This is a genomic window from Vibrio sp. Vb2131 (genome assembly GCF_033338535.1).
GTDB lineage: Bacteria > Pseudomonadota > Gammaproteobacteria > Enterobacterales > Vibrionaceae > Vibrio > Vibrio alginolyticus.
Genome location: NZ_JAWOSW010000026.1, coordinates 1 through 52,975 on the forward strand (window position 1 = coordinate 1; position 52,975 = coordinate 52,975).

Consider the following 52,975-nt stretch of genomic DNA (forward strand, 5'->3'; position numbering starts at 1 on the left):
GATCAGATTTTAGAAGCAGCAAAAGAGTCATCTGTCGGAGAAGATGGCGTTCGTTCGCAAGTCAAAATCCGAAAACCAAAAGGTAAAAAACATATCAGAAGCTCTAGTCAAAATTCCAGTCAATGAATTAATAAAACTAACGGTATCTCGCCCTTTTTGGGGGCATTAAGCGTTGGATGGGAGCCTACGAGCGATTTTTACCCAGCAGTCGGTGAAGGTGGAGTTAATCAATTTCTAGGAGAAACTAAAAGTTGGGACGATAGCTAGGTTATCCCATTACAAAGTTGAGGATAAAATGAATTTTGAAGATGATCTTGTGACTATACTCATAAATTTCAGAGATAACATTATTAATGATATGGCTCTTAAAAAGTGGGTTACTAATAATGAGTGCGATTTAAAAGCCTTGCTAGGAAAGTCGGGCTTACTTTGAAAATAAATAATGGTGATAGAAAGGCAGTTACGTCTGTAATTGCTCAATATAGTGGCTCGGAAAAAACTTATTTTATATAAGGAGGGCCCCTTCAAAGGCTTGACCGACGTTGAGTGCTGTGAAACAGCAATTGCTATGGCAGTTTCTAATGGAATTCTAAAAAAGTGCCTCAACCTCATTGGTTTCAGCCGTCCACTAAAGAGATCGGGGCCGCCGAGTTTTACGAATCTATAGGCAGTAAATCTGTTTGGAATCTGGTAATCCCAGAGCGAGCATCTAGAGGGTACTGGAAAAAATAGGTTAGATCTCTATTTTTGGCGTTCATGTTTCGTGACACATGGCATTTTATGGCTAAGACTCAACGGTATGTCACTTAACTAGGAGTTGTCCCCTAAAAAATAATGGCGTGTTTTCTTACAACCAGGAGACTACGGTATGGCCTACCTTGTAGAAGAACCCAAAACCCAGGGAAATTATTCTCGTAGACGTTAAGAGGTATTAGCCCACTAGACAGCCGTAAGGTTGGAAATATGGCATATCAGCAAGGGACAACTGAATATGCAACTGCAATTACTGATCTAATGGCTCAAAAGGACAAAGATACAACCGAATAGAAAGCGGCCAGAAGTATAAAAAGTATTGAGAAAAAAAACTCCTGTTAGATATATTCACACCGCAGCGGCTATTTCTGATGCTGGAGAGGTTTCTTCAGTTAATGTAAAAGAATTTAACGCAGAATTAGGACTGGATTAAATGTCTGATAATAAAAAGAAAGTTAGCATGAGGAGAAAGGCGGAACCTCAATTGACACCAAATGATCTCGCTGACTACCAAATGTATATCAATGAAGATTTAGATGAGCGCAAAGAGCTAATAGCAATCCGCAGGGAGAACTTAGTCGCTCTTAGCGACGACGTTTCAGAACAAGTGAGGTGGTATAGTTGCTTTCCATCTTCAATAGAAACTGAACAAATCGGAACACTTTGCCTTTATGAGGCATCATTGATGCGTGCTTTTTACCATCAACTTGCCATTAAACCAAATGAACCTCAAAGCGTTAAATTACCTGATTATCCAGAAGTGACATGGAAAGGCGAAGGTATTTTGAAAACTGGATGTTTACACCCTAATCGATGGTTAGATGCTTATTTTACTTCGGTGATTGTGCGTGACAAAGCTAGCATGGACGTATTGGCAAACTTTCCTATTTCTTTGATGAGACAGAGTTCTACCAAAGCGGGCGAGTTATCTTATATGCTAGTAGACGTCATTCAGTCGTTCCACAACCGCACATCGGACTACCCAGATAAGCTGGTTGCAGCAATGGACGCGGCGGTAGCTCAAGGGGATAACTGGGCGTTGGAAATTGCGATGGGGATCCTAGAAACCTTCGCAGCGCTCACTACTAATATTGGTTATGATTTTGAGGAAGTGCTCGTTAAAAACCTACAGTTCCAAGAGAAATATCATCTTCGAGAATTGGGACCAGATAGGATAGGCATCAGAACTTTTATCAACTTCCCTCTGCTTGGCATGGCATGTATGTGGTACGACAAAGGCAACCGTCTATCTATTGAAACCGGTTGGCTTCCACCCTATCTTGTTGAAGGACGTTGGCTAGAAGATGTAAAAGCAGGGAAGATCACTAGATAAATTCTCTTTACTTATAAGCCATCTTTTACGAGGTGGCTTATAAGTTTATGGTGAGGGGTTCGTTGTTACGCGATTACAAAAGAGGCAGCGAAGCGTTTTACTTCAAAGCAGTTGTTCAAAATGATTAAATCAGGAAGACTTCTCGACGGATTTAATCATTCACCATAAGACCTCTTTTATTTCGGAAAGGGGATAACTCGTTCAATAACTTCAGGGTAATGAATTCCAAGCCTCATCAGAAGTACAATAAGCGATTGCACTGGTACGATGAAGGCAAAATATATATCAAAAATAGAGTTTTAAATATGAGAAGCTTAGACGTAATGCTCGATCAATTCACCGAAAAAGAAGGGTTTGAGTGCTTTGGAGAGTTGAATGACGTATCAATTCATGAAATGGAAAATCAGCTAGGATTATCCTTTCCGGAGCCATATAAAGTTTTTCTAAGAAAATATGGTTACGTTGAGTGGTTTGGTCATACGATTTATGGATACTCTGAAGATGAGGACTATCTTACAGTTGAGCGCACTCTTGAACTTCGCGAGGATGAGATACCGAGTGATTTTGAGAAAATACCACAAAACGGTTGCGTATTAGAGCGCTATGCCGGAGGTGGCTACTACTTTTTATTTTCAAATGAATCAGAAAGATCGGGGCAAGTAGCCCTTTTCATAGATGAATTGTTTGGTAAAGAAGCCCAATCATGGACAACATTTGAGGCATTTTTGGAATATATGCTCAGCCTTTGAACTGTTGTTACATAGAGCCTCAATTTCGAAGCCAGGCGACTTTGATATGATTTACGAGGCACCAACTGAAATTACATACACAAGCAGAAATACCCTCTAGCGGTAAGGTTTCCAAGTTCAAAGCAAAAGAGTTTGATATAGATATAGGAGAGTTCAGAAGTGGTTGATAGCTCAGAGGTAAAAAAGGTTGAACGAGTAGCTCATGTTGAACTAAGTGATTTTGAAAGAGAAGCTTATCGAGAAGAAATAAAAGAGAGTTTAGACAAAAGGAAAAGGCGCATATCTATAAAAAGAGAAAACTTGGTTTACTTGAGCGATGGTATTTCTTATCAGCTCCGTCTGTATACATGGTTACCTCCATTAGACGATGATGAGAGAATCGGCACGCTATGTCTATATGAATCATCATTGATGCGTGCTTTTTACCATCAACTTGCCATCAAGCCAAGCGAGCCTCAAAGCATTAAATTACCTGATTATCCAGAAGTAACATGGAAAGGCGAAGGTATTTTAAAAACAGGCTTCATTTGCCCCTCAATGTGGCTAGATGCGTATTTTACCTCTGTCATCGTTCGTGACAAAGCTAGCATGGATGTGTTAGCGAACTTTTCGATTTCTTTGATGAGACAGAGCTCTACCAAAGCGGGTGAGCTGTCTTATATGCTAGTAGACGTCATTCAGTCGTTCCACAACCGCACATCGGATTATCCTAATAAGCTGGTTGCAGCAATGGACGCAGCGGTAGCTCAAGGGGATAATTGGGCGTTGGAAATTGCGATGGGGATCCTAGAAACCTTCGCAGCGCTCACTACTAATATTGGTTATGATTTTGAGGAAGTGCTCGTTAAAAACCTACAGTTCCAAGAGAAATATCATCTTAGAGAATTAGGGCCAGATAGAATAGGGCTCCGCACGTTCATTAATTTCCCTCTGCTTGGCATGGCTTGCATGTGGTACGACAGAGGCAACCGTCTATCTGTTGAAACCGGTTGGCTTCCACCCTATCTTGTTGAAGGACGTTGGCTAGAAGATGTAAAAGCAGGGAAGATCACTCAATAACACCCTTTAGTTAGCAATTCAGTCTATAAGCCATCTTTCTCTTGAAATGGCTTTATATTTATGGTGGGGAGTTTGTTGTTTGCCGAACGACCAATCATTCGTGGCATTATCAGAAAACCCAAAGTTAAAAATCATATTCGATATGAATACGATTTAGACCATATTGATTGCGAGAAGAACGAAGTTACTTTTCATCGTTATATCAATCATTCAGATGGTAGTAAACGCAAAGTTCAATATGTTGTAGGTATAGAGGAAATTGTCCAAATCATCCCCTTAAATAAAACTCAAAGGAGGGGAGTGTTGCGAATTATTATGGCGGTTCTTTAAGAAGAGGTTGTGGGCTCAAGTTAAATAACGAAATAGTTGGCGGGTTACCTGAAAACCATGCTGGAAATCACCAAATTAGTATCAATATTGCTCAGGAATATCCGGTCATGCATAGAGCTACCGAACTTGATTACAACATTAACAGAGGTGCAAATGGGATTGCACTTCCAACTAATATTAAAACATCTGTCGAAATAGGCCTTCCCTGACACGTGGGTAGACATCTAAGTGCAAGGCACCAAGGTTCTCAGGTGCTTTAGTTCGACGAGAAATGAGAGCGTTGTAAACTAAGTATGGTCGTGGTTTGATCGATGATATGATTTTTGTAGATGAAATTGGAAAACAGAAAGTAACATTAGGAATGCTCTGGAAAAGAATGAAGCTCGATCGCAATTGGATGATCCGCAATGGAAAAGTAGGAAGTAGTAATGACACTTAAAATTTGGACCAACAAGGTAGATAGAGACTCCGATTTTACTCAAGGCAAAGTAACGCAGTCTAGTGTATTAATAGGATTGAATCTGACGGGAGGCGTTGCCCTAGGAGACAAATGGCCAAAAGTTACTATTGATGTCATATCAGATGACAAGCCTGCGGATAGTTTTCTTAGTGGTCCTTTATTAATCGTGAGTCGACGGTTATCTGATTTAATTTCTAAGCACACACAAACGAGTGAAGTTGAATTCCTACCGATTGAGGTTAATTACCAAGGTAAAAGTTTTGGTGAATACTATTTTTTAAATGTTCTTGCGATTTGCGATTTACTGGATAGAAATCATTCAATATTTAGTGAGTTTGATGGAGAGGTTGATTCAATTGATCGAGTTGTCCTTAAGAAAGATATTGAAATGCAGAAAACTATATTTCAACTGGATGCTATCGAGTGGTTATTATGTGTCGATGAAAAACTGGCTGAATTAATCGAGAACAAAGATTTTTCAGGAGTGGTATTTAAGTCAGAAAGTGAATGGCGTCCTTTTTAGAGCTCCTCGGGTATTTTTTTAGCCATCTCTTACGAGGTGGCTTTTATATTTATGATTGGGAGCTTGTTAGTTGAACTGTCAATAGTGGCATTACCAATATGCAGTCAATCCTATCCAGTGGATTGACCCAACAGGCTTCTTGTGTGAAGAAGGGCTAAAACGCTTGGGTCAAATGTAGGCAGAGTATCAGGCCCAAAGCGATGTCCCCCAAGAGGTTTGCGATCAGATTTTAAACGCTGCAAAAGAGTCATCCGTCGGAGAAGATGGCAGCAGACACGAAGTGCAGTATGTTGTTGGGATTGAGGAATTTGTCAATGCGCATGTTTTTGACTCTGAGAAAGTTGGCGGGGAAGAAGGTTGCACGATCTTCACTGAAGATCTTGTGCTGAATAAAGCAGAGTATAAAAAAACTCAGAAATCTATATGAGTGATTATGAGCTAATAAAACGAAACAAAGCAAAAATTGAAGAGTGTTTGAAAGAACGTTAAGAGGCTAGGAAGGCTCGAACTGGCGAAGATGGATATAACGCTCAAATCGCCAAGATTAATCAGAAATCTGCAAAAATTGGTGAGTTAGCCGCGGATGACTTTGTCCGGAGTAAACGTCCTAATGCTAAGCTGCTTCATCCCTAAGGTAAATTTAGAAGCCGGGCGATTTTGATATGGTTTACTAGGTGGCAGAGCCGCCACTAGGTGAAATTATAATTGTTGAGGCCAAAGGAGGGAGCAGCCCGCTGCGCAGCCGTAAGATAGGTAACATGGCATATCAGCAAGGGACAACTGAATATGCAACTGCAATTACTGTTCTAATGGCTCAAAAGGACAAAGATACAACCGAAGGAAAGCGGCCAGAAGTATAAAAAGCATTGAGAAAAAAAACTCCTGTTAGATATATTCACACCGCAGCGGCTATTTCTGATGCTGGAGAGGTTTCTTCAGTTAATGTAAAAGAATTTAACGCAGAATTAGGACTGGATTAAATGTCTGATAATAAAAAGAAAGTTAGCATGAGGAGAAAGGCGGAACCTCAATTGACACCAAATGATCTCGCTGACTACCAAATGTATATCAATGAAGATTTAGATGAGCGCAAAGAGCTAATAGCAATCCGCAGGGAGAACTTAGTGTGGGCTCCAAATCGGATTCAAGGTCAGTATGATATTTATGCGTTGCGGCAGGTTGTTGATACTCTTAAAGTGACAGATAAATGTTGGGTAAACGCGGTGATATAGTTAATGCTTTAAAATTACTGGTTAAAACCGCAGCTGAGGAGATAAATATGGCAGGTGAGCATAGCGCAAAAGATGTAATGGCCGCGATTAGATCCGGTGACGTGAGTGAGGTTGAAAAAATTCTCTCAGGAGATGACAAATTACTTCATCTAATTACGCCTCTGGGTTCTTGGTTGCATATCGCAACGGAGCAAGGGCAAGATAAAATTGTAGAGCTTCTGGTGAATCTAGGTATTGATGTAAATGTTAAGGGGGGGCCTTCAGGTGTAACTCCTTTAAATACAGCTGCATATGAAGGTCATTTAGACTTACTTACCTATTTTCTAGAAAGAAATGCAGTGATGGATATATCTGAACCAGACCGCAACCCATTGTTTGCTGCGATCCATGCAGGTCATAAAAATATTGTGGAGCTATTACTAAAAGCTGGTATAGATACAAAGGTAAAATATACTGGTAACTCTATGAAAGACATGGACGCTATAGCGTTTACTTATGAGTGGGGACGCAAGGAAATCGCAGAAATGATTAAAGAGCACAATAGGCACGCTTAGTAGAAGTTAATATGGTACGACAAAGGCAACCGTCTATCTGTTGAAACCGGTTGGCTTCCACCTTATCTTGTTGAAGGGCGTTGGCTAGAAGATGTAAAAGCAGGGAAGATCACTCGATAAACTCCTTTAGTTAGCAATTCAGTATATAAGCCACCTCTCATGAGGTGGCTTTTACGTTTTGTTGAGCTATATGGTGCGCATTATGTTGGTGCACTAAAACCACATTGGTGCATTTATTAGCATGTTAAACACCATTTCAAGAATACCTAATTTTATTAAAGTTCATACAAAACAATAAATTAAAGCGTAAGTGTTAGAAATATAAATTATGGAATGAGAATTGCTCTGTTAGACGCTCTATAAATCAAGTTCACCAAATTGGTGATGAGCCTAACTTTGATGCACAGGATAAGTGCGCTACAGATCAATGGAGACAATTATAATGAGTGTAACTGCCAATCAGGTACACGGCGCTGTACAAACTCTCACGCAAAGTTCCGACACACTTTTCTTACTACTTGGCGCAATCATGGTTTTTTTGATGCATGCTGGTTTCGCTTTTCTTGAAGTAGGAACCGTGCGCCAAAAGAACCAAGTTAATGCTTTAGTTAAGATATTGGTTGATTTCGGTATATCCGCCATCGCGTATTTTTTTATTGGATACTGGGTCGCTTATGGCGGCACCTTCTTTGCTGATGCTGAGACATTATCTCAAGGCAATGGTTACGAGTTAGTGAAGTTCTTTTTCTTGCTGACCTTAGCTGCAGCGATTCCCGCTATTGTTTCAGGTGGTATCGCAGAACGAGCTCGTTTTTATCCGATTCTAATCGCAACATTTTTCACTGTCGGCATCGTATACCCGTTATTTGAGGGAATGATCTGGAACGGAAACTTTGGTGTTCAAGCTTGGTTTGAAAATACCTTTGGTTATGGCTTCCACGATTTTGCAGGTTCAGTCGTTGTACATGGTGTTGGCGGCTGGATAGCGCTTGTTGCCGTCGTGTTTTTGGGCATGAGAAAAGGCAGAGTTCGAGCAGGAAAGCACACCAACTTTGCACCTTCGAATATTCCTTTTTTGGCCTTGGGAGCTTGGATCTTATGAGTGGGGTGGTTTGGCTTCAACGTCATGTCAGCTCAAACTGTGTCAGGCATAAGTGGCTTGGTGGCTATGAACTCATTGATGGCAATGGTCGGAGGCATTGTCGCGTCATTGTTGGCTAGTAAGAATGACCCTGGCTTTATTCATAACGGCCCACTGGCTGGCTTAGTTGCTGTATGTGCGGGCTCAGACTTAATGCATCCTATCGGTGCTTTAGTGACAGGTGCGATTGCTGGCGTGCTATTTGTTTATCTTTTTACCCACCTACAAAACAAAACCAAGATTGATGATGTGCTGGGTGTCTGGCCTTTACACGGTGTATGTGGCGCTTGGGGTGGTATTGCTGCGGGGATCTTTGGCCAAAGCTCGTTGGGTGGGCTAGGGGGCGTGAGCATTATCGTTCAGTTTCTAGGAACGCTTTTGGGCATTTCCATCGCTGTGCTTGGGGCACTTGCAGTCTACGGCGCGATTAATACCAGTATGGGACTAAGGCTTTCAGAAGAAGACGAATTCAATGGCGCTGACCTAGCCATTCATAAAATATCTTCGACCAACGAGGATTGAGGCCAATATGGGAGCGGCATAAAGCCGCTCTTTTAGCAATTGCCTTTCTTGGCTTGGCCTGGAGGACAGAAATTACCATTACCTCGATGGTCATCATCATTGGAGCTGACTCTTACCTTTACATCATCGACTTCGCCTTCAACATTGGTAAGTTGACAGCCTGCCAAAGTCATAAGCAATATAAACGCTAGAGATACTTGTCTCATTGCTGTTCCTCTTAAATTGTAATTCTAATAGTGACCATTACGACTATGGTCTAATCCATATTACTACTGTTGCTATTCTTTCAGTGTTAAGCTAATGAAAAAACAGCAAGGATGAGTTATGAATTTCCCTTATAGAAATATTGTAGTACTTACTGGTGCAGGTATCTCGGCCGAATCTGGTATTCAAACATTTCGTGCGCAAGATGGCCTTTGGGAGAATCACCGTATTGAAGATGTAGCAACACCTGAAGGGTTTGCTCGCGATCCGGACCTTGTTCAAGATTTTTACAACCAACGCCGCAAGAAACTTCAAGATAATGCGATAAAGCCTAATGCAGCGCATGAAGCATTAGGTCGGCTAGAGGCTGAGTTAGAAGGTAAAGTGACGGTCATCACTCAAAATATAGACAACCTTCACGAAAGAGGTGGCAGTCAGAATGTGATTCACATGCATGGTGAGTTGCTCAAGGCGCGCTGTAGTGAATCTAACCAAGTAGTAGAGCACAATGAGGACATTAAGACAGGCGAACTTTGTCACTGTTGTCAGATCCCTTCACAAATGCGACCACATATTGTTTGGTTTGGTGAAATGCCACTGCGAATGGGTGATATCTACGCGTCATTAGAAGAAGCAGATTTGTTTATTTCTATTGGGACTTCTGGCGTTGTGTATCCCGCAGCAGGTTTTGTTCATGATGCAAAAATGCACGGCGCACATACCATTGAAATTAACCTAGAACCTAGTGCGGTAGAAAGTGAATTTGAGGAAAAACGCTACGGAAAAGCAAGCGTTGAGGTTCCAAAATTAGTTGACGAGATACTGGCTCTAGAAGGAAAAGAAAGAGCGTAATAACTTCAACAGGAAGAGTTTTTGTCTTGTCATTAAGAACAAAAAAGCGGCTCATGAGCCGCTTTTTCATATCTTTAAAACTAACGAATTAGTTGTTCACTTTTAGCTTTTGGAAGTACTCATCGTACATTACGCTCGCTTCGCCAACTTCATCTTGCCAAGTACCGCTGTCCATCACTTCTTGTGGTGGGAAGATGCTTGGATCATTAGCAAATTCTTTCGGTAGCAGATCGTGTGCCGTTTTAACTGGCGTAGGATAACCAATCTCTAGTGCAATCTTAGCTGCGTTCTCAGGACGTAGTAGGAAATCGATCATCTTATGAGCTGCGTCAACGTTCTTCGCACCAGCTGGAATTGCTAGGCTGTCCATCCAGAAGATAGTGCCTTTTTCTGGCCAGATGATGTCGATGTTCGCACCTTCTTGACGAGCCATGTATGCAGAACCGTTCCAAAGCATGCCTAGTGAAACTTCACCCGCAAGGTAAGGGTTTGCAGGAAAATCTGAGTTAAATACTAATACGTTTGGCATTAGCTTTTTCAGTTCTTCGTAAGCGGCTTTGATTTCTTCTGGGTTAGTCGTGTTTGGTGAGTAACCAAGCTTAGTCAATGCAATGTGGAATACTTCGCGAGAATCATCCATCAGCATTAGTTGACCTTCCCACTTGCTATCCCAGAAATCATCCCATTTAGAAACCGATGACTTGTCTAGCATGTCAGCATTGATACCAATACCGGTCGCACCCCAAATGTATGGGATAGAGTAGTTGTTGTTCGGATCGAACGGTTTGTTTAGGAAGTTAGTATCAAGATCGGCAAAATGAGATAATTTCTCTTTGTCGATCTGTTGTAGCATGCCTTCTTTACGCATTTTAGAGACGAAATAGGTAGACGGTACTACCAAGTCGTAACCAGAACCTTGAGTTTTTAGTTTTGCATACATACTCTCGTTAGATTCGTATGTAGAGTAAATAACTTTGATTCCAGTTTCTTTTGTAAAGTCTTCAAGAACTTCGTTTGGAATGTATTCCGACCAGTTGTAGAAATACAGTTCTTGATCAGCAGCCATTGCAGGGGTAGCGATGAGCGTCGCTGCACATAGAGCGCTTGCGTAGAATTTACTTTTCATTTGTTTTCCGTTTTGTTTCGCGATTGGACAAGTCAATACTAGTTGGAGTTATCAATTTGAGCCAAATCGCAGTAAGCACAAATATGTTCATTTAGCTTGAATATCGTTGTCTCCTTGTTATGAGACGATAAATCTATGATACCAAGACAAATAAACCTAGCAACGCGCGATTATATCAGCCTAAGACAAAAATAGGCAGCGTATTGCTGCCTATTTTCCTATGGTTGATGACTTGTTACACAAGCTAGATTATTGTCCCGCTTTCAGCTTGAGGAAATAATCTTCGTACTTAACGGTTAGATCACCAACCGCATCTTGCCATTCAACGCGGTCAAGGTCTTCTTGAGAAGGGAACAGTGGGGCAACGTCTTTAAACTTAGCATTCGATTCTTCCACCGCCGTTAGGTAGCCAGTATCACGAGAGATTTGCTCTGCGATTTCTGGGCGCAGTAGGAAGTCAATCATCTTGTGAGCGGCTTCTACGTTCTTCGCACCGGAAGAGATAGCGAAGTTATCAACCCAGCCGATACCGCCTTCTTTAGGAAAAACGAGTTTAAGGTTCAGGCCTTCACTTTGTGCCGCTGCGGCGCTACCGTTCCAAAGCATACCAACGCCCACTTCACCAGACATGTAAGGTGCGCCAGGGTTGTCAGAGTTGAAAACTAAAACGTTAGGCATCAACTTTTGTAGCTCAGCGTACGCTTCATCGATTTGCTTAGGGTCTTTTGAGTTACCTGAGTAGCCAAGTTTACGCAGAGCGATATGGAACACTTCACGAGTGTCGTCCATCAACATTACTTGACCTTCAAGCTCAGGCTTCCATAGGTCAGCCCAGCTTTGGAAGTCGTTTGGATCGTACATATCTGCGTTAACCGCTAGGCCTGTAATCGCAACAACGTGTGGGATAGAGTAGTCGTTACTTGGATCGTAAGGCTTGTCTAGGTAGTTTTTATCTAGGTTGCCGAAGTTTTTCAGCTTAGTCTTATCGATCTTTTGTAGCATGCCTTCGTCACGCATCTTCGCCACGAAGTACGTTGAAGGTACTACTAGGTCATAACCTTGGTTATGGGTTTTTAGCTTTGCATACAAAGTTTCGTTCGACTCGTAAGTCGAGTAGATCACTTTGATGCCAGTTTCTTTAGTAAATTGCTCTAGGATATTACTGTTGATGTAAGGACCCCAGTTCATAAATACTAGTTCTTTATCATCCGCTGTCGCTGTACCAGAGAACAGAGAAAGCGCACATGCACTACCAGCTAATAGAGTAGCCCATTTTTTCATTGACGTTAGCTCCAAACCAAACGTTGTCCAATTTTGGACGATAGATAGAAAAACAGAATGGCATGTAACCATTCTGTTTCGTGATGTTAACAGGTGCGGATTCTACTTCACTTTTTCTCTTGCTAGCAACTGAGAAATTACTACCAAGACCAAAGAAACAATCAACATCACCGTTGCTAGGGCGTTCACTTCCGGTGAAATGCCCACCTTAACCATGGAGTAAATCTTCAATGGTAAGATTTCGTATGTTGGACCCGTTACAAACGAGCTGATGATCACATCGTCCAAAGACAGGGTAAAGCTCAGTAGCCAACCTGCAGCAACCGCTGGTTTAGCAAGAGGAAGGATGATCTGTTTCAAGATTACCCATTCGCTTGCACCAAGGTCTTTTGCAGCTTCCAACATTTTCACATCAAAGCCATTTAAGCGGCTGTACACTGTTACCACAACGAATGGTAGACAGAAGGTGATGTGAGCAATCAATAGAGTAAAGAAGCCAAGCTGCGCGCCTAATACTAGGAACAGAGCAAGCAATGAAATCGCCATAACAATATCTGGAGACATCATCACGACAAACAGCATGCCGTTTACCGCACCTTTACCTTTGAACGAGTAACGGAATAGGGCAACGGCCGTTAAGCTACCAATGATGGTTGCTGCTGTCGCTGAGAATACCGCTACGTTCAATGAATGCCATGCAGCTTGCATTAGGCTGTCGTTATTTACTAAGGTTTCGTACCATTTCGTGGTGAAACCACCCCATTTCATACCAAATTTGTTGGCATTAAATGAGTTAACAATTAAGACGATGATTGGCAGATACAAAAATGCATACACCAGCGCCATAAAGCTAAATCTAACTGTGCGTCCCATTAGTCTAGCTCCACTTTCTTATTCAATAGTTTGCCTGCTCTGTAGTAAGCGTAAAGCATCACAGCCATTGCGAAGGTGAGGGCGATACTGGTCGCAGCACCAAATGGCCAGTCACGAGCGTTCAATACTTGGCTCTTAATAACGTTACCAATCAGTAGGTTCTTCGCACCACCAAGAAGGTCAGAGATGTAGAACATACCTAGTGCTGGTAGCAGAACCAACAAACAACCACCGATAATGCCAGGCATTGTAAGAGGTAGAATCACTTTCGTAATGGTTTGGAACTTGTTCGCACCAAGATCTTTCGCCGCCTCGATATAAGTGTTGTCCAACTTCTCGATTGCCGAGTAAAGCGGCAGAATCATAAATGGAAGCAGGATGTACACAAGACCAATCATTACTGCTGTTTCGGTGTACATAATACGTAATGGCTTATCGATGATTTCCATCGCCATTAATGATTTGTTCAAAATACCTTGTGTACCCAGAACAATCTTCAGGCCGTAAGTACGGATAAGAGAGTTTGTCCAAAAAGGTACGATAACTAAGAACAACATGAATGGGCGCCATTTCTCTGGCATTTTCGCTATGATGTAAGCAAATGGGTAACCAATTACTAAACACAACAACGTCGCCACAATCGCCATGTAGAACGAGTGCATCAGCACTTTCGCATACAAGGGGTCGAGTAGACGTAAGTAGTTGTCGAAAGTAAATGTCATTTCGATTAAGTTTGCTTCATCACGCGTTAAGAAACTCGTACCGATAATCATCACATTTGGTACCAACACGAAAAGTGTTAACCAACCGACGATTAAGGTAATGATCGCGTTTTGAAGATTAATCTTCTTGCTTATCATTGAGGACTACCTCCCAACTCTCAACCCAAGTGATAGCGACTTTCTGGCCAAGTGAGTGGTCCACATCAGGATCATCTTCGTTAAAGAATTCGCTAACCATTACACGCATGCCTGAATCCAATTGGATAACGGAATCAAGCGTCATACCTTTATAGGTACGCTCTGTTACGTGACCTACGATGCCTTTTTCTTCAGACTCTTTGATCTCTTCGATACGTAAGTCTTCTGGGCGAAGTAGTACTTGCAGTTTTTCATCTGCTTGCGCTTCCTGATCGTAGTAAACAACAGACTCGACACCTTCGATTTCTGCACGGATACGTTTCTCGTCGATACGCTCTAGCATGGTTGCGTTGAATACGTTGATCTCACCGATAAAGCGAGCAACAAATAGGTTCTTCGGCTCTTCGTAAATCTCACGTGGAGAACCATCCTGCTCGATAACACCGTCGCGCATAACAATAATGCGGTCAGACATCGATAGGGCCTCTTCCTGATCGTGCGTAACGAAGATAAAGGTAATACCAAGTTGACGCTGAAGCTGTTTAAGCTCGATTTGCATTTGCTTACGCAGTTTGTAATCAAGTGCAGATAGAGATTCATCTAGCAGCAGTACTTTTGGTTTGTTAACAACCGCACGCGCAATGGCGATACGTTGTTGCTGACCGCCAGAAAGCTGATGAGGCTTACGCTGAGCCATTTTTTCTAGGCGCACCATGCGTAGCGCTTCCATTACTCGTGGTTCAATGTCCGCAGTAGGCGTTTTCTGCATACGAAGACCAAAAGCGACATTCTCATATACGGTCATGTGTGGAAACAATGCGTAACTTTGAAATACCGTGTTGACGTGCCTTTGCTCTGCAGGAACCTGTGTTACATCCTGGTCATCCAAAATAATTTGACCGTTATCTGCCGTTTCAAAACCTGCAATCATGCGTAAAACTGTTGTCTTACCACAACCAGAAGGCCCGAGAATCGTCAGAAATTCACCATGATTAACATCCAGATTTAAATTACCGATGATTTCCTTACCATCGAAACTTTTACTAATACCAGATAAACGAATAACTGGCTTTCCTGCTTGCGGTTTTGCGTTCAACGTCTGTATTTCCCCCACGTTCAAGCCGGGATTATCCCAGCTGATGTGACACTAACCATTCACTTTTGAGGCGCGCATCATAATCACCAAAAGTGTGAAATTAAAGCATTTTCTTATCTTGAAACAGAAATAATTTTGCAGGAAAAAGCCATCATTCCTTACCATACTGTTTTTATGAGATTAATTGGCATCTAGACACAGTTTGATAGCACTAAACTTTGTTCAACAATTGTTTCAATTTCATGACCTTGAAAGTGGTTAATTATCAACCATACAGTTGAGATTGCAAGGATTGTAGGTGAGTTGTGATGTTAGATGTGGAAAGATTTCTTTATAATGACGATTACATTAATTGACTGGAATTCCAGTCAAAATTTTACAAGTTAGTCTTGGATAAACTATGAACGACGATTTTGAGAAAGATTTCAATCTTGGGGGGAGTGTAGAGCGAGCTTTGTCTGGCAACTACGAGCTTAAAGCTGGCGCGGTTTTTAACGAAGCTTGGCGAGCAACCATCCAGCACTTTTTATCATTTTCTCCTGCCATTATTGTATTGCTTTTTGTCCAGTTAGGTATTTTCTATATTGCATTAAAACTGCAGTTGGGCGATTTGAGCGTTATTCTTGATGCATTTGAGAACCCAGAGTCGTTCACAAACGATATTGTGTCTTCTATTTATGTCGCGAATTTCAGTTATGAGGTGATTAGCGCACCAATTTATGCGGGGATCAGCTTGATGGCTATGAGCCATGTCGCTGGCCTGAAGACTAAGTTGCGCCATGTTGGAAAGGGGTTGCAGTTCACCATTCCTGTTATTCTAGCAACGCTCATGAGCTTAATGCTACAAGGTGTGGTTGGTATGATTTTTCCTTTACTGTCGCTGTATCTTTCCTTGGCATTTAGTCACTCTATTTTGTTGATTTGTGAGAAAAGGGTGCCACCAATGCAAGCGTTGCTGTTATCACTTCGCGCAATCAACAAGAAGATTTTTGTGGTCGCGGGGCTTTACTTAGGCGTGATGTTAATGTTTATTATTGCAGCAATGTTCTACGGTATTGGCTTGATTTTTGTGCTGCCATTCTTCTTCCATTTGAAAGGCATACTCTACCGCGAAATGTTTGGAATTAAGCTTAAGATCGTTACAACACAGAAAAACGATAATGATCACGATGGTAACTCACAGGTGTTTGATGCCTAATTCTTTGAAATCAATAAGTTTACGAGTGGCGGCAACCTGTATAGCCGCCACTTTTATTTCTATAGGCCCATATTTACACTACGAGAAACAGTTTAAATATGTGGAAAATCCTGACGTACTCTCTGGCAAGATTAAGCATGTCGATTTATCACACTTGCCATACATCGGTGATATCCCAGACTTCAATTCAATAAAAGATACGAAAGAGAAAAAAGCTGCTTTTTTTGATTTTTTAAGGCCTAAAATTGCTCTTGAGAATCAACGAATTCGTCATGAGCGGGCCTTTCTTACCTCTTTAAAGGTGGGACAAGTGACGCAAGAACAACAAGAGTATGCTCAGCGGTTATCATCTCTGTATTCGTTGCCCTTGAGTAACGATAAGATTGATCAAGCATGGCTAGACGAGATGCTTGTGCGAGTGAACGTCTTACCTGAAGCCTTGGTTCTAACTCAAGCGGCAAATGAATCTGCGTGGGGCACTTCTCGTTTTGCTACTCAAGCAAACAACTTGTTCGGCCAATGGTGTTATAAAAAGGGCTGTGGAATTGTTCCAGCGCAACGTGGCGCTAACAAAGTTCATGAAGTTGAAAAATTCGATTCTGTACAACAGTCTGTTCATGGCTACTTTATGAATGTTAATCGAAACCCAGCGTATGCAGACCTGCGTGAAATCAGAACATCTCTGGCTGAAAAGAACAAGGGCTTGTTAACGGTTGCAACCGCGTCAGAGTTAACGCATGGGTTGCTAGCCTATTCTGAACGTGGCATCGCCTATGTACACGATCTTCGCGCTATGATTCGTCATAACAACGCCTACTGGACGCAATAAAATAACGGATAAAATGAAAAAGTTAAGCCTAAGTCTATTGGGAAGTGCGGCGCTAATTCTTGTATCGCCGATAACCCAAGCTCAAGAGTACATGTTCACGTACTCAAAGTTATACACTCAACTAAAAAACAACAATAAAGAAGGGCATGACGATGTGAAAGTTGGTGTCTTTTTTGTGGACGCAAAAACTAAACAAATTTGTACGATAGAAAAAGCTTGGATGGAAAAAGAAGAGCACTATGAAGAGTTTGTTATCCCTGCTTCACAAGAGTTGCCTTTACCTGTTGATAAAAACTTAAAGTCAGCGAATCCGTTGGTTTTTATCGATACCCCAAAAGATACACGTTGCGATTACTCACTTGTCGTGATGACCAAAGAACCATTACAGGGTAACGTTTCTTACGAGCAACTTAAGCCTCTTCTACCTCAAATGCAGACGATGCTGGAAGATTTAGGCGGTATGTTTGCGGGTTGGTTTACACCGGAAGTTCAAGGTGTGACGATGGAGTTTGCAAATCAACTGAATGATAAAGTGATTTTATCAAACGGAACCGAAAAGCCAATTGTCAATGGCAAGATACAAGTCGCACTAAGTGAAATAGGGCAAGGTGGCACAATGACACTACCAGAACCGACGATGCGAGTGTTACCTTATCTACCTAACGCAAAGAAATGAACACTGAACGTTTAGAAAGGGCTGCAATCGCAGCTCTTTTTTAATTTTGACCGTAACTAAAGTATCTTTCACACTCTTTTCTTAAAGACTCAATAAGACAAGCATTTAATCCTGCGTAAAAAGCTCGTATAATCCACGCCCCAAAGAAACCCATGTTAGGAAGTCCTAGTCGATTTATCGGCGATGTGAGAGCCCGCAATGAACCAAATAGATACAAGAAAAGAAACCCTAGAATTCAACAAGCTTCAGAAACGCCTAAGAAGACATGTTGGAAATGCCATTACTGATTACAACATGATCGAAGAAGGCGATGTTGTAATGGCATGTATTAGCGGTGGTAAAGATTCATTCGCGATGCTTGATATCCTGTTGAATCTTCAAAAAGCTGCGCCAATCAAATTTGAAGTGGTTGCAGTAAACCTAGACCAAAAACAACCGGGCTTCCCTGAGCACATTCTGCCAGAGTATTTCGAAACACTGAATATCCCTTACTATATTGTCGATAAGGACACGTATTCCGTCGTAAAAGAGAAGGTACCAGAAGGCAAAACCACTTGTGGTCTTTGTTCACGCCTGCGACGTGGTACGCTGTATTCATTTGCAGAGAAGATTGGTGCAACTAAGCTTGCGCTAGGTCATCACATGGATGACATCGTCGAAACAATGTTCTTGAACATGTTCCACGGCTCTCGCCTTAAAGCGATGCCACCAAAGCTACGCTCTGATGATGGTCGTAACGTGGTCATTCGTCCATTGACTTACTGTCGTGAAAAAGATTTGATCAAATACGCTGAGCACAAGGATTTCCCAATAATTCCGTGTAACCTTTGTGGCTCTCAAGAGAACCTTCAGCGTCAATCTATAAAAGCAATGTTGATTGAATGGGATAAGAAGACGCCAGGGCGTGTGGAAGCAATTTTTAAATCAATTCAAAACGTAAGCCCAAGCCAACTAGCAGACCGCGAATTGTTCGACTTTGTTAACTTACCGCTAGATCGTGAAGGTAACCGCGAAGAGTATGAATTTAATGAGGCTGTCGTTTCTTCGACGAATATTGATGAATCAATGTTCATCGATGTTACGAACATCTAACTCGTAAAAAAGGAGGTCAATTAGACCTCCTTTTTTGTACCCAATGCTTTAACTGTTCCCAAACAAAAATCCCCCTGTATTGGGGGGATTTATTAGCGCTTATTTGAAAGCGCTCAATACATAACAATACTAAAGAGAGATTAGGTTGCTGTATTTGGATCGAGAGGACTAATGTAGCCTTTTGGTTTTAGAGCCAACACATCGCAATTTATTTTATCAATTACGTGCTCCGCTGTATTACCAATAAAGACAGCAGAAAGCCCTGTTCGCCCTGTGGTACCTAAAATAACCATTGCTGCGTTCAAGCGCTCTGCAGCTGCCGGAATGACATTTTCAGGTAAACCTTGCTCAACTATCGTTTGTTCTTCATCAAGACCATGTTTTTGGCGTAGTGCTTTCATAGCCGTTAAATGATGACCTCGCACCGCATCGGTATAAGTCGTTGGGTCAAATTCAGGAAGTTCAATCGTAATGTTCGCCGGTGTAACGGGGTAGGCGTTAACAAGATATGGCTTGGCCTCAAGCCGAGTGGTGATTTCTTTTAATCGCTCGACCATCGTATCGTTGAGATCAATATGAGTCGGGTTTTCTGAACCCACATGTACTGAGGCAAGGATACTTGCTTGTTCCGGCCAAGCAGCATTCTTAATAAGAAGCACTGGAATAGGGCATTTTCGCAACAAGTGCCAATCTGTCGGTGTGAAAATGACAGACTCTAAAACATCATGCTTACGTGTGCCTTTGATGACTAGGTCATGATTGCCTGCATAGACTTCAGCAATAATCGCCTCATAAGGGCGGTTGTGCCAGACAACACAAACATCAAAGTCGAAGCCATCGTTTAGGTATGGTTGAGCAATTTTACGCATCCACTGCTCACGCTGATGAATGACACCTCGACGCATAGCATCTCTTTCATCCACTGATAGCATTGACGTCATGTCATACGAGAAATCGTAAATGGATAAAAAGAAAGTGATTCGGCTTCTAGATACACTTTTTTGAGCTAATTGAACAGCTCTTGCAAGTGCGCGCTGCTCATCATTATTGATGTCAGCTACAACAAGGATCTTACTGTATATACTCATAACTAAGCCCACTTCTATTGCAAAACCAGATACTGAATGTAAATTAAATCAGTATTTTGGAGTACTCACCGTACATTTTTACTGTAGCTTAGTTTGGAGAACTTTTTGAGGACTTTCGAAAGGAATTTATGAGAAATATGATGTAGCTCATTTTCGAGCTACATCAATAATTAGGGTGTATTATTCTTTAGTTACACCAGCAAGTTCCATCAATGCATCGTGGTCTAAGATAGTGATATATTTACCTTTTACGCTTAGGATCTCAGATTTCTGGAAACGACCTAACAAACGACTGATCGTTTCGACTGTAAGACCAAGGTAGTTGCCAATATCACCACGAGTCATAGTTAAACGAAACTCTCTAGGGCTGAATCCACGCTGAGAAAAACGCGTTGATAGGTTGTAAAGGAAAGCAGCTAGTCGCTCTTCTGCGTTCTTTTTAGAAAGAAGCAAAATCATTTCCTGATCACCTTTAATTTCGTTACTCATCAAACGCATGATTTGCTGGCGAAGCTTAGGCATTTTACCCGATAGATCGTCTAAAATTTCGTATGGGATTTCACATACCATCGACGTTTCGAGTGCTTGAGCAAAGCTAGGGTGGGAGTCACCAGTGATAGCATCGAAACCGACTAAGTCTCCAGCTAAGTGAAACGCTGTGATTTGCTCATCACCTTGCTCTGTGATCGTATAGCTCTTGATGGTACCAGAGCGGATAGCGTATAGCGATTTTAGCTCATCACCGGCCTTAAAAAGCTCTTGTCCTTTTTGAATAGGCTTCTTACGTTCGATGATTTGGTCAAGCTGATCAAGTTCTGCCTCATTTAGAGTGAACGGGATACACAGTTGACTAATGCTACAATCTTGGCAATGAATGGCGCAACCGCCTGATTGGATACGCTTTGTTGCAGGTTTTTCAGAAATCATAACAACCTTTCACTATTTGATATACATCAATATTTTAGCATCGCTTAATCCTAAAGGGTAGCAAAAATGTCACCTCAATAGAGTTTAACGTTATATGAAACCGAGTAACGCTAAGGCTCCTACAGCGGTATACGTACCATAGCCAATAAGGATTAATGCTGAAATATTTCTAAATATTAATGATTTTTGTAATTTCTGAAAATGATGGGCACCGTATCCAATAATAAGCATTGCAGGTAGCGTTCCGAGCCCAAACGCAAGCATAATTAGGCCGCCGTTCATCGCACTACCAGAAACCGCCGACCAAGTAAGCGCTGAATAAACTAAGCCACATGGTAACCAACCCCAAATAAAGCCAAATGGCAACGCGTGAAGAGGATGCTTTAGTGGCAACAGATTCTTCCCTGCCGGCGAGATAAAGCGCCAGATATACTGCCCTAGCTTTTCTATTAAAAGTAAGCCTTGCCACCATTTAGCAATATACAGCGCGACCAGGATCATGAATAACGCAGCAATCAGCCTTAACCAAGCAAGAGAGTGCGTTAACCCACTAAGCTCAGATAAACCTGATATAGCACCACCCACTAATGCACCTATTAAGGTATAACTGATCAATCGTCCGAGGTTGTAGAAGAGGGGGATAAGAGGGGTAGTTTTATTTTTAGCAGAAGAGCCCATGGTAAGTAGAGACGCGATACCACCACACATACCCATACAATGACCGGCTCCTACTAAGCCGATCATCAACGCACCGATAAAATCAGGAGTCATAAAGGTCGCTACTTTTTATCACTATTAGATTGGTCTTCTTCGTCGAGAAGAATGTTGTGCCCTTGCCGTTCAAGATCTTCAAACTGATCGCTTCTTACCGCCCAAAGAAAAACGGCGACAGCAACACAAACGAGAACGATAGCGATGGGAATCAATATATAAAGACTTTCCATGTTTGCTTTCTCTACTTATTTCTCTTTGAGCAGGCGCAAAGAGTTAGATACAACGATAATTGAGCTTGCAGACATGCCAACTACTGCAATGTAGGGAGCCACTAAACCTGCGACCGCCAAAGGCAAAATTAACAGGTTGTAACCCAAAGACCAAGCCAAGTTTTCTCGAATAATCTTTCTTGTACGCAGTGCAAGCAAACGTGCTTCTAGTAGCTTTTCGAGATTATCCCCAAGTAACGTCATATCTGCAGAAGCTTTAGCGACATCTGTACCACCGCCCATTGCGACAGAAAGGTGAGCTCCGGCGAGAGTCGGCGCGTCATTGATTCCATCACCAACCATCATAGTGATACTGTTTTCGTCCAAGCTCTTAAGGTATGCAAGCTTATCTTCTGGCTTTGCTGACGCGACGATGTGATCGATACCAATTTCATTCGCCACTGGTTGGGCGTTTGAGAGAGAATCACCAGTTAGCAGGGTTGTCTTAATTCCAGCGTCAGCAAAACGTTGAATAAAGGCTTTGCTTTCTTTTCGGATAGGGTCGCGGTAGTAAAAGCTAGCGACATGCTTGCCACCAACCGACAGATAGACCGCCTGGCTTTCACCACTTTCTTTGCCTTGAACAAAAGCAGCACTACCTATCTTAACGATTTTGCCATTCCACATACCCTCAATCCCTGAACCAATCACGTTTTGCACGTCAGACACGATAAAGTCATCATTGGTGTAAGTTGCAAAAGAACGAGCGATAGGGTGGTTTGCATGAGCCTCTAAAGCTGCAGCTAGTGATAGACAATCTTTCTGTGGGAGATCACTAAGTACCTTTGTTTCACAGATCTCAATATCACCTTTCGTTAGAGTGCCTGTTTTATCTACAACTAAGTGGTTGATCTTACATAGTGTCTCAAACACATGGCCTTTACGAAGCAAAATGCCAAAATTACCCATTCTAGAGGTAGCACAAGTGAGAGCGGTCGGAGTAGCCAGAGATAGCGCACATGGGCATGTAGCGACTAACACAGACAGCATGATCCAAAACGCATCATCTGGTTTTGTTTGATGCCAGTAAAACCAAGTACCAGCAGAGATAATAAGAATCACACCAACAAAGTAACGGGCGACAATGTCTGCAATTTCCGCAATTTTAGGTTTGGAGTGTTGAGCTTCATCTTGTAAACGCACGATGTTAGAAATCATTGAATCGGCCTTTGAGCTTACTACCTCAAGTTCAAATGATTCGTCTCCGTTTAGCGTTCCCGCATAGACGACATCGCCTTCTCGTTTCACAACGTGCACTGACTCACCCGTTAACATGGATTCATCAATATGAATACGGCCTGAAATAACTTTACCGTCAGCGGGGATATGTTCACCAGGTAGAACGCGAATACGATCGCCAACTTTTAGCGTCTTCACGGGTATCTGATCACCGTCCAGCGTTGTAGCAATTGCAGGAATCAACTTAAGAAGGTTACCACTCGCAGCAGCAGCTTTGCGACGAGCGCGCATCTCTAAGAATCGACCTACTAACAAAAAGAAGGTAAACATCGAGATAGATTCAAAGAAGACTTCGCCTTGTTCAGTTACTGTTGCAACTAAACTTGCAACATAGGCAAAGATCAACGCGATAGAAACCGGGACATCCATACCAAGGGTTCGGCCTTTGATACTGCGCCATGCGTTTAAGTAAAATGGAAGAGCGGAATAAAGCAAAACAGGAGTAGCAAAAATCAAACTTACCCAACGAAAGTAACTTTTAAACTCTGGCTCTAAATCACCAAAGACTTCGAGATACAGTGCAACGGCGAGCATCATGACCTGCATGGTTGCTAAACCTGCAATACCTAGCCGATATAGATATTGCTTCATCATTCGATGGTAAGAGGCTTCTTGCTTATCTGCTTCAAAAGGTGCAGCTTTGTAACCAAGTTTATGAATAACGGAAAGGAGCTCGCTTAACCGTACCTGAGTTTTATCCCAGGCTAGTAACGCTCGATTGGTGGTTGTATTAACACGGATAGATACCAACCCGGCCGTATTAGAAACTTGCTTTTCGATTAACCACGCACAAGCGGCACATGAAACGCCTTCCAAAGAAAGGGTTACTTCAGAAACATTTTCGCGATTTCGTACGAATTCAGATTGTACATCCGCATTGTCATAATGAATTAAAGCTTGGAGTTGCTCTGGTACTAGATCTGCCTTTTCTGCAGGCGCAGTGCGGTATTGGTAATATGATACAAGACCACTATCGACAATAGTCTGCGCCACAGTTTCGCAGCCCGGACAACACATGTCGCGAATTTCACCCAATATTTCTACTTTGAAATCCGTGTTGGCTGGTACATCTTCACCGCAGTGATAACAGGATTTACACATATGCTTACTTCATTAACGGTGTTGAAGAGGCAGGAAACTCAACTTTACCTTGGATCATCCATTGCTTGTCGTGTGGTTGTAGTTCAACAAACCATGGTCCTTGAATAGATTCCTCAGCTTTTAGTCGGTAATTACCAGATGCATCCGCTGTTACAAGCTTTGTGAAGTCACGATCAGGAAGAGTACGATGAGTGAAAGTGGCCGTTAGAGCAGGGTAATGAGGTAGCTTCCCTTTAGCGAAAACAATCACAACATTGTTATTTTCAGAGGAAATCTCAGCGTTAAGACCTAGGTCACGAGCGACATTCATTTTACTAATGTCGATATTAATGCCTTTGCCTTTTTTATAGTAATCCTCGGCGACTAAAGAAACAGAGTTGTTCGAGAAAACGACCACAGTAATCACAGTCCAAACTACGACAGTAAGAGGAAGGATGATTAGGAACCACGGCCAAAATTGTTTATACCAAGGCTTTACCATAAAAAAGTTCTCAACAGCTAAATGAAAAAATGTAAGGCGTTAAATTTAAAGGAAAGACAGCCCCTATGAAAGGGGCTGTTATTGCTATGTTACGTAATATCTCAGTTACTTACTCTCTGAGTTACTTAAACTCCAGACATATGAGGCAACGAGCTGAACTTTATCTTCACCCAAAATGTCTTTCCACGCAGGCATTACGCCTGAGCGTCCGTTCATTACGGTTTCTGTTACAGCTGCACGAGAGTCACCAAACAACCAGTCTTGGTCTGTAAGGTCAGGCGCACCGACTGCAGGGTTACCCTTACCATCGGTACCATGACAAGCTGCACACACTACGAAGCGTGCTTTACCTGCCGCGGCTTCACGAGCATTTACTTTACGACCAGATAGACTAAGTGTGTAACTTACAACTTCTTGAACACCTTGCTCACCAAGGGCATCTTTCCATGCTGGCATTTGACCAATACGGCCGTGCATGATGGTTGTAACGATCGCTGCTGGCTCGCCACCATATAGCCATGCATCATCAGTCAGGTTAGGGAAGCCTTTCTGACCACGTGCATCAGAGCCATGGCATTGAGAACAGTTTTGCAAAAACAAACGCTGACCAACTTTTAATGCTTCAGGATCTTGCGCAATTTCAGGAATTGGGCGTAGACCACTGTCATTGTGCGCAAGTTTACGGAATGCTTCGCCGAAGTAAGCGTCGGCATCATCCAGTTCTTTTGCATATTGGTTTAGTTGCTTGTTCTCTTGTGCTGCAGCGATGGCTTCTTTTGACTCTTCTAGTGAGCGAACGGTTTGAGCCGAACTCTGCCAGTTTAAAAAGCCCTTGAAGCTACCTAGACCTGGGAATAGGGCAAGGTAAACTGCTGCGAACACAAATGTGCTTACAAACAGGTAAGTCCACCACTTTGGTAGAGGGTTGTTTAGCTCGCGAATACCATCGTACTCGTGGCCCATGTCTTCCCCTTCCTCGACGCCCATTTTATCTTTAGCGCACCAAGTCAGGAGAATCGCACAGCCTACTAGCGTACCGACAGTAATCACGATAATCCAGAGACTCCAGAATGTAGTCATTACTTCTTCACTCCTTGGTTATTAGGGGTCTTTTGTTCTTCGTCAGCAAACACCAAGTTGGCATCTTCTTCAAAGCGTGCTTTACGCTTTTTACTAAATGCCCACCATACGATGCCAATAAAACTAGCGAAGAGTACAACGGTATAAATACTATGAATTGTACCGAAATCCATATGATCCCCTTACTTCATTGCATGACCAAGAGACTGAAGGTAAGCGATGATTGCATCCATCTCTGTTTTACCTTCTACTTCTTTAGCCGAATTCGCGATCTCTTCATCAGTGTATGGAACGCCGAACTGATCACGAAATAGCTCAAGTTTCTTCTGAGTTAGCTTACCGTCTAAAACGTTTTCAGCTAGCCACGGGAAACCTGGCATGTTTGACTCAGGTACAAGCTCACGAGGATCTAACAGGTGAACACGGTGCCATTCGTCAGAATAACGACCACCAACACGAGCTAAATCCGGGCCTGTACGCTTAGAGCCCCAAAGGAATGGGTGTTCCCAAACACTCTCACCAGCAACAGAGTAGTGACCGTAACGTTCAGTCTCTGAGCGGAAAGGACGAACCATCTGGCTGTGACAGACGTTACAACCTTCACGGATGTAGATATCACGGCCTTCCATCTCCAAAGGAGTGTAAGCGCGCAGATTTTCTACAGGTTCAGTCGTTTGCTTTTGGAAAATCAGAGGAGTGATCTCTACAAGAGCACCCCAACTGATAGCAAACACGATAAAAATAGCCAACAAACCGACATTACGTTCTAAGATTTCATGGCGATTATTAGAATTATTACTCATTCTTAAATCTCCTTATGCCGGATGTGGGATAGCTTTTAGGCTTTCTTTAGGTGCACTTACCGTTTTGTACGTGTTGTATGCCATTAGGAACATACCAGATAGGAAGATAAATCCGCCTAGGAAACGTACAAAGTAGAACGGATAAGACGCTTCTACAGACTCAACAAAGCTGTAAGTTAGCGTACCGTCAGAGTTAACCGCGCGCCACATAAGACCTTGCATTACACCAGAGATCCACATCGCAACGATGTAAAGAACGGTACCGATTGTTGCTAGCCAGAAATGCACATTAACTAGACCAACAGAGTACATACGCTCTTGGCCAAATAGGCGAGGTACCAAGTGATATACAGAGCCGATAGAAACCATCGCAACCCAACCTAACGCACCAGAGTGAACGTGACCAATGGTCCAGTCTGTGTAGTGAGAAAGTGCGTTAACCGTCTTAATCGACATCATCGGGCCTTCAAAGGTAGACATACCGTAGAACGACAGTGAAACGATTAGGAAACGTAGGATAGGGTCATAACGAAGCTTATGCCATGCACCAGATAACGTCATAATACCGTTGATCATACCACCCCAAGAAGGAGCAAATAGAACCAGCGACATAACCATACCTAGAGACTGAGTCCAGTCTGGTAGCGCTGTATAATGAAGGTGGTGAGGGCCTGCCCAAATATATAGAGAAATAAGTGCCCAGAAGTGAACGATAGATAGACGGTAAGAATAAACAGGACGTTCAGCTTGTTTAGGAACGAAGTAGTACATCATACCTAGGAAACCAGCGGTCAGTAGGAAACCTACCGCATTGTGTCCATACCACCACTGAACCATCGCATCCACTGCGCCCGAGTAAATCGAGTAAGATTTACCAAGTGACACAGGAATAGCCATGCTGTTCACGATGTGAAGTACTGCTACTGTGATAATAAAGGCACCGAAGAACCAGTTTGCCACATAAATATGTGACGTGTTTCGCTTCACTAGTGTGCCGAAGAACACCACCGCATATGATACCCATACTAGCGCAATTGCGATATCAATAGGCCATTCTAGCTCAGCATACTCTTTACCCGATGTTAAACCGAGAGGCAAAGTAATGGCTGCTGCCAGGATGATTGCTTGCCAACCCCAAAAGGTGAAGGCAACGAGTGGGCCACCAAAAAGACGTGTTTGACATGTGCGCTGTACAACATAATAAGACGTTGCGAACAGAGCACTGGTACCAAACGCAAAAATTACCGCATTAGTATGCAGTGGACGTAAGCGACTGTACGTCAACCACGGCGTATCAAAGTTTAGCTGTGGCCAAACTAATTGAGCGGCAATCAAAACACCAACAGCCATACCAACTATGCCCCATAAAATGGTCACAAGGGTAAATTGGCGAACGACTGTATAGTTGTAGTTTTGTTCAAGCTGCTTTACTTGGCTCATTTGCATGCTTCCAATTTCTAATTAACTACACTTTTACTTCCAACACGACTTGCGTCGTAACACCACCCAAGTAAACTCTAGAATTCAAGTGTTATCATCACCTTATTTCCATTGCTGACTTTAATAAAAAGTGGCATTTTCAGCGTGACACTATACTTGAATTAACAATTCAATGACAGGGTAGTAACCTTACTGGACCTCTGGAAATCATTTTTTATTTAAAAAGTTTGAAGTTTGTAACAAGGATATTAGTAATTATGCCTGCACAAAAGTTAACAAAGGCGCGACTTGCACAAATCTTAATCATGCTCAGTGTTTTAATAGGCGCATTTTTCTGGCGTACCTTTACACACGAGAGTGTTAATAGCGTTGACTGTTCACAAAAAGAACGATGCGATGTAACAATTGAAGGAGAAATAATCACGATTAATCGTGACTCAATGGGAATTTCGCTCGAAACGACAGAAAGTAGCACTCTAAAAATTGATCTAAATCAATCTGGTGATTTTATCAATCTCAACGAAAAGCATAAGTCAGTAGAATGGGACATCATGCCTGAATCGAAAAAAATCACCTTTAAAAAAGGTGAAAACATTGTTGTAGTTCAATTATAAATACGATCTATCACGAGATAATCGTAACTTATTAATGAAATTAACACCTTCTTACCTAGAGAAAATTGGTTGGAATGGTATAACAGCAGAGTGATATCCAATTATAAAATCGTATGCATTGCCAATCAGTTTTTACTCATATTAAAGATGAAGACTCAGCGATAAAAACGCTCAGGTCCGAATTGACACAACAGAACTTGTCTTACGTGATGTGTTACTACACGGAAGAATACAATTTCGAGTTGATTCGAGAAGCGTTTCTTGCGCATTTTCCTGGTGTGCCTTTTCATGGCGCCAGTTCATGTCAAGCCGTAATGACAGATCAGGGCTTTCATACAGGACCAGTAATTGCGGCACTTGCTGTTTATGATACAGGTCCTCATGCTTATGGTACTGGTATTTCTAATCACAACTCAGGTGATAGCGTCACCAAGGCTTTGGATATGGCCCTTGAGAACGCAAACCGTGTAGGAGAGGTACCAAACTTAATTCTACTTCATGCTACACCAGGGCAAGAGGAATCAATCATTGCGTCTATAGATGAAAGATTTGGAACTCTAATTCCAATTATTGGTGGTTCGGCCGCTGATAATAACATCGCTGGGAAATGGTCTGTGATAACCGCCCAAGGCTCTCAAACTTCAGGTTTAAGCTTAACTCTCTTTTACTCCTCTCAACCTGTTGATATCGCTTTCAGCGCTGGGCATACACCAACTAATATCAAAGGTGTTGCAACCAAGACCAACGATAGATGCTTACTTGAAATTGATAATGAACCTGCGCTCAATGTTTATAGAAGGTGGACAAATCACCAGGATAACCAAGTAGGTAAAGATAATATGCTGTTTACAAACTCGAGTGCTTATCCATTAGGGCGGATCGCAGGTCATCTCTATGATCGCCCATATTACAAGTTATCCCATCCGATCCGTGAGACGCCAGATGGTGGAATCGAGTTGTTTACACGAATAGAAGAGGGTGACGAGCTCACATTAATGAAAGGAAGTCGTGAGCATCTCGTTGCGCGCGCTGCAAAAGTCGTCAATGCCGCTTTTAACCAAAAATTAGAAGAGTCTCGAAAAATTGGAGTGATAAATATCTTTTGCGCAGGTCCCATGTTGCACTTAATGCAAGACATGAATAGCGTTTGTGAACAAATTAACCAAGAACTAGAACATTTGCCTTTTATTTGCCCTTTTACTTTCGGCGAGCAAGGTAGATTTATTGGTGGTGAGAATGGACATGGAAACCTGATGATTTCATCGGCTATATTCCATAAACCTTATGAAAGATAAATACTTAGACATATATCAACAGGAAGCGCTTCAAGAAGCGTTAGTTGAGCTAAAGCAGGCTAGACAAAGAGAACGACTACTCGCTGATGAAAACAAGGCCATTCTTTCCGCGATATCTGCGATGAGTGAGGCAAAGAATCGGCATGAGATATTTACGGGATTAAACAATGTCCTCAAAAAGTACATCAACTTCGATGATTTTATTGTACTGACTCGTGATGGTGAACGATATCCCTTCAAGACATTGATATCAACTAATAGCGTATTTGATAATGTATCCTGGTTACACGGTAACGCCTATCAAAGAGCTCTCAATGGTGAATGCATTCTACTGTTCGAGCCAGATAAACTCGCTGAGTTTGTTAACTTAAACAGCTTTATAAAAAGCCATGTAAACTCGGTCGTTTTAACTGGTATACGTTCAGAAGTAACGCAAACCGTAATCCTACTTATTGGAGCTCAGAAAGGGCACTTTAGCATAGAGAATAAGGAAACCTTGAGGCGGTTTCGTCCCTTAATTGAAAGGGCGGTCATTGATATCGAGACCAAAGAGAAGTTACAACGTATCGTTGAAGTAAGAACAACTCAGCTCGCTAAAGCAAGAGAAGAAGCAGAGCTTGCGAACCGGTCTAAGTCGGAGTTCTTAGCGATGATGAGTCATGAAATAAGAACCCCTTTAAATTCCGTTCTTGGAATGCTAGATATACTGAAGCAATCAACCTTGTCAGAAGAACAAATTGATGCTTTGAGCCAAATGGAGTGCTCTGCAGAGTTACTTCTCGCGATAATCAGTGACATTCTTGATCTTTCTAAAATCGAGTCAGGTCGCTTTCAGCTCAATGAACAATGGATTAACTTAAGAGACACTGTCACTTTTGTTATTTCTCAGCAAAAACAAATAGCTAAGAAGAAAAATCTTAAATTCAAGCTCAACTGTACTGTCACTAATGACAAACAATTTTGGATTGACTCCACGCGGTTATCTCAAATTCTGTTTAATCTAATAGGGAATGCAATAAAGTTTACAGACGAAGGTGAAGTAAAAGTTTCTGTATCTGAGCAAGATGCTGAACTTGTGATCTCAATATCTGACACTGGAATTGGTATATCTAAAGCAAAGCAAGAGCACTTGTTTACGGCATTTCATCAAGGAGACCGTTCCATCACGAGACGCTTCGGTGGTACAGGACTGGGGCTCGCAATAACCAAGCATTTAGTCGAAATGATGCGTGGAAAGATTGCCGTTAAAAGTGATGAGCATGTTGGTTCAACCTTTACGATTTCGATTCCAGTTTTGACACGTTGTAATCAAAATCGTCCAGTTAGAATCGAAACCAATCAACCGACAAAAGCAATGGAACTTCTCGTCGTAGAAGATACCGAATCGAATCAGTTCGTAATAAAGCTTATCTTAAATAAGCTTGGCCATAATGTTCATATCGCAAGCCATGGAGCAGAGGCATTAACATTTTTAGAAGAGAATGAGGATTTAATCGATTTGATTCTCATGGATGTCTCGATGCCAGTGATGGATGGAATTACCGCAACAAGACTTATTCGAGATAAAGGTCTCAGGACCCCAATTATAGCGTTAACTGCACATGCGCTAGAAAGCGATAGAGATAAATGCCTGGATGCCGGTATGGACGGATTCATTTCCAAGCCAGTTAGAAGACAAGATATCTTTGAAGCTATACAGTCATTTCAATAAGTAAAAAGGCGTTAATATAGATCTTAACAATCGATAGATTATTAAGATCTATATTAAGTATTTTATGGTAAATAACGATTATGTTTAATGCTCACAGTAAGGCCCTTAAATTTAAAATCTGCAGGGGGATAGGAGCATACTCAGACAACATTTAGCGTACAGCAATATTTAATTTAACATAATATACATAATGCGCACTGATATAGGGATTCCTGTGGACTTGCAATCACTAAGGCCAATCCAGCACAAGCCATTGAAATGCTTGATAATCCAAGTCCGTTAAACTTTTTTCCTATGTTCTGCCACAGTGTCTGCGCTTCGTGCGTTTTTGCTTTATCCATCGCTAAGCCAATCAGAGCCTTTTCTTTGTCTTCACCGATAGCTTCGGCAAGCATAAGTATCTGATTTTCTTTTAAATACGTTCTTCCTTTACGCACATCAGTAAGCATTTGAGGACTTATGCCTAAGTCTGGCGCGATTTGTTTGTATTGCACGTAGTTCATCTGCTCTTTATAAGCGTCAATGAGCTTGTTTGTGTACATTTTCCAATCCTGCCTTTCAATTTCTTTTCTTGATTCTAGCTTATATGTACGGAATTTATCGTATTTACACTATGAAAAATCTCGTATTAACTATACGAAATATTTCGTACTGGAGTCGCCTAAATGGAACGTAATAAACCACTTGAGCTTTTATGTATGTTAGCTGGGCTCATAGCTATTGCGTTTATCTTCTATGGACGCGCGAATTTTGACGTTCCTGCGAGCTCTTATGCTCAAGTTCAGCGTTGGATTGAAGAAAATCCATCCGCTACTCCAATGCTTAACGAGTTCATGAGCGACGGCAAGCTGACACAAAACGAATTTGATGATCTTCGCGTTTACATCAAAAACGCACCAAAGCGCGCTCTTCTTTCAAAAATCGCTGAGGCTCAGTAATCATGAACGAAGCTCAAATCATCTATTACGACTTGCTGCCTGACTACACGGTTTCTGTGTTGGTCAAAGGTTGCGACGAATGGGATTTGCTTAAATCCATGTCTCATCTTGAGTCTTGGGCTTCCTCTCAGTTCACTTCTTATGAGTTGGTGTCCATCACCAACACGACCGTTGAACAACGTATCAATTTGGGGGTGTTTGATGACTACTGCAACTAACATCCTTAAAAGTTTCGATGAGCAAAGCGTTCATATTGATTACCTGTGTTTTACGTTTGCTGTTAAAGACTTACGCCATTGTCATGATGCGGTTCGTCGATTGCACAAGCATGAGGAATACAAAGGCTTTGCCAAATCAGGACTGTTACAGCGTCACTGTCGTGCACCTAAGTTCCCTGCTCCACCTGTGTTTAATCCGACGGTCGCTCAGACTTCCGACGAGATTGATGCGTACAACAAAGCGTTTGATATCTGCTATCGCAATTACTTGGAAGACTGCTTGCGCATCTTCACCAACCAAGTGCTTGGTTTGTCGCTGTCAGCACCTCGCGGTTTGGGTTTCCAGTTCTACACCGAATCCATGAAACTGACTTCGCCAGATGGTGAGGACTTTTGCGGCTTCGTTGGTATCGGCGGTAACAATGACACGGTGCATTTCCAAATCAACGGAACGGGATGCAAGCATGTATTTGCCCGTCGTCCTACGTGGTCGCTGCATGACTGGCTGACTAATGTCCTTGGTGTGCAAACTCTGGCGCGTGTTGACTTGGCCTATGACGATTACGACGGGATTTTTGATTGCGAATACGCTTACAAGGCGTGGCGTGACGACTGTTTCCGCACCGCAGAACGTGGCCGTGGTCCGGTGCTTCATGAAGATATGACCATTGCCAGTATCGGCAAAGATGGCAAACCGATTTACACCAAAGAGCAATACTCGATTGGTTCGCGTACCTCGCGCATTTACTGGCGTATCTACAACAAGGCGCTTGCGCAGAAACTCGCGAACACGGGTCTTGTCTGGTATCGCTCCGAAGTCGAGCTTAAAAAATGGAATGTTGATGTGTTGCTGAATCCAGCTGGCGCGTATGCCGCGCTCAATGATTTCGCAGCCTCGATTTCTACTGCAAAGAAATTCAATACCAAACCTGTCCCGACGAAACGCGCGGCGTTAGACCTGTTGGCCTCTGCGCATTGGATGCGTCGCCAGTACGGGAAAATCCTTAATTCACTTATCGAGTTCCATGAGGGCGACATTGAAACCGTGGTCGGTTCCCTTGTCCGTGATGGAACGAAATTCACCTTCCCCGATACCTACGGCAAGTTGGTGACTCACATATTGGAGACTTAACAAATGGCTAAATCCGTTTTTGTACTTGGCATGGATATCACTTGGAACTCAGCACGTGGTGACAGTGCTCAACTGAACGTGTCGCGTCCTCTACGTGAAATCAACTCAGAGAAATTCAAACGCCGCACTATCGGTGAATCCGGTGATGTGAATCCACAGTGGGACCAACCGTTGATGATTGATCATCAATACGCCCTATTACTTGAGCGCACAGGTGCCCTCGTTCCTCGCCGTGAATACCAATTGCGTTTGGAGATTAACCCAGACGATCCATTGGCAGGTGCCATTGTGACAGAACTCATCCCTGTGGATGACGACATCAAGAAACATTTTGAAGCCTCGTTAAAGGCTAAATAAGGAATTTCGTTATGCCTGTGTGTGCTTTACCTAACGCGGACGGTTTTCTCGCTGTCGTTCCTGATATTGAAGCGGCTTCATGCAGCGGTTATGTCATGGTCACGGCTCAAGAATATGACACGTTAATGAGCTACACACAGCTGACTCCAGGAGAGATATCTCAAGCGTTCAGCTTGGGTTTCACCTTGGTGTTCGTTGGCGGATATCTCTCAACTTACGCCATCAAGATGGCAATACGTTTAATAAAACTACTTTGAGGAATCTGTTATGAAACGTCTAAACGCGCTTAAAAAGTTCGGTAAACAAGCGGCGGCAACCGTCACTGTTGCGGTGCTTTCTGTCCCTGCTATGGCGGCGGAAGGTGGTGCAGCTGACCCGTTCTCCGCTATCGACTTATCTGGTGTGGCAACCAAAATCGGCGCGGCAGGTCTGGTGATTGTCGGCATTACTATGGCTTACAAATCCATCACTCTTGCTAAGCGTGCTGTGAACAAGGCTTAAGTTTATGTTGGCCGTTCTCCACGATGTCCAACTCATCGTCTTTGTGCTTTTGGGTGGCATTGCCGGATACGTGGCCAGCCAAAACTTTAGAGGATAAGGGGGCTTCGGTCCCCTTTTTTAATGGTGAAAACGTGAATAAATCACTCTTTTTACTTCTGTTTTCGTGCTTGTTCCTGTCATGGCATGCAAGCGCAGCTCAACCTACTTACGCCGTGAGAGATGTTATCGCTTATCCCGACTGTAAGCTGTCTAGGGGGATGAGAGTTAATCCTTATTCTTATGTCTCTTGTTATGAAAATAAGTTTGTTCGATACAAAGACTTCTCCACTAAGTCATGTTACATGGATAGCGATGAGTTCGGCTTACGTATAATGTGTAATACCGACAGCTCTTCTTTCCCGAAAATTCAAACTGTATGGTTCCGTCATGATACGGCTAAGTGTCCAGCTGACTATGAAATGATAGAGGATGGTGACGGTGTCACCTGCGAACCTATCGTTCCTGCCTGTGAGTATGGTGAAAACCCTGACGGCACCTGTATGGACGCTTGCCAGTTCAAAAAATCCATTGATGAAACCAAGCTGCTTCAATGGCTGGCGTACGTCTACGGTGAACAAGTTACTGGGGCATGCTATGGCGATTTTGGTGCAACCCGATGCGAACTAGAACGCATTCCTAGTGATACCACGCTGTGTACGGGCGTTGATTCTGGCGAATGGACACAAAACACAATCTGTCATGGAACGTTTCAGTTCAAAGGCAATCAGTGTGAAGGCGGCACACTCTTCTGGGGTAAAGATGGCCCTGACACCCCTATTATTCCTGATGACCCAATTCATGATCCTGACGACCCGACAGGTGACATCGAAGACCCTAGCGTATTACCTGACGACTCAACCAATACGGTGAATCCACCGGATACCGACAGTGAGCCAGACGTGGAAGAGCCTGACACCGATGAATCGACAGACACGGCAGTTCTGAAAGCCATTACAGGGATGAATAAGGACGTCAACAAAGCGCTAAATGACATGAACATCGACATCAATCAAGCCAGTGCTGACGTTCAAAACCAAATCATTGCGCTGAACGCGTCGATGGTCACCAACACGCAAGCCATTCAAAAGCAGCAAATCAACGACAACAAGATTTACGAAAACACTAAGGCCCTTATCCAACAAGCGAATGCTGACATCACCACGGCCATGAACAAGAACACCAATGCCATTAATGGTGTGGGTGACGACGTAGAGAAAATTGCAGGGGCAATGGATGGTATCGCGGATGAAGTTTCCGGTATTTCTGACACCTTAGACGGTATAGCGAATACAGATACGTCTGGCGCAGGTACGGGTGGTACGTGTATCGAGTCCCAAAGTTGTACTGGCTTTTATGAGTCGGGCTATCCCGATGGTTTAGGTGGTTTGGTGTCCGGTCAGTTAGATGATCTTAAACACAACACCATCGACAACTTTGTGAACTCGTTTGGTGACCTCGACTTATCCAGTGCCAAGCGCCCTTCTTTCGTGCTCCCTGTGCCGTTCTTCGGTGACTTCAGTTTTGAGGAACAAATCAGCTTTGATTGGGTGTTCGGTTTTATTCGTGCGGTGCTCATCATGACGTCAGTGTTTGCGGCGCGTCGTATTATTTTCGGAGGTTAATATGGATTGGTTAGTCGATTTATTTAACAAGCTATTGGTGTTCCTCTATCAGCTCTTAATCTCGCTGGTCAACATGCTCAAAGACCTGTTCTTTTGGGCGGTTGAGCAAATCATGGCAATGGTGAATCTGTTGCTCTCTGGTGTGTTCTCCCTATTCGCTCCGGTCGATATGAGCCAGTACATGACCAGTATTCCGCCTACGGTGGCTTGGGTCATGGCGGCGGTCGGTGTGCCTCAATGCCTGTCTATCATTCTGGCCGCTATTACGGTGCGCTTGATGCTGCAATTGATTCCGTTTACGAGGTTAGGCTCATGATATACGCCATAGCAGGAAGACCAGGAGGCGGTAAAACTTATGAGGCGGTTGCCTATCACATTATTCCGGCCATTAAGGATGGCCGTAAAGTCATCACCAATATCACATTAAACATTGATTGGTTCGTTAAGGTATTTGGTGAAGACGTTCGAGAACTCATCAAAATCGTGGATGGTCGTTTAACGGATTTCGGTTCAACCTCGCGCCCGTTCAGCCAGATTGAAGACTACTCGGACGAATGGCGCAATGAAAAAGGACAAGGACCACTTTATGTGGTCGATGAGGCGCACATGAGCTTGCCAAGTCGAGGCTTGGCCGCGCCGATTCTAGAATGGTACTCAATACACCGTCACTACGGTGTCGATATCATCTTGCTCACGCAGAACATCCGCAAAGTGCATCGAGACATTAAGGACATGATTGAAGTGACCTACCGATGCACAAAGAACACGGCCATGGGTTCAACCAGTTCTTACACCAAGAAAGTGCAAGATGGTTGTGCCGGTGAAGTGGTGAACACCTCTACCCGATTTTATAAGTCGGAATACTTCCCGTTCTATAAGAGTCATTCGCAATCCAACAAGCAAGTGCAGGAAGCCGAAGCAAAAGACATTCGCCCGTTCTGGAAGCGTTGGCCTGTCGTCGGAACGGTGGTGCTGTTATCGCTTGGGTTAGTTTTCAATATCTGGGCTTGGTGGCCGGAGCCAGAGCAACCACCCGACCCCGTTAAACCACCACAACCAGTACAAGCGCAGCTGCCTGACGGAACGCCAACGGTAGATACGGCAGAAACCAAAGCGAAGAAGAAAAAGAAAACATCAGGGTTCGGGCCTTTGGAAGATTACGACTTCTATATCACCGGATACGCAAAGCAAATCGCCTACGCCAAACGGCTGAAGTATGCTGCCGAACTCGACCGTGACCTGACGTTCTACAAGATATACATCGATGTGTACGATGGCCGCGACAAGCTATTCAGTTTCGATCATCTGGACTTGGTAAAGATTGGGTATCAGTTCGAAGTGTTGAGCGACTGCGTATATCGAGTGACTTGGGAAGAAACAGAAAGGATCTTCACGTGCGGCCAAAGAGAAAAGCCGTCGGACATATTGCAGCAAAACATGCCTGTCCATATTTAGACCGCTCGCCACAGCGTCGAAGCTAGCGCAGTCTGCGTAGACCGAGGAAGCGGAACATGTAGGACACCAAACCTTGGCACTTCCACACCGAACTTAACTATGGGGCTCTATACGAGCCCTTTTTTATTATGTGCGCGGTATTGCGAGCATTTTGGGAGGGGCCCGCTTTGCGGGAGGGACCTAAAAGCGGAGCAAACCCCCGAATCTGTATTACGGGGGTAAATTCCACGGTGTCTTCAACTTCCTCCCTGTCTATGCAACAAAGTTAATTTGTTGGTATGCTGGTTTAGTAACTAAGATTTTGAGCAATATCCTGTAAAATCAGTCATATGGCAACGTGAATAACATTAAAAATTTGGAGAGACTTGTGAGATTGACAGTTCCAGAGTTACAGCTTGATGATGGTGAGTGTTTTTCGACAGAAAGAGATATATTCATTCGAAAGCCGTTTGGAGATCACCTTTATAACTTAATTAATAATTCAGAGGAAAATTTAGTTTTAGCTCTTGATTCACAATGGGGAGAAGGGAAAAGCACATTTATAAAGATGTGGGCCAATGAGAATAAATATAACCGTGAAAAACCTTTAGAAACTATATATTTTGATGCATTTCAAAATGATTACCAGAAAGAACCTTTTTTAGCTTTAGCGTCAGAGATTTATGAATTACTAGAAGATAAAGTAACGTGTAAGACGACAGCGTTCAAAGAAAAAGCAGCTAAAGTATTTAAAACGTTTAGTCGGGGAATGATCAAAACAGGAGTTCGTATTGGTACTGCTGGAATTGTAAGTGATACATTATTAGAACAAGCTGAAAAAGATATTTCGGAGTTAGTGTCAGAACAAGTTGATTCAATCATATCTTCTAAATTTGAGAGTTCTAAAGCTGATAAATTGGCTCTTAAGAACTTCAAGGAATTTCTTTCAGATATAGCCCGACATCATACGTCAAGCGGAAGAATTGTATTCGTGATTGATGAACTCGACCGCTGTAGACCCGACTTTGCGCTAGATCTATTAGAAAATATCAAACACTTATTCTCGGTGTCGGGCGTAACGTTCTTGCTTGTGATGAACAGAAAGCAATTAGAAGAATCTGTAAAATGCAGATATGGAAGTGGTATTGACTCAGTTACTTACTTACAAAAGTTCATTGATGTTTGGCTATCTTTACCTCGTAAGACAGTAGCTCTATCTCAACAAGATGACGGTGTTACTTATTTAAATAATTCTTTTAATTTAATGGCTGCTGGAGGGAACATATATAATAGAGATGCATTATTAGCGATTACAGACCTAGTAAGACACTTAAAGCCTTCTTTTCGCGATATTGAACGGATTTTAACTTACTTTGCTCTTATTGAAAATTCGTGTAATGCTGCATTTAACGAATACTATCAGGATATTATGGGTACTGTGTGTTTCTTGAAAGTTACGAATCCTAAAATTCTAGATAATATTATGCATGGTCGTGCGTCAAGTAAGGATGTTCTTGAATACCTTCAACTAACAGACCAAAACCTAAATCCTGATGCTGATCCACTTAAATATTTAGCAATACAGATTGAGTACGATTTATCGGCACCTGAACGGAAAAATGAAATCGAATCTAACGAAGCGATAAATTTTCGTGGCTACCCCTCTAAGCCAGTTAATATTTTTAAACGATTTATAGAAAAACTTAGCAACATATATCCTCAGTATTAACTTATTTAGCTTTTTACAAGGCTCCCTAAGGAGCCTTTTTTATTGCACTAATTCCTTTAATACTCTCGCATATTTTAAGATTTGGTGTGCGATTTTAATATCATTCGACGCACCTAGCTCTAAAAGAGCTACGCCAATTAATACCTGCTGTGCAGTGACCAACTGTCCTGTTGGTAGCTCTAGGCGGTCATGCCTCATTACGAAGTTTTCCCAGTCTTCACAACTACTCAGTTCCCTACCCTTATTCATCCTCATCAAGCGCTTACACTCTGGAGGAATGGATTTTCCCTTGTCCCATTCTTTGACCGTTCTCACAGTTTTCAAACAAAGTTTGGCAGCTTCTTCGACGGTTAAGCCACATTCAAATTCACGAAAAATATAGTTTTTAGTCATTTCGTGATACTTCATTGAATTGTCCCTCAAAAGAGAGACATTTTATAGGATACGCATATGCAATCGCATTCAACATAAGCGCCCATAATGCGCACTAATAGTGTAAGCCCAAAGCGATAATGTCCTAGTATTTCCAAGTGAATCTGTCCTATGTTTGCTTGGAGGTATCTAGGAAGTTAGTTACGATGAACTACCATGAATTGCAACGTTTCTCCAGTATCCAAGGTGTGTTAAACAATAAGTTAAAGTGCCGAGAAGCCACATCCATTCTTGGAATAAGCTACCGGCACTTGTCTCGCATACTTTATGCCGTAGCAGAACCTCATCCTAGCCCAAATCACGCAGCACATCAGATTGTGATGAGAAACGGTAAGGTAACTGCGATGATTGATGCAAAATTACAAATGTTAGAATTTGGTATAGGGATTAATGATGCAATTAATGGTGTTTGGTTACCTAGATCCAGTGCTTATAAAGATCACTACACTACTCCAAAAGCTCCACCTCATTCACGAATACATGGTACAAATTATCAGAACTGGATTGGCACGCTTGGAAGAATTAGGCATAGTGAGAATGTATTTAAGTCCACACTGCTGAACTGCTTAACTGCTTAACTGCTGAAAAAGCAAATACAAGATAGTTCTCATCCTGAGAAAATTCTGGAGAAGAAAGATGCTAACTGGAAACCTACTGTATGACTGTATACAAATTAAAAAGTAAACCTCGAGAATTTAAGGTCTTAGAGCATGACCCTTATAAGCGAGCTCTCGATTCAGATGACTTTAAGTTGTTAAGACGACTTCGAAGAGCCCCTGTTGATTCAACCAGCTTGAGAGATGTTTGGGTAAATGAATATGCAACATTTACTCAACACTTTAAATCTGCTGAAGCAATCCCAGACATATCTAAATGGAGAACATTTCTTGTCTTGAGAGAAAATGCATATCAGGTAGTACGAGATGTAATTGATTCTGACGGTGAGTTCTTACCGATTACAATCGATGATGAAAGTTTTACCGTGTTCAACGTGATGTCCTTTGGAGAAGAAGACAAGCAGAAAATCAAATTTGAAGACATTGACGGAGAACAAGGATTATTAGAGAAACTGGCATTTATAGAAAGCGATCTTTCAAATAAATATGTCTTTAAATCAAAAGGTGAAGGTTGTACGTCAATTTATTGTGATGACAAACTCATATCGTTATGTGAAGAGCACAATTTAAAGGGACTTTCGTTCGATACAAATCTACTCGATGTATTTGAAGATTAATTCATCAGAATTTTTGTATTAGTTCAGACTAGATCTGAGACTCCAATTTGAAAAGAAGAGAGTTACCCACTTTGATTAAAGGTGCTTAATCACTAATCAAAGACAATAATTTGTGGTTATGCTTACGAAGCAAATCAAATCTCTTATTGAAAATTGATGCGCGCTTAGTCCTCGACTTACTGGCGTGTTCTTCTGTAAGCACCTGAATCAATCTATGTATGGTGATGATGGCCAACTCACTGAATTTGCCATTCAATGGCATCACGATTACTAACTTAAGCACTACCAAACAAAAAAGCCTTTCATACTCGCCTCGTACAACAGCAAAAATCAGCTAAACGCTCTAATCGCTCCGCAACGAAATCTGCCAAAAATCACGAGCTCAGTTCACTCGCTCTTAATCAAGGCGTTCTGAAACATTTATAAGCCTGTGGTTATATGGAGGCGAATGTACTTTTCGGGGTATTTGTAACGATAGCGTTTTCCTTTCTTCAAGTTGGACTTAACGTACCTACACACTTTTTGGTCACCACTACTGGTTACTCTTTTTATTACTGCGTTTTTACTTTTGTGCTCCATTTCTATCATGACGTCACAATAACCTTGATAGTCATCAAACTTATTGTCTACTTTCTTTTGAAGCTTAGTCTTAATCTTTTTAGCCAACAGGTTCGTTTCTGAGTCGTCAGCAAAAACTGAAGTACTTGCAAAGATCAGTATCATTAAAGTTACAACGTATCTCATCGTTTTGGTCCGTTTATGTTGTTGATTGTTCGATGATAAGTAATTTTTCTGTAGATACGAAAATGGGACGCCACATTGCGTCCCATTTAACATGATGAAGTAACTGATATGTAATTAAGCGCGCTTCTTGCCTTTGTTTGCTTTGAAGCCCTGATGCGGAAAAACGTTACGAATCCTCTGTTGAACTTTTTTGGGAATGCCTTTGGAAAAGCTTAAGCGCATTCCTGTTCGTTGGCTATACACCTTCATTTCACCAGTAAACGGGTTATGCTCACTAATATCCTGTAAGTTGTGTTTGAAAGAAGGAGGTAGATGCCCTTTTACGTTACTAATATGGCCATTATCGAACTTTACTTTTAACACCGGCCTATCGACTGCGATCAACCAAAAGATCACGATGGCTGCAATTAAGATTACATATAACATTTGGCACTCCCTATCCTAGCTAGATAGCAATTTACTCAAATCCTCTTTAATTGAGGTAACTTTTTGACTCGCTTTTTCACTTCTCGACGCTTCGGAAAGCAAATATTCAATTGCGTCAGATAACGTACAACCAAGTTCATTCGCTCTGCTAGAAAGCTTTTCCCAAACCCGGTAATCTAAATCAATGGATTTTTTCTTTGTATGGACTTGCTCTGCATTGAAGTGACGTTTCCGTTTCGCTCGGATAGCCTGCTTGAGTTTATTATCTAACTCTTCTGACATGTGGTTTTCTATCCAAGCCAAGACAAGTGTAGGCTCGTGTTCAAGGCGTTTTAGTTCTGCGACCGCTGCATCTGCTTCGCTTGTATCAATATGTCGGGTAATCGCTTCACCATCTTTCCATTTTTTGATGAGATACTTCCATTTCCACCCACATTCTAGATTCTCAAGCTGCTGATATTTCATTTATTCCGACCCATAAACATAACCTAGTGACAGCGTAACCCAGATGGTTTACTTGGGCAAATAAAACTCTTAGAAGTATCGATGTTGATCACTCATTTGTCTAAGTATTGTTCATTGAGAATTGAATGCCATGAGCAAACCAAATTGGTGCTAGGGTGTTATAGTCCGTTTCGTTATAATGTCGGCAAGATTGAATTACGATGAATTTTAATGAACCAACTTAATTGGCAAGACGTAACACCTTCACTTGAGCAGTACGAAGCACTTTTAAAGTCTGCACCTTCGTTACCAAAGAAGTCTTTTACTGAGCTCCAACCGAGAATGTCGGCAACGATATCTCGTTTTTCAAAAATTTCTGGATTGACGCGAGTACTACTCATTAACTGCGTAGATAATTCTGTCTATAGAGAGTTCATCAGTAAAGCTCTTCAGAGCCAGTCTAACGCTGCGATTGTTTTGTCGGAATCACTTGATGCCAAACGCTTATTTGACCGTTACAGTGTCGATTTAAGTGGTGATATTGCCTTCCAACCTGGCTTAATTTCACAGGCAGATAGCGGTTACTTAATTGTACCGGCTAATCTAATTTTGGCTAATCCAGGACTTTGGCCAAATATAAAGTCTGCAATTCAACAAAACCTTATCGAGCCACTGAACCTAAGCCCTACTCGTTTACCTACTTCAGTACCGCAAGCTAAAGCTTATGATGTAAAACTGATTGTAACAGGAGAAAGAAGTCAGTTAGCAGAGCTAGAATACATCGATGACGACTTCTGTTCTGGCTTTGCCATGTATACGGAAGTTGAAGAAGATATTCATCTGTCAGAGCAGAATTTGACAGATTACTTTGGTTTAGTGAACTGGATTTGTTCTCAATATCAACTGCCTCACTTAACTGAATGTGGTTTTAGAAGATTGTTGCTGGCCGGTATGAGATTTACTGAAGATCAACATTATCTGCCTTTAGGAGTAATGTGGCACTCTCAACTTCTAACGCTTGCCAGCCAGTTCAGTGATGGCCACGCATTAGATTACAAGTCGTTAGATAAAGCGATTGACGACAAGTATTACCGAGAATCTTACCTTCCTCAGCGTGCCGTGTACGATATTTTAGATGGACAAGTCATCATTGAGACAACTGGGGAACAAGTTGGTCAAATCAATGGCCTAACCGTTATTGATATGGCTGGGCACCCTGTCAGCTATGGTGAGCCTGCACGAATATCTTGTGTAATTCATTTTGGTGATGGCGATGTTTCCGATGTTGAGCGCAAAGCTGAGCTTGGAGGCAATCTACATGCAAAAGGCATGATGATTATGCAAGCTTTCTTGAGCTCTGCTCTGAAACTGGATGAACCACTGCCTTACTCTGCCTCCATCGTATTTGAACAGTCTTATAGTGAAGTTGATGGTGACAGCGCATCTCTTGCAGAACTTTGTTGCTTGGTGAGTGCTTTATCTGAATCTCCAATTAATCAACAAGTTGCTGTTACAGGAGCTGTTGATCAGTTTGGTCGAGTGCAAGCCGTCGGTGGCTTGAACGAAAAAATTGAAGGCTTTTATCAGGTTTGTAAACATCAAGGTTTTACAGGAAATCAAGGTGTTGTGATGCCAAAATCAAACCTTAAACACCTTGCATTACATAAAGATGTAATAGAAAGCATTAAAAATGGTGAGTTCCATATTTGGTCCGTTTCTACCGTAGATGAAGCTATTCCGATTGTAATGAATAAACCTTTTAGAGGTGAAGACGATAGCATTATTGGCAAAATAGCGGAACGTATTGAAAACTTTGAAAGACATGAGCGTCCAGAAGGAATTGTGCAGCGCATCAAAAACTGGTTTGTCTAGTACTGATCGGAGTTGTTTAGCGTACACGTGTTCACTAAGATGCAGCTATCAAAAATTGGAGTAATTGATAATGCAAAACAAACGTGATTCTTATAACCGTGACGATCTACTTGCTTCTAGCCAAGGCGAACTGTTTGGGCCTGGTTACCCTCAGCTTCCTGCGCCAAACATGCTAATGATGGATCGTGTTACTAAAATGTCTGAGACTGAAGGCGATTTTGGTAAAGGTTTGATCTTGGCGGAATTGGATATTACTCCAGATTTGTGGTTCTTTGACTGCCACTTCCCTGGCGACCCTGTAATGCCGGGTTGTCTTGGCCTTGATGCGATGTGGCAACTTGTTGGTTTCTTCCTTGGCTGGGTTGGTGGCAAAGGAAAAGGTCGTGCTCTGGGTGTTGGCGAAGTGAAGTTTACAGGTCAGATCCTACCAACAGCGAAAAAAGTGACGTACGAAATCCACATGAAACGCGTTGTAAACCGTAAGCTTGTGATGGGTTTGGCTGACGGTCGTGTATGTGTGGACGGCAAAGAAATCTACGTAGCAAAAGATTTGAAAGTTGGCTTGTTCCAAGATACTTCAAGCTTCTAATCACGATTTTAATCGATTTATTAAGGCTCCTATTTAGGAGCCTTTTTGTTATCGAGTGTTAACCTACTTCCCTATGTCCCTATAATGTAGAAAAGGCTCCGTAGAGCCCTTTCGAATCCTTCTTTTTGTATGTGGAGAGTTTATTTGTAGAGACCAGATTGTCTTTCATCTCTGGCATCACGCCAACCACCTAACCAATACGACCGAGCATCAACTTGTTGATATGGGCAAGCCTCTTGAGACCTTCCATTCAACCCAGCTTTGTAGCCTTGAGATTGAGCTCGTTCTAGGCGATCACGCTTTTGTCTCTTCATAGTTAATTCCTCATACAGGTCCATTTACTAACGTACAGCTGTTATTGTGAAACTTTGATGGAGTTTTTATGACTCCACTTATAAGAATCGATCAAAGTAGGCAATTTCTCAAGGCATAAAAAAAGCAGAGACTCAAATGTGTGAGCCTCTGCTTGATTTAAAGATTACTGACGATTTTTAACTATTTTCTACGGAACCCAAACAATCCAAGCATGGTCAAAGCTAACCAACCAAGGCCTGCACCTTGACGCTCTGTCGTCGTTGAGTCAATGCTTCGAGATACGATGTCGTCCTTAGTTGCGTCAGCAATAGGTACTAGTTTGACTGCTACAATTTGCTCTTCAGAGCTACATGTCGCATTGTTTGCTGTTGTGCTATAACCACCTGCACATTTCATAGCAGTACCAGAGATCACACCTGCATCATTGATATCAGTTGCGTCGATAATACGGAACTGATTGTTTTGTTCAGAGTAATCACCGCCATTAGTCAAACTGTCTAGGAACCAAGCTTTTCCATTGAATAATGTTGCAGCACGTTCACTAGTCTCGCCACCTACGCTATATGGATAGATAAAACCGCGCTTACGACGTGGCTTGCCATCGTCTTCACGAGTCGTTTCCGCATCAAGTTGCCCGACGATTTCATTGTAAGAGTTGATACCGCCCATCTTACCGCCCGCACCGCTAAAGAAAATGCCAGTAGTTGGGTAAAAAGCGCTAATAGAATCCTTACGAACATCATCTACGATAAAGAGACGATTCGGAGCAGAGCCCGTTGGCATTAAGTATCTGCCCGAACGTTTTGCTTCACCAATAGCAACAAAATTAGAGTTAACGTCGGTTAATCGTGAGTTTGTATGAACCGTATCATCACCTTCGCGCTGTCTAGCTCCTACAACAACTTTGTTTTTCCAAGTTGCGTTTTCAACGCTACCTTCGGCTTCTAGAGTTCCGACAAAAACAGTCGCATTCAGGTAGTTATCATCACTGTAAGTGTTGTAACCTACGCCATAGACCGTAGTTCCATCAGTGACAAGGTCACGCATGCTCCCTTGAGCTAACCTTTCTCCATCTTTAGATGTGCCACTTGGCCAAGCCAATTCACTGACGGTTCCGCTTTTATCCCAAATCGCTGCTTTTGATGTGTGGTGAGATCCATTGGTATTGCTTGCTGTTCGAGAAACACTGCCAACAGTAAAAATGCCGTCTGTGCTCCAAGCATGGCTTTGCACAACACTTGCGTCACTATCGCCAGTAAGAATATTTGGTTCTACTGGTGCAACTACGGTATTTCGTGTTTCTAATGTAGAAGTATTTTCTGTGCTAACTTTACTCTGATTACCGACAGCTGCACCACCCTCGGTAAGCTGGTTGATAACATTGTTATATTCATTTTTATAAGCAGTAGAATCTTCTTCTATGAACGCTAACGCATTAGAAGTAAAGTCTTTACTACGTTCTTTATTCCACGGCGTCCAGTTTACTGAAGCCCAAGAGTCACAGGTGGAATAGCGAAGCTGGTTGTAACAGTAACGCTCAAAGTCTTTGAGTTCTTGGATGTAATAAAAGCCAGCGTCTAATCCGAATGGGATTTCTTCACGATAGCTGTTCCCATCCACGGCTTGTGTCGCTGAAATCGGTGTAGTGCGAGTTTCCATTGCAAGTTTAAACTGCTCTGGCGTGCAGTTTGCTGCTGCATCAAAGCAGCCTAAAGCGAAAGGTGAACCTGTTGAAGGATCTGTACCTGCATCGCCCTGTTGAATTGCAACCCCGTAAGCCGTTTGGTAGTCACCGTTTGAACCATGATCCTGAGGTGAAACCTCAACAACTTGATACAATGCCGCCTGTGCGTTCATTGTGGTACCAACCATCATTGCAATGGCGGTCAATTTGAATTTATTACTACAATTCATTGAATTCTTAACTATCCTGTTGCATTGCTTCGAGTTCTTCCCATCTCTCGAATGCGATTTCCAACTCCTGCTCTAGTGCAGCAAGCTGTTCCAATACCGGCTGAGTTTGCTCTACAGGTTTAGCAAAGAACTCTGGATCGTTCACTTGCTCCTGAAGGCTCTCGATATCCGACTCTAATTGTTCAAGTTTAGCTGGTAGAGCCTCTAATTCTCTTTGCAGCTTATACGATAACTTCTTCGAATTGTTCTTAGGTTGCGTAGTTTTGGGAGTTTCCTCAACCACTTTCTCTTTCTTCGTTGGTTTTTCAACCTGACTGCGCGAAGCAAGAACTTGGTCACGCTGCTGTTTAGCATCATGATAACCACCAACGAACTCTTCGATTATACCGTTACCCTCAAAAATCCAGCTGGTTGTTACTGTGTTGTCTACGAACTCACGGTCGTGACTCACTAACAATAATGTACCCTGATAATTGGCAAGCATTTCTTCTAAAAGTTCCAACGTTTCGATATCCAAATCGTTAGTTGGTTCATCAAGAATAAGTAAGTTGTTTGGTTTCAACAAGATACGGGCTAGCAATAATCGGTTTTTCTCACCACCAGAAAGTGCCTTAACCGGGGTTCTGGCGCGCTTAGGTGCAAATAAGAAGTCTTGAAGATAACTCAGCGCATGACGCTGACGTCCCCCAACCATTACTTCTTGTTTCCCATCCGCTAAGTTATCGATCACTGTCTTTTCTGGATCCAAAATCTCTCGGTACTGATCAAAGTACGCGACTTCTAATTTTGTTCCGCAGTGTAAACGACCAGACTGCGCTTCCAATTGCCCCAATAGCAATTTAAGTACCGTACTCTTACCGCAGCCATTTGGTCCGATAAGTGCAATACGGTCACCACGCATGATGTTAAAGCTAAAGTCGTCGACAATTGTCTTGCCTTCGTAAGCAAAAGATACATTTTCTGCTTCAAATACAATCTTACCTGAACGAGAAGCATCATCGATATTTAGGTTAACTTTACCTTGAACTTCACGGCGGTCACGACGCTCTTCACGAAGTTTTTTAAGGGCTCGAACACGGCCTTCATTACGAGTACGACGTGCTTTAATGCCTTGACGAATCCACACTTCTTCCTGAGCTAGTTTCTTATCGAACTCAGCATTTTGCATTTCTTCGACGCGAAGCATTTCTTCTTTGTCATTCAAATACTGTTCGTAATTACCAGGGAAAGAAGCTAATTGACCGCGATCTAAGTCAACGATGCGTGTCGCCATCGACTTGATGAATGCACGGTCGTGAGAAATAAAGATGATCGAGCCTTTGAAGTCTTTTAAGAAGTTCTCTAACCATTCGATCGTTGTCACATCGAGATGGTTTGTTGGTTCATCAAGAAGCAATACATCAGGATCACAAACCAGAGCACGAGCTAAAGCAGCTTTACGTTGCCAGCCACCGGATAGATCGGTCAGTTTGGTTTCTGGGCTTAGTTTTAAAGCGCCAAGTACGTTGTTAACACGGTCATCAAAGCGCCAAGCATTAGAATGATCAAGCTGCTCTTGAACTTTCGCCAAACGGTTAATGTTCTTCTCACTTGGGTCTTGAGCAACAAGATCGAGAAGATCGTGATAGATCTTCAATTGTTCGCCGATTTCAGCCAAACCGCCAGATACGTATTCGTAAACCGTACCCTCTTGATTGCGCGGTGGATCTTGTTCAAGCCGAGAAACTACTACGTCTTGAGTTATTTGAATCTTGCCATCATCCAACAAAATGTCGCCGGCAAGCACTTTCATTAACGTGGACTTACCTGCTCCGTTACGACCAACTAAACAAACGCGTTCGTTCTCTTGAAGAGCGAACTCCGCTTTGTCTAGCAATGGGTGGTCACCAAATGCAAGTTGTGCGTTATGAATGGTAAGTAATGCCATTATTATCCAACCAATGTGTGAGTTGTTCTAAGTCAAACGGCCAGTTCAACTCAGAATCTTGATATTTTAATACGGGTATTGTGACGCCGTAACGAGAAAATAGTACATCATCGAACGCAATATCGATGATATCTGTTTGCTCGGCCAAACCGACTTGGTCTACTAGAGCAAATGCCATCTCACAAAGATGGCATCCCTCCGTGCTATACAATATCAGCACGTATTAATCCTTTTGTTTATACTAAGCGTGCGTTACTAGCCAACAGTTATGAATCTGTTTATTACGCGCAAAATCTAATGGTAACGTTTGAGAAGAAATATTCTGAGCCTTCAAACCCAATTCAGCGAGTGATTCTTCATCCATCTTGAAGTGACGTTTGTTATTTGAAAATACGATTGTGCCTTCACTTCTCAATAAACGTTTGAGGTTCTTCATTAGCTTAATGTGGTCACGTTGTACATCGAATGATGTTTCCATACGCTTAGAGTTAGAGAACGTAGGTGGGTCAATAAAGATCAAGTCGTACTCACCTTTTGCGTTTTCTAGCCATTGCAAACAGTCCGCTTGTTCATATTTATGTTGGCGCCCTACACAGCCATTAAGCTGCATATTGTCTTTCGCCCAGTTCAAGTAGGTGTTTGACATATCGACAGTTGTAGTGGAACGCGCACCACCAACTGCAGCGTGCACTGTTGCACTACCAGTGTAAGCAAACAAGTTAAGGAAATCTTTACCCTGTGCCATTTCGCCAAGACGACGACGAGTGATCTTATGATCCAAGAACAGGCCTGTGTCTAGGTAGTCATGAAGGTTCACGCTCAGCTTCACACCGTACTCGTTTACTTCGAGCGTCTCTGATACCTGACCTAATTTTTGGTACTGGCTTCGACCTTTCTGCTTCTCACGAACTTTCAGTACAACTTTGTTCGCTTCGACACCGGTCACCTGAATCGTCGCACGGATAATGTCCGTTAGACGACGCTTGGCTTTTTCTTCAGGGATGTTCTTAGGTGCTGCATACTCTTGAATCACAATTTGATCGCCGTACACGTCGATCGCTACGTTGTATTCTGGAAGGTCTGCATCGTAGATACGATAGCAGTCTAGTTTCTCTTTACGCGCCCACTTGCCAATCTTGCCAATGTTTTTCTTCAAACGGTTTGAGAAGTCTGGTGCGATTTGAATGTTAGTATCTGCACCTTTCATTTCATCAGCGTTGCGCTCGGCAATGCTGTAGTTCTTTTGGTGACACGGTAACGCACCGTTGTTCAATTTAAACTGTTTATCAGCGCGCATACGAAGGCAACTCAAGAGCTCGTCTGAGCTAGAGAAGATAGATGCTTTACATCCGCCAAACTCAGATTTTAGCTGTCCACCGAATGCGGTATAGAGCGCAATCAGCCCCGGCTCAGTTCCTAGACGCTCACCGTAAGGTGGGTTTGAAACGATAACACCGTGTTCAAATCCTGCGGGACGAGTAATAGTTGCAGCATCACCTTGCGCAAACTCAATCAACTCTTCAACACCTGCTCTGCGGGCGTTTTCTTGAGCGACTTTTAACACTTTGGGATCGTTATCGAATCCAAAAAACTTAGCGCCAACTTTCTTGACACCCCGTCTAGCTTGAACATTAGCCTCTGATTTAATCTCAGCCCAGGTCTCCGGTTCAAAGTCTTCCAAAACTTCGAAGCCCCATTGTTTGCGCTTAACGCCAGGTGCCATGTTGGCTGCCATCATTGCCGCTTCAATAAGCAAAGTACCAGAACCACACATTGGATCGAGTAATGGTTGATGCCCATCCCAGCCACAGCGCATGATAATCGCAGAAGCAAGCGTTTCACGTAATGGCGCACGACCCGATTCTGGTCGATAACCACGCTGATGAAGACCACTACCTACCATGTCTATCCCAAGCAACGCTTTATCTTTATGCAAACGAACGTGAATACGAATATCTGGGCGTTCTTTGCTGATATTAGGACGTGGCAAGCCTTTATTCTCAAAGCAATCTACGATGCCATCTTTGACCTTCATAGCCCCGTATTGGCTATTTCTAATCTCACGGTTTGTGCCGTTAAAGTCCACAACAAAGCGTTTAGAGCTATGAAATTGGTTAACCCAGTTAATAGTGGAAGTGGATAGATACAAGTCCATGTCGTTGTTACACGTGAACTCAGATAAAACACGTACAAATCGAGACGCTAAACGGCTCCACAAACAACAGCGATAAACCTGTTCGTTTGTCGCTTTAAATTTTACGCCTGCCTGTACTGGTTTCGCATTTTCAATGCCTAGTTTAGTCAGTTCTTCAACAAGCAAATTTTCCATGCCATTTGAAGTTACCGCGAGATATTGATTCATAGTGTTCTTTCGCTGATAAAAAATGGCTTCAATTATACCTGACTTTACGATCAATGCCTCGTTTTTAAAGGTATTTTCCCACCCGTTAGTTCAAATCATCACCACTCAAATGATCTAAAACTTTCAACATCTTTAGTTTGAATGTTTTTCATTCATGAACGTATTTTGTTTCCTTTAAAAGAAGTGAATACTTATTTACATGCATTTTGGTATATACCAGTCTGAGTTGATTGATGTAAATTACTTACAAATACCCTTTATAGGGGAATAAATAGGGTTGTTTTAGGCGCTAGGTTGCCTAATTAAAGGAGTAATCAAATTGAAATAAGTAAAATAAAAGTGACCAGCTTCATGTTTGCATGCATAGAAAACAAACAGTCTCATGGTCTTTCGGATTGGAGTGTCAGAGGAAAGGACAAAAAAAATCGACCCAATAAGGTCGATTAAGGCAAACAAAGGAACGAAATAAAGAAAAATTAAACAGCTTTAACCCACCATTGCCATAGGGGTCATTGCAAAGAGGTGGTTTGCACAAGCCATGCGATCATGCATTACTTTAATCGGCTGCCCAAATTGAAGCGCCTTATTGCCATCAAGAACAAAGGCTTCTTGGTTAACATAAGCACATAAGCTCGATGTTTCGCCTAGTTCTAGAACGATGAACATACCATAAGAATATTGATTTGTGAGAAAGACCATGTCCCCTTCTTGAGGTTCATAATCAGAGGACTGTGCATCGAAGAACCAGCTCTTAGGCTGTACAGGTTTATGAAAACGCTTTGCAGCAACACAATACAGTGTTAATTCAGCTTGGCGATATTCACTGATATCGAGACAGCGAATGCGCTCATTAAACGTTTGAAATGCGCTGGCGTCATCAACGGTAAATTCACTGTTTGAGAAGGCACAGTTAACCAACAATTTTCGGGATAGATTGGTTTGGAAAATCATTTCCTCCCCCAGATCCAGCATTAAGCAAGCTTTTTGCTCGTCAAAATACCAATTCCATTTGTCGCTGGGTTTAAGCATTATTCCGTTCTCTCTTGACTAGTTAAATCAGTGGTAAAGAGGTAAGACGCTTAATTACCTACTCGTGATTTTTAAATTCTACAAACGAACGGATAAAAAAAAAGAGGAAACAAAGTCCTCTTTTTTATGTAACAGGTGTGCCGTCCTAAATAAGGTTGACACTTTCCACCCCCAAAATTGGAGAGTGTTATGAAATCAACAACTAAAAGAAC

General features: G+C 42.4%; 56 protein-coding genes and 2 pseudogenes. 31 read left to right on the plus strand and 27 right to left on the minus strand.

Annotated features, from left to right (window positions below; genetic code table 11):
- Positions 1 to 1,186: 1,186 nt before the first annotated feature.
- The 9 genes and pseudogenes from R7E38_RS20765 to R7E38_RS20805 all read left to right on the plus strand — a co-directional run bounded on the left by R7E38_RS20765 (position 1,187) and on the right by R7E38_RS20805 (position 8,656).
- The gene (locus tag R7E38_RS20765; RefSeq protein WP_226084322.1) at positions 1,187 to 2,086 is read left to right on the plus strand and encodes an immunity 49 family protein; all 900 of its coding nucleotides are present in this window, start codon (positions 1,187 to 1,189) and stop codon (positions 2,084 to 2,086) included.
- 305 nt (positions 2,087 to 2,391) lie between these two features.
- Positions 2,392 to 2,835: an SMI1/KNR4 family protein gene (locus R7E38_RS20770; RefSeq protein ID WP_169644514.1), complete on the plus strand. Its 444-nt coding sequence runs from the start codon at positions 2,392 to 2,394 to the stop codon at positions 2,833 to 2,835.
- A gap of 159 nt (positions 2,836 to 2,994) precedes the next feature.
- Positions 2,995 to 3,894, plus strand: coding sequence for an immunity 49 family protein (locus R7E38_RS20775; protein WP_064353925.1), 900 nt, complete (start codon positions 2,995 to 2,997; stop codon positions 3,892 to 3,894).
- Positions 3,895 to 3,966: 72 nt separating this feature from the next.
- Positions 3,967 to 4,224, plus strand: a complete 258-nt coding sequence (locus R7E38_RS20780) for a hypothetical protein (protein WP_128740512.1) — start codon at positions 3,967 to 3,969, stop codon at positions 4,222 to 4,224.
- A gap of 428 nt (positions 4,225 to 4,652) precedes the next feature.
- Positions 4,653 to 5,207 (plus strand): imm11 family protein, encoded by a 555-nt coding sequence (locus R7E38_RS20785; protein WP_033905294.1) that lies wholly within the window; start codon positions 4,653 to 4,655, stop codon positions 5,205 to 5,207.
- An 88-nt stretch (positions 5,208 to 5,295) separates the two neighbouring features.
- A pseudogene (locus tag R7E38_RS20790) lies at positions 5,296 to 6,187 on the plus strand (type IV secretion protein Rhs); the annotation flags it as partial.
- Positions 6,188 to 6,439: a hypothetical protein gene (locus R7E38_RS20795; protein ID WP_226084297.1), complete on the plus strand. Its 252-nt coding sequence runs from the start codon at positions 6,188 to 6,190 to the stop codon at positions 6,437 to 6,439.
- Positions 6,415 to 6,993 (plus strand): ankyrin repeat domain-containing protein, encoded by a 579-nt coding sequence (locus R7E38_RS20800; RefSeq protein WP_225452442.1) that lies wholly within the window; start codon positions 6,415 to 6,417, stop codon positions 6,991 to 6,993. The genes R7E38_RS20795 and R7E38_RS20800 overlap by 25 nt, the downstream gene beginning before the upstream one ends.
- Positions 6,994 to 7,435: 442 nt before the next feature.
- Positions 7,436 to 8,656: pseudogene (locus R7E38_RS20805) on the plus strand (ammonium transporter).
- Between the two features lie 32 nt (positions 8,657 to 8,688).
- Here R7E38_RS20805 and R7E38_RS20810 read toward each other — a convergent pair.
- Entirely contained in the window at positions 8,689 to 8,862 is a 174-nt protein-coding gene (locus R7E38_RS20810) for a hypothetical protein (RefSeq protein WP_169628679.1), read from the minus strand.
- Positions 8,863 to 8,980: 118 nt separating this feature from the next.
- Between R7E38_RS20810 and cobB the strand changes: the two genes are divergently transcribed.
- Positions 8,981 to 9,712 carry a Sir2 family NAD+-dependent deacetylase gene (gene cobB, locus R7E38_RS20815; RefSeq protein WP_005377522.1) on the plus strand — a complete coding sequence of 244 codons (732 nt, stop codon included), beginning with the start codon at positions 8,981 to 8,983 and terminating at the stop codon, positions 9,710 to 9,712.
- Between the two features lie 88 nt (positions 9,713 to 9,800).
- Here cobB and R7E38_RS20820 read toward each other — a convergent pair whose 3' ends face one another.
- The 5 genes from R7E38_RS20820 to potA all read right to left on the minus strand — a co-directional run bounded on the left by R7E38_RS20820 (position 9,801) and on the right by potA (position 14,948).
- Positions 9,801 to 10,838 (minus strand): extracellular solute-binding protein, encoded by a 1,038-nt coding sequence (locus R7E38_RS20820; protein ID WP_005377521.1) that lies wholly within the window; start codon positions 10,836 to 10,838, stop codon positions 9,801 to 9,803.
- 249 nt (positions 10,839 to 11,087) lie between these two features.
- Complete coding sequence (locus R7E38_RS20825) at positions 11,088 to 12,119, minus strand: extracellular solute-binding protein (RefSeq protein ID WP_017634902.1); 1,032 nt, start codon at positions 12,117 to 12,119, stop codon at positions 11,088 to 11,090.
- A 102-nt stretch (positions 12,120 to 12,221) separates the two neighbouring features.
- Positions 12,222 to 12,992 (minus strand): spermidine/putrescine ABC transporter permease PotC, encoded by a 771-nt coding sequence (potC, locus tag R7E38_RS20830; protein WP_005389180.1) that lies wholly within the window; start codon positions 12,990 to 12,992, stop codon positions 12,222 to 12,224.
- A complete protein-coding gene (potB, locus tag R7E38_RS20835) occupies positions 12,992 to 13,852 on the minus strand; it encodes a spermidine/putrescine ABC transporter permease PotB (RefSeq protein ID WP_005377512.1) in 861 nt (286 codons plus the stop codon). The genes potC and potB overlap by 1 nt, the downstream gene beginning before the upstream one ends.
- Positions 13,833 to 14,948: a spermidine/putrescine ABC transporter ATP-binding protein PotA gene (gene potA / locus R7E38_RS20840; RefSeq protein ID WP_238852822.1), complete on the minus strand. Its 1,116-nt coding sequence runs from the start codon at positions 14,946 to 14,948 to the stop codon at positions 13,833 to 13,835. Before potA ends, potB begins: the two co-directional genes overlap by 20 nt.
- Positions 14,949 to 15,348: 400 nt before the next feature.
- Here potA and R7E38_RS20845 point away from each other — a divergent pair, with 400 nt between their 5' ends.
- From R7E38_RS20845 to ttcA, 4 genes are all read left to right on the plus strand, one after another.
- Positions 15,349 to 16,146, plus strand: a complete 798-nt coding sequence (locus R7E38_RS20845) for a hypothetical protein (protein WP_005389175.1) — start codon at positions 15,349 to 15,351, stop codon at positions 16,144 to 16,146.
- On the plus strand, positions 16,139 to 16,975 hold the full coding sequence (locus tag R7E38_RS20850; protein ID WP_017634900.1) for a glucosaminidase domain-containing protein: 837 nt from the start codon (positions 16,139 to 16,141) through the stop codon (positions 16,973 to 16,975). Before R7E38_RS20845 ends, R7E38_RS20850 begins: the two co-directional genes overlap by 8 nt.
- Positions 16,976 to 16,988: 13 nt before the next feature.
- The gene (locus R7E38_RS20855) at positions 16,989 to 17,651 is read left to right on the plus strand and encodes a DUF2987 domain-containing protein (RefSeq protein ID WP_226084296.1); all 663 of its coding nucleotides are present in this window, start codon (positions 16,989 to 16,991) and stop codon (positions 17,649 to 17,651) included.
- Between the two features lie 198 nt (positions 17,652 to 17,849).
- Positions 17,850 to 18,743, plus strand: a complete 894-nt coding sequence (gene ttcA / locus R7E38_RS20860) for a tRNA 2-thiocytidine(32) synthetase TtcA (RefSeq protein ID WP_005377502.1) — start codon at positions 17,850 to 17,852, stop codon at positions 18,741 to 18,743.
- Positions 18,744 to 18,883: 140 nt separating this feature from the next.
- On the opposite strand, the gene uspE is transcribed toward ttcA, so the two are convergent.
- The 10 genes from uspE to ccoN form a co-directional block, all read right to left on the minus strand.
- Positions 18,884 to 19,831, minus strand: a complete 948-nt coding sequence (gene uspE / locus R7E38_RS20865) for a universal stress protein UspE (protein ID WP_226084295.1) — start codon at positions 19,829 to 19,831, stop codon at positions 18,884 to 18,886.
- A gap of 180 nt (positions 19,832 to 20,011) precedes the next feature.
- Positions 20,012 to 20,758, minus strand: a complete 747-nt coding sequence (locus R7E38_RS20870; protein WP_005377497.1) for an FNR family transcription factor — start codon at positions 20,756 to 20,758, stop codon at positions 20,012 to 20,014.
- Between the two features lie 90 nt (positions 20,759 to 20,848).
- Entirely contained in the window at positions 20,849 to 21,529 is a 681-nt protein-coding gene (locus R7E38_RS20875) for a sulfite exporter TauE/SafE family protein (protein WP_226084294.1), read from the minus strand.
- 8 nt (positions 21,530 to 21,537) lie between these two features.
- A complete protein-coding gene (ccoS, locus tag R7E38_RS20880) occupies positions 21,538 to 21,702 on the minus strand; it encodes a cbb3-type cytochrome oxidase assembly protein CcoS (protein ID WP_005377493.1) in 165 nt (54 codons plus the stop codon).
- A gap of 15 nt (positions 21,703 to 21,717) precedes the next feature.
- Entirely contained in the window at positions 21,718 to 24,081 is a 2,364-nt protein-coding gene (locus R7E38_RS20885; protein ID WP_171346169.1) for a heavy metal translocating P-type ATPase, read from the minus strand.
- 4 nt (positions 24,082 to 24,085) lie between these two features.
- Positions 24,086 to 24,562: a FixH family protein gene (locus R7E38_RS20890; protein WP_005377489.1), complete on the minus strand. Its 477-nt coding sequence runs from the start codon at positions 24,560 to 24,562 to the stop codon at positions 24,086 to 24,088.
- A 105-nt stretch (positions 24,563 to 24,667) separates the two neighbouring features.
- Complete coding sequence (gene ccoP, locus R7E38_RS20895) at positions 24,668 to 25,642, minus strand: cytochrome-c oxidase, cbb3-type subunit III (protein ID WP_005377487.1); 975 nt, start codon at positions 25,640 to 25,642, stop codon at positions 24,668 to 24,670.
- On the minus strand, positions 25,642 to 25,815 hold the full coding sequence (locus R7E38_RS20900) for a cbb3-type cytochrome oxidase subunit 3 (protein WP_005377485.1): 174 nt from the start codon (positions 25,813 to 25,815) through the stop codon (positions 25,642 to 25,644). Before R7E38_RS20900 ends, ccoP begins: the two co-directional genes overlap by 1 nt.
- Positions 25,816 to 25,824: 9 nt before the next feature.
- Positions 25,825 to 26,445, minus strand: a complete 621-nt coding sequence (ccoO, locus tag R7E38_RS20905) for a cytochrome-c oxidase, cbb3-type subunit II (RefSeq protein ID WP_005377475.1) — start codon at positions 26,443 to 26,445, stop codon at positions 25,825 to 25,827.
- A 12-nt stretch (positions 26,446 to 26,457) separates the two neighbouring features.
- The gene (ccoN, locus tag R7E38_RS20910) at positions 26,458 to 27,885 is read right to left on the minus strand and encodes a cytochrome-c oxidase, cbb3-type subunit I (RefSeq protein ID WP_005396488.1); all 1,428 of its coding nucleotides are present in this window, start codon (positions 27,883 to 27,885) and stop codon (positions 26,458 to 26,460) included.
- 257 nt (positions 27,886 to 28,142) lie between these two features.
- Between ccoN and R7E38_RS20915 the strand changes: the two genes are divergently transcribed.
- The 3 genes from R7E38_RS20915 to R7E38_RS20925 all read left to right on the plus strand — a co-directional run bounded on the left by R7E38_RS20915 (position 28,143) and on the right by R7E38_RS20925 (position 31,505).
- Positions 28,143 to 28,499, plus strand: coding sequence for a hypothetical protein (locus R7E38_RS20915; RefSeq protein ID WP_226084292.1), 357 nt, complete (start codon positions 28,143 to 28,145; stop codon positions 28,497 to 28,499).
- Between the two features lie 113 nt (positions 28,500 to 28,612).
- The gene (locus R7E38_RS20920; protein ID WP_017634895.1) at positions 28,613 to 29,794 is read left to right on the plus strand and encodes an FIST signal transduction protein; all 1,182 of its coding nucleotides are present in this window, start codon (positions 28,613 to 28,615) and stop codon (positions 29,792 to 29,794) included.
- Positions 29,784 to 31,505, plus strand: a complete 1,722-nt coding sequence (locus R7E38_RS20925; RefSeq protein WP_226084291.1) for an ATP-binding protein — start codon at positions 29,784 to 29,786, stop codon at positions 31,503 to 31,505. The genes R7E38_RS20920 and R7E38_RS20925 overlap by 11 nt, the downstream gene beginning before the upstream one ends.
- A 173-nt stretch (positions 31,506 to 31,678) precedes the next feature.
- Here the strand turns inward: R7E38_RS20925 and R7E38_RS20930 are convergent, their stop codons facing one another.
- Positions 31,679 to 32,047: a DUF3693 domain-containing protein gene (locus R7E38_RS20930; protein ID WP_213907033.1), complete on the minus strand. Its 369-nt coding sequence runs from the start codon at positions 32,045 to 32,047 to the stop codon at positions 31,679 to 31,681.
- A gap of 123 nt (positions 32,048 to 32,170) precedes the next feature.
- Here R7E38_RS20930 and R7E38_RS20935 point away from each other — a divergent pair, with 123 nt between their 5' ends.
- The 10 genes from R7E38_RS20935 to R7E38_RS20980 all read left to right on the plus strand — a co-directional run bounded on the left by R7E38_RS20935 (position 32,171) and on the right by R7E38_RS20980 (position 39,475).
- A complete protein-coding gene (locus tag R7E38_RS20935; RefSeq protein WP_213907034.1) occupies positions 32,171 to 32,443 on the plus strand; it encodes a hypothetical protein in 273 nt (90 codons plus the stop codon).
- A gap of 2 nt (positions 32,444 to 32,445) precedes the next feature.
- Positions 32,446 to 32,661 (plus strand): hypothetical protein, encoded by a 216-nt coding sequence (locus R7E38_RS20940; protein ID WP_005477640.1) that lies wholly within the window; start codon positions 32,446 to 32,448, stop codon positions 32,659 to 32,661.
- Positions 32,645 to 33,793, plus strand: a complete 1,149-nt coding sequence (locus tag R7E38_RS20945; RefSeq protein ID WP_318082072.1) for a replication initiation factor domain-containing protein — start codon at positions 32,645 to 32,647, stop codon at positions 33,791 to 33,793. The genes R7E38_RS20940 and R7E38_RS20945 overlap by 17 nt, the downstream gene beginning before the upstream one ends.
- A 3-nt stretch (positions 33,794 to 33,796) precedes the next feature.
- A complete protein-coding gene (locus R7E38_RS20950; RefSeq protein WP_017822035.1) occupies positions 33,797 to 34,150 on the plus strand; it encodes a DUF1293 family protein in 354 nt (117 codons plus the stop codon).
- Positions 34,151 to 34,161: 11 nt separating this feature from the next.
- Positions 34,162 to 34,407, plus strand: coding sequence for a hypothetical protein (locus R7E38_RS20955; RefSeq protein WP_017447549.1), 246 nt, complete (start codon positions 34,162 to 34,164; stop codon positions 34,405 to 34,407).
- A 10-nt stretch (positions 34,408 to 34,417) separates the two neighbouring features.
- A complete protein-coding gene (locus tag R7E38_RS20960; RefSeq protein ID WP_015975175.1) occupies positions 34,418 to 34,651 on the plus strand; it encodes a major coat protein in 234 nt (77 codons plus the stop codon).
- Between the two features lie 131 nt (positions 34,652 to 34,782).
- Positions 34,783 to 36,312, plus strand: coding sequence for a methyl-accepting chemotaxis protein (locus R7E38_RS20965; protein ID WP_137282632.1), 1,530 nt, complete (start codon positions 34,783 to 34,785; stop codon positions 36,310 to 36,312).
- 1 nt (position 36,313) lies between these two features.
- A complete protein-coding gene (locus R7E38_RS20970; RefSeq protein ID WP_017822026.1) occupies positions 36,314 to 36,628 on the plus strand; it encodes a DUF2523 family protein in 315 nt (104 codons plus the stop codon).
- Positions 36,625 to 37,767 carry a zonular occludens toxin domain-containing protein gene (locus R7E38_RS20975; protein ID WP_318082075.1) on the plus strand — a complete coding sequence of 381 codons (1,143 nt, stop codon included), beginning with the start codon at positions 36,625 to 36,627 and terminating at the stop codon, positions 37,765 to 37,767. The genes R7E38_RS20970 and R7E38_RS20975 overlap by 4 nt, the downstream gene beginning before the upstream one ends.
- Positions 37,768 to 38,134: 367 nt before the next feature.
- The gene (locus R7E38_RS20980; RefSeq protein WP_318082076.1) at positions 38,135 to 39,475 is read left to right on the plus strand and encodes a P-loop NTPase fold protein; all 1,341 of its coding nucleotides are present in this window, start codon (positions 38,135 to 38,137) and stop codon (positions 39,473 to 39,475) included.
- 39 nt (positions 39,476 to 39,514) lie between these two features.
- Here R7E38_RS20980 and R7E38_RS20985 read toward each other — a convergent pair whose 3' ends face one another.
- On the minus strand, positions 39,515 to 39,883 hold the full coding sequence (locus tag R7E38_RS20985) for a phage protein (protein ID WP_086587173.1): 369 nt from the start codon (positions 39,881 to 39,883) through the stop codon (positions 39,515 to 39,517).
- 170 nt (positions 39,884 to 40,053) lie between these two features.
- On the opposite strand from R7E38_RS20985, the gene R7E38_RS20990 reads away from it, so the two are divergent.
- Positions 40,054 to 40,485 carry an AHH domain-containing protein gene (locus R7E38_RS20990; RefSeq protein WP_064353937.1) on the plus strand — a complete coding sequence of 144 codons (432 nt, stop codon included), beginning with the start codon at positions 40,054 to 40,056 and terminating at the stop codon, positions 40,483 to 40,485.
- 80 nt (positions 40,486 to 40,565) lie between these two features.
- A complete protein-coding gene (locus tag R7E38_RS20995; protein ID WP_064353938.1) occupies positions 40,566 to 41,141 on the plus strand; it encodes a hypothetical protein in 576 nt (191 codons plus the stop codon).
- A 420-nt stretch (positions 41,142 to 41,561) separates the two neighbouring features.
- On the opposite strand, the gene R7E38_RS21000 is transcribed toward R7E38_RS20995, so the two are convergent.
- From R7E38_RS21000 to matP, 3 genes are all read right to left on the minus strand, one after another.
- Positions 41,562 to 41,885 carry a hypothetical protein gene (locus R7E38_RS21000; protein WP_017634287.1) on the minus strand — a complete coding sequence of 108 codons (324 nt, stop codon included), beginning with the start codon at positions 41,883 to 41,885 and terminating at the stop codon, positions 41,562 to 41,564.
- A gap of 114 nt (positions 41,886 to 41,999) precedes the next feature.
- Positions 42,000 to 42,311 (minus strand): DUF3634 family protein, encoded by a 312-nt coding sequence (locus tag R7E38_RS21005; protein WP_005377468.1) that lies wholly within the window; start codon positions 42,309 to 42,311, stop codon positions 42,000 to 42,002.
- A gap of 15 nt (positions 42,312 to 42,326) precedes the next feature.
- Entirely contained in the window at positions 42,327 to 42,776 is a 450-nt protein-coding gene (matP, locus tag R7E38_RS21010) for a macrodomain Ter protein MatP (protein ID WP_005396497.1), read from the minus strand.
- 210 nt (positions 42,777 to 42,986) lie between these two features.
- Between matP and R7E38_RS21015 the strand changes: the two genes are divergently transcribed.
- Both R7E38_RS21015 and fabA read left to right on the plus strand, forming a co-directional pair.
- Entirely contained in the window at positions 42,987 to 44,627 is a 1,641-nt protein-coding gene (locus R7E38_RS21015; protein ID WP_318082078.1) for a Lon protease family protein, read from the plus strand.
- A gap of 70 nt (positions 44,628 to 44,697) precedes the next feature.
- A complete protein-coding gene (fabA, locus tag R7E38_RS21020) occupies positions 44,698 to 45,216 on the plus strand; it encodes a bifunctional 3-hydroxydecanoyl-ACP dehydratase/trans-2-decenoyl-ACP isomerase (RefSeq protein WP_005390081.1) in 519 nt (172 codons plus the stop codon).
- Between the two features lie 140 nt (positions 45,217 to 45,356).
- On the opposite strand, the gene rmf is transcribed toward fabA, so the two are convergent.
- The 6 genes from rmf to R7E38_RS21050 form a co-directional block, all read right to left on the minus strand.
- On the minus strand, positions 45,357 to 45,530 hold the full coding sequence (rmf, locus tag R7E38_RS21025; protein ID WP_005377453.1) for a ribosome modulation factor: 174 nt from the start codon (positions 45,528 to 45,530) through the stop codon (positions 45,357 to 45,359).
- 181 nt (positions 45,531 to 45,711) lie between these two features.
- On the minus strand, positions 45,712 to 47,445 hold the full coding sequence (locus R7E38_RS21030; RefSeq protein WP_226084313.1) for a DUF3466 family protein: 1,734 nt from the start codon (positions 47,443 to 47,445) through the stop codon (positions 45,712 to 45,714).
- Positions 47,446 to 47,452: 7 nt separating this feature from the next.
- Positions 47,453 to 49,372: an ABC transporter ATP-binding protein gene (locus tag R7E38_RS21035; RefSeq protein WP_137282029.1), complete on the minus strand. Its 1,920-nt coding sequence runs from the start codon at positions 49,370 to 49,372 to the stop codon at positions 47,453 to 47,455.
- A complete protein-coding gene (locus R7E38_RS21040; protein ID WP_017821808.1) occupies positions 49,350 to 49,592 on the minus strand; it encodes a glutaredoxin family protein in 243 nt (80 codons plus the stop codon). Before R7E38_RS21040 ends, R7E38_RS21035 begins: the two co-directional genes overlap by 23 nt.
- A gap of 21 nt (positions 49,593 to 49,613) precedes the next feature.
- Positions 49,614 to 51,734: a bifunctional 23S rRNA (guanine(2069)-N(7))-methyltransferase RlmK/23S rRNA (guanine(2445)-N(2))-methyltransferase RlmL gene (gene rlmKL / locus R7E38_RS21045; RefSeq protein ID WP_226084311.1), complete on the minus strand. Its 2,121-nt coding sequence runs from the start codon at positions 51,732 to 51,734 to the stop codon at positions 49,614 to 49,616.
- Between the two features lie 486 nt (positions 51,735 to 52,220).
- The gene (locus R7E38_RS21050) at positions 52,221 to 52,763 is read right to left on the minus strand and encodes a cell division protein ZapC (protein ID WP_318082081.1); all 543 of its coding nucleotides are present in this window, start codon (positions 52,761 to 52,763) and stop codon (positions 52,221 to 52,223) included.
- Positions 52,764 to 52,975 lie beyond the last annotated feature (212 nt).

Excerpts from the sequence above, each read along its gene's own strand:
- R7E38_RS20845 (WP_005389175.1), top strand. The coding sequence starts at position 15,349 with ATGAACGACGATTTTGAGAAAGATTTCAATCTTGGGGGGAGTGTAGAG.
- rmf (WP_005377453.1), bottom strand. The coding sequence starts at position 45,530 with ATGAAGAGACAAAAGCGTGATCGCCTAGAACGAGCTCAATCTCAAGGC.
- potC (WP_005389180.1), bottom strand. The coding sequence starts at position 12,992 with ATGGGACGCACAGTTAGATTTAGCTTTATGGCGCTGGTGTATGCATTT.
- R7E38_RS21035 (WP_137282029.1), bottom strand. The coding sequence starts at position 49,372 with ATGGCATTACTTACCATTCATAACGCACAACTTGCATTTGGTGACCAC.
- R7E38_RS20810 (WP_169628679.1), bottom strand. The coding sequence starts at position 8,862 with ATGAGACAAGTATCTCTAGCGTTTATATTGCTTATGACTTTGGCAGGC.
- R7E38_RS20990 (WP_064353937.1), top strand. The coding sequence starts at position 40,054 with ATGAACTACCATGAATTGCAACGTTTCTCCAGTATCCAAGGTGTGTTA.
- R7E38_RS20800 (WP_225452442.1), top strand. The coding sequence starts at position 6,415 with ATGTTGGGTAAACGCGGTGATATAGTTAATGCTTTAAAATTACTGGTT.
- uspE (WP_226084295.1), bottom strand. The coding sequence starts at position 19,831 with ATGAGTATATACAGTAAGATCCTTGTTGTAGCTGACATCAATAATGAT.
- R7E38_RS20945 (WP_318082072.1), top strand. The coding sequence starts at position 32,645 with ATGACTACTGCAACTAACATCCTTAAAAGTTTCGATGAGCAAAGCGTT.
- ccoS (WP_005377493.1), bottom strand. The coding sequence starts at position 21,702 with ATGGAAAGTCTTTATATATTGATTCCCATCGCTATCGTTCTCGTTTGT.
- R7E38_RS21015 (WP_318082078.1), top strand. The coding sequence starts at position 42,987 with ATGAACCAACTTAATTGGCAAGACGTAACACCTTCACTTGAGCAGTAC.
- R7E38_RS20795 (WP_226084297.1), top strand. The coding sequence starts at position 6,188 with ATGTCTGATAATAAAAAGAAAGTTAGCATGAGGAGAAAGGCGGAACCT.
- ttcA (WP_005377502.1), top strand. The coding sequence starts at position 17,850 with ATGAACCAAATAGATACAAGAAAAGAAACCCTAGAATTCAACAAGCTT.
- R7E38_RS20870 (WP_005377497.1), bottom strand. The coding sequence starts at position 20,758 with ATGATTTCTGAAAAACCTGCAACAAAGCGTATCCAATCAGGCGGTTGC.
- R7E38_RS20820 (WP_005377521.1), bottom strand. The coding sequence starts at position 10,838 with ATGAAAAGTAAATTCTACGCAAGCGCTCTATGTGCAGCGACGCTCATC.
- R7E38_RS20890 (WP_005377489.1), bottom strand. The coding sequence starts at position 24,562 with ATGGTAAAGCCTTGGTATAAACAATTTTGGCCGTGGTTCCTAATCATC.
- R7E38_RS20915 (WP_226084292.1), top strand. The coding sequence starts at position 28,143 with ATGCCTGCACAAAAGTTAACAAAGGCGCGACTTGCACAAATCTTAATC.
- R7E38_RS20850 (WP_017634900.1), top strand. The coding sequence starts at position 16,139 with ATGCCTAATTCTTTGAAATCAATAAGTTTACGAGTGGCGGCAACCTGT.
- R7E38_RS20925 (WP_226084291.1), top strand. The coding sequence starts at position 29,784 with ATGAAAGATAAATACTTAGACATATATCAACAGGAAGCGCTTCAAGAA.
- R7E38_RS21000 (WP_017634287.1), bottom strand. The coding sequence starts at position 41,885 with ATGAGATACGTTGTAACTTTAATGATACTGATCTTTGCAAGTACTTCA.
- R7E38_RS20935 (WP_213907034.1), top strand. The coding sequence starts at position 32,171 with ATGGAACGTAATAAACCACTTGAGCTTTTATGTATGTTAGCTGGGCTC.
- R7E38_RS20785 (WP_033905294.1), top strand. The coding sequence starts at position 4,653 with ATGACACTTAAAATTTGGACCAACAAGGTAGATAGAGACTCCGATTTT.
- R7E38_RS20955 (WP_017447549.1), top strand. The coding sequence starts at position 34,162 with ATGCCTGTGTGTGCTTTACCTAACGCGGACGGTTTTCTCGCTGTCGTT.
- R7E38_RS20940 (WP_005477640.1), top strand. The coding sequence starts at position 32,446 with ATGAACGAAGCTCAAATCATCTATTACGACTTGCTGCCTGACTACACG.
- fabA (WP_005390081.1), top strand. The coding sequence starts at position 44,698 with ATGCAAAACAAACGTGATTCTTATAACCGTGACGATCTACTTGCTTCT.
- ccoP (WP_005377487.1), bottom strand. The coding sequence starts at position 25,642 with ATGACTACATTCTGGAGTCTCTGGATTATCGTGATTACTGTCGGTACG.
- R7E38_RS20995 (WP_064353938.1), top strand. The coding sequence starts at position 40,566 with ATGACTGTATACAAATTAAAAAGTAAACCTCGAGAATTTAAGGTCTTA.
- R7E38_RS20970 (WP_017822026.1), top strand. The coding sequence starts at position 36,314 with ATGGATTGGTTAGTCGATTTATTTAACAAGCTATTGGTGTTCCTCTAT.
- R7E38_RS20960 (WP_015975175.1), top strand. The coding sequence starts at position 34,418 with ATGAAACGTCTAAACGCGCTTAAAAAGTTCGGTAAACAAGCGGCGGCA.
- R7E38_RS20920 (WP_017634895.1), top strand. The coding sequence starts at position 28,613 with ATGCATTGCCAATCAGTTTTTACTCATATTAAAGATGAAGACTCAGCG.
- matP (WP_005396497.1), bottom strand. The coding sequence starts at position 42,776 with ATGAAATATCAGCAGCTTGAGAATCTAGAATGTGGGTGGAAATGGAAG.
- R7E38_RS20930 (WP_213907033.1), bottom strand. The coding sequence starts at position 32,047 with ATGTACACAAACAAGCTCATTGACGCTTATAAAGAGCAGATGAACTAC.
- R7E38_RS20975 (WP_318082075.1), top strand. The coding sequence starts at position 36,625 with ATGATATACGCCATAGCAGGAAGACCAGGAGGCGGTAAAACTTATGAG.
- R7E38_RS20885 (WP_171346169.1), bottom strand. The coding sequence starts at position 24,081 with ATGTGTAAATCCTGTTATCACTGCGGTGAAGATGTACCAGCCAACACG.
- R7E38_RS20855 (WP_226084296.1), top strand. The coding sequence starts at position 16,989 with ATGAAAAAGTTAAGCCTAAGTCTATTGGGAAGTGCGGCGCTAATTCTT.
- cobB (WP_005377522.1), top strand. The coding sequence starts at position 8,981 with ATGAATTTCCCTTATAGAAATATTGTAGTACTTACTGGTGCAGGTATC.
- ccoN (WP_005396488.1), bottom strand. The coding sequence starts at position 27,885 with ATGAGCCAAGTAAAGCAGCTTGAACAAAACTACAACTATACAGTCGTT.
- R7E38_RS20900 (WP_005377485.1), bottom strand. The coding sequence starts at position 25,815 with ATGGATTTCGGTACAATTCATAGTATTTATACCGTTGTACTCTTCGCT.
- R7E38_RS21030 (WP_226084313.1), bottom strand. The coding sequence starts at position 47,445 with ATGAATTGTAGTAATAAATTCAAATTGACCGCCATTGCAATGATGGTT.
- R7E38_RS20765 (WP_226084322.1), top strand. The coding sequence starts at position 1,187 with ATGTCTGATAATAAAAAGAAAGTTAGCATGAGGAGAAAGGCGGAACCT.
- rlmKL (WP_226084311.1), bottom strand. The coding sequence starts at position 51,734 with ATGAATCAATATCTCGCGGTAACTTCAAATGGCATGGAAAATTTGCTT.
- R7E38_RS20875 (WP_226084294.1), bottom strand. The coding sequence starts at position 21,529 with ATGACTCCTGATTTTATCGGTGCGTTGATGATCGGCTTAGTAGGAGCC.
- R7E38_RS20950 (WP_017822035.1), top strand. The coding sequence starts at position 33,797 with ATGGCTAAATCCGTTTTTGTACTTGGCATGGATATCACTTGGAACTCA.
- R7E38_RS20825 (WP_017634902.1), bottom strand. The coding sequence starts at position 12,119 with ATGAAAAAATGGGCTACTCTATTAGCTGGTAGTGCATGTGCGCTTTCT.
- R7E38_RS20985 (WP_086587173.1), bottom strand. The coding sequence starts at position 39,883 with ATGAAGTATCACGAAATGACTAAAAACTATATTTTTCGTGAATTTGAA.
- R7E38_RS21005 (WP_005377468.1), bottom strand. The coding sequence starts at position 42,311 with ATGTTATATGTAATCTTAATTGCAGCCATCGTGATCTTTTGGTTGATC.
- R7E38_RS20770 (WP_169644514.1), top strand. The coding sequence starts at position 2,392 with ATGAGAAGCTTAGACGTAATGCTCGATCAATTCACCGAAAAAGAAGGG.
- potB (WP_005377512.1), bottom strand. The coding sequence starts at position 13,852 with ATGATAAGCAAGAAGATTAATCTTCAAAACGCGATCATTACCTTAATC.
- R7E38_RS21050 (WP_318082081.1), bottom strand. The coding sequence starts at position 52,763 with ATGCTTAAACCCAGCGACAAATGGAATTGGTATTTTGACGAGCAAAAA.
- ccoO (WP_005377475.1), bottom strand. The coding sequence starts at position 26,445 with ATGAGTAATAATTCTAATAATCGCCATGAAATCTTAGAACGTAATGTC.